Source organism: Faecalitalea cylindroides ATCC 27803, assembly GCF_000469305.1.
GTDB lineage: Bacteria > Bacillota_I > Bacilli_A > Erysipelotrichales > Erysipelotrichaceae > Faecalitalea > Faecalitalea cylindroides.
In genome coordinates, this window is sequence record NZ_KI270948.1 from 1 (window position 1) to 52,531 (window position 52,531).

A 52,531-nucleotide genomic window follows, 5' to 3' on the forward strand; every position below is an offset into this window, starting at 1 on the left:
AGGACATTAGTCCTTTTTTTCTATGGCATCAATGGCTGATATTACACTGCCGCGAAAGCCTGTTTTTTCTAATTCGCTAACACCTTTGATCGTTGTACCTCCAGGTGAACAAACCGCATCTTTCATGATTCCTGGATGTTCTTTATTTTCTAAGTATAAAGCACCAACACCTTCGATCATCTTAGCGGCTAGACGATAGCTGGATTCACGGGTAAGTCCATATTTTACCCCAGCATCGGAAAGAGCTTCTAAATACATAGCTGTAAAAGCTGGTGTACATCCAGATAATGTTCCCGCAATTGAAAAATGGTCTGTATCCACAAATTCCAACAGAGCTATTTTTCCAAAGATTTCTTTGAACAAATTCAATTGTTCTTCATTGAGGGAGTGTTTTTCTTCACAGATCATAATTCCCTTTCCCGTAGAAATCGGTGTATTTGGTACCGTAGATAAATGAGGTGTATTTTCATTTAATAGTTTTTCGTAGTCTTCGAAATATACACCGGCCGCAATAGAAATTACGATTTTTTTTGAAAGTAAGTCTTTTACTGGTTCAACAACAGAAGCGATTTGATATGGCTTAACAGCTATAACAACAATATCACTTTGGGTAATCAAGTTTGTGGAATCTTGACAGGCGTTGATTTTTAATTTAGCACAATTGGTTTTAAGTTTTTCATAATTGCGAGCACAGGCATAGATGTCTGTGTTTTTGATTACATTAAAAGATACCAGTCCTTTCGCAATGGCACTTGCCATATTTCCATAACCTATAAATCCTAATTTCATTTTGATTCCCCCAGTTTACAAGGTTTGATATATTTGAGTTGTTTAACGATTTCCTTATAGTTTGGACACCATTTCAAGAGAACATCGTAAAAAGCTTGTGAATGGTTTAATACATACAAATGAGCCAGCTCATGATAAATGATCGCATCTATACATTCTAAAGGTGCATAAGCTAAATTTAGATTTAAACAGATTTGTTTTTTAGATGGAGTGCAGGATCCCCACTTGGACTTATAAAAGGCCAGCTTAAGATTCAAATCATAAATCTGCAGTGCTTCACTGATTTCATAGAAACGATCCTGAAAATAAGGACTGACAAATGTTTTTAAGAAGTGATCAAAAGATTTTTGATCATTTGGTGTATAGATCTTATTTCCAACAAGCATCACTTTAGAATCTTGTATAAAATTGATGATGTAAGGTTCATTTAGAATCTGGATAACAGAATGATCGACAGTAAATGGTTTCTCGTTCATTCTTTTTTGTATCCAATCTTGATTTGAACGAATAAAGTTTTCAATTGTTCTTTTAGATGTATGTTTAGGACAAGTGATCACGATCTTGTTATCTTTGATCCTAAGATACATTTTCTTAATGTCTTTGTATATGATCTGACAATTATTCATTTACATCCTGCCATACTTCATCGGCAATATCGCTCATATATGAATCAGCAACTTCTTTTTGTTTGCCTGTATAGGATCCATATTTGTTGATATCGCGAATCAGATCCAACATTGGCAATGTACCATATAGTTTTAAGCCAGTTTCATCAAAAAACTGATGAAGCTCTCCGGTTTCATAGAATTCGATGCGTTCATTACAGTTTGGACAATCCAGATAAGCCATATTTTCAATAACGCCTAATACAGGTACCTGTAATTGTTGACACATATGTACGGCTTTGCTGACGATCATAGAAACCATTGGCTGTGGTGTAGAAACCATCACGATTCCCTGTACTGGCAATGACTGCATGATCGTTAAGGCAACATCTCCCGTTCCAGGAGGCATATCGATTAATAACACATCTAATTCTTCCCATAATACATCTGTGTAAAATTGTTTTACAACACCTGCAATGACTGGTCCACGCCAGATAACAGGATCACTTTCATTTTTCATCAAATAGTTCAAAGACATGATCTTAATTCCTTCCTCAGTAACAATAGGAATAATTTCATTGTCTTTTGTTGCATACGCTTGTTCATCGGCTGCATCCAGTAGACGAGGAATACTAGGACCTGTGATATCGGCATCCATGATACCAACTTTTAATCCTTTTTTAGCCATAGCCTTTGCCAACATGACTGTAATGGTTGATTTTCCAACTCCACCTTTACCAGACATGACGGCTATGATCTTTTTGATGTTGTTTTTAGGGTTTGTTTCTACTGAACAAGTAGAAGCATCTTTATTACAATTTCCATGATTTGGGCATCCTTCACATGACATATTAATCGTCCTCCTTCTTCTTAAAACTTTGAAATGCATTATCATATGCATTTACTAAACGCTTATTTTGTATGTGAGTGTAAATTTGTGTTGTTTGAATATCACTGTGTCCTAATAGTTCCTGTACGATCCTTAAATCGGCATTGCCATCCAAAAGGTGGCTTGCAAAACTGTGGCGAAAACTATGTGCAGAAAGATTGGGGTTCAAGTTGCATTCTTCACATTTCTTTTTGATCAGATTGTGGACATATTGTCTTGTTAGTACACGTCCATACTGATTGATAAAAAAATTAGGAAGAGTTTTCTTTTGCCAATTTTTTCGAACAAGGTTTAGATAGAGCTCCATTTGTTGAACACAGGCATCCACGATAGGAATGATCCTTTCTTTATCCCCTTTTCCAGTAACTTTTAAGATTTTTTCACTTAAATGGACATCATTACGTTTCAAGGAACAAAGTTCACTGACACGTAGACCACAGCTGTATAAAGTGAGTAAGATGGTCTTATGATAGATGTCTATATCGCTGTTGGAAAAGGAGTCAAATAATACTTTTAAATCTTGTACAGAAGCATAGATCGGTAAATGTTCATTATGCTTATGAGTATGGATATAAAGTGTTGGATCTTTGATTGATTCATGGTTCAAACTGATAAATTTATGAAATGAACGAACACTTGCTAGAACACGATTGATCGAATTGGATGAATACTCTTTAGTCAAAGAATTTAGATAATTATCTACGGTTAAGATCGTTATCTCTTCCACATTATTGATATTCTTCTGATTCAAATAAGCGATATAATGTGTAAGATCTGACATATAAGCTTCAATCGTTTTCTTGGATTTGTTTTCTACAAGAGATAAATTAAGCTTGTAATCAGAAAGTGCTTCGTGTAAGTCCATGTGTATATTTTATCACTAAATCTCGATTGGAGGTAGTATTTGGCAATTACATCGTCTTTCTTTTATCGCTTCTATGAGGATGGATTTGCATTCATGATCTTTATCATAGGCAAATGCGATTCGTTTAGCACCAAAAGAATATTGGTTAAGTGTTGTAAGTATCTCCTGCATTCGAGTTGGACGATGGACAAAATAAAATCGTCCATTACTTTTTAACAAACGATTGGCATGTTTGATCAATTCATCCAATGTTAGATTGATTTCAATGCGTCCTAGTTGCCGCATATCCATTTTTACATTTGGATGAGTTTCTTTTTGGGTAAAGAAAGGTGGATTGCTGATGATAACATCCACACTTTCTACATTGACTTCTTGTATAGGGGCATGAATGATCTCATGCTCATGTTGAAAGAAAGTATCTGCATTTAATCTGGCAATATCATAAGCTTCTTTTAACACTTCGACTCCATAGAGTTTTTTTACCTCAAACTGGTCAACCCATAATAATAAAGCACCATTGTTTGTACCAATATCCAATACGGTTTCCTGATCATTCACTTTTAAAAAGTTGGCAAGCAATCTTGTATCTGTGTTGAAATGGAAATGTTCTTTGTGCTGATATAGTTTAAGATCCTGCCGTATAAAATAATCAAGTCTTAGATCATTCATGTTCATTTCCTTTCTTTAATAGATCACTGGCTTTAAATAAATCTTTGTGATCAAGCTTTTTATTAAGCTGTGCCAGTATACTATCTGTATCTTGGATCGGTGTTTCAAAAATAGACGGTTGTTCCAGGATCCGATTGGCATCTTTTAAAGAGCCCATTGATACGCCAATATGTCGATAACCAACTTCTTCAAAGTTTTCTTCCAATAAGCCGCTGGCTGCTTCAAAGACGATTACATAGGCATTCGTATATGTCTGCAAAGGAACAGAACGAACGATATTGTGAAAATTAGTATCTCGCAATGAGATAGATACAAGTTTACCTTTTTGATTTTCCTGGATCATTTTACGGCATAGATCATTGGTCAATGTCTTTAATCGTTCCATGGCATCATTTAATGTGTATATATCGCTTGGATAAGTCCTGGAAATAGAGATGCTTTTATGCGTCGTGGAAAAATTTAACTGTGCACTTGAATTTCCACGGGCTTTTTGAATCAAAGAATACCCACTCTTTGATAAAAGACGCAAGATCAAGTTTTCGTTATCTGGACTGGCAAAATCACCAATCGTTTGAATTCCATATCTTTTTAGGACAGGAATCGTTTTCTTGCCGATTCCTACCATTTCTTCAATTGGTAATGGCCATAACTTTCGTTCTATCTCGGCTTTTCGTAAAACCGTAATTCCCTTTGGCTTTTTCATGTCACTTGCCATTTTCGCAAGAAAACGGTTTGGTGCAACTCCAATAGAAACATTTAAGCCAAGTGTTTCATAAACACCATTTTGGATTTGGACCGCAAGATCCAATGGTCTTTTATATCGTTTGATGGTATCTGTTACATCCATAAAACATTCATCAATGCTGGCTGGTTCGATCATGTTGGAATAACGATGTAAATATTGAAAAAACTGAGCGCTCAATGAACGATAATAATTATAGTCTCCTTGAACGATATTTAATTCAGGACAGATCTTTAAAGCTTCAAAAACAGGCATGGCACTATGAATACCAAGTTCTCTAGCTGCATAGTTTGCCGTTGATAAAACCCCTCTAGATGACAAAGAGCCTACAGCTAATGGTAAGCCCTTGTATTCTGGATGCTTGATTTCTTCGGCTGAAGCAAAGAAAGCATTGATGTCGATATGAAATAATACTCTAGCCATCCTGGTTTGTCCTTTCTTTTAATTCCTTGGCAGCCATAAGACTTGCTTTAGATACGGAACCAGAAGACATCAAGGCAAGTTCTTCAAGTACTTGTTGATCCGATAATTCTTCGACATGAGCTAAAGTTGAATCGCTTTGGCTATTCTTTGCCACACGATAATGATGATCGGCCCAGGCAGCGACACTGGCAAGATGCGTAATACATAGAACTTGATAATCTTTTGATAATGTTTTCATCTTATTTCCCATGGCATAGGCAACTTTGCCGGATACACCTGTATCAATCTCATCAAAGATGATCGTATCGATCCCCTGTTGAGATTGGAAAACAACTTTTAATGCCAGCATCAAACGGGAAAGTTCACCACCTGATGCAGAATCTTTTAAAAGTGAGAATGACTGTCCCGGGTTCATGGAAACAACGAAATTGATATCATCGATTCCATTTGCGGATGGCTCTTTTCTTTGTACATCAACTTTAAAACGAGCGTTTTTTAACATAAGATCTTTAAAGTGTGTTTCAATTTGACTAGATAAGTCATTAAAGACGCTTTTGCGTTGTTTTGAGAGTGATTCTGCCTTTGTTTGATAAAGAGTTAACGCTTCTTCTTTTTCTTTGCTCAAACGTTCTAAAACCGCTTGACGATGAATGATCTTGTCAATTGTTTCCATGTACTGTTCTTTGGCTTTCATCAAACCTTCATAACTTTGTCCATGTTTACGATACAATCGCTTGATCAGATATTCTCTTTCCTGTAGTTTATCCAGCTCATGAGTATCTCGTTGAAGATCTTCTCTGCGATTCTTAAGTTCTTCACTTAGATCCACAAATTCATAATAAATATCATCTAAGTTTTCAATAGAAGTATCCCAGTAGTTGCGTTGTAAAGATTTTTTTAAATTGTAAAGTGAATCGATCAAGCCTCCATCTTTATCCAGAGTATAGATGGATTCATTTAAGTCTTCTAATGTTTTCTGTGCATTGGCAACTTCTTTAATGCGATTTGAAAGTTCTTCAAGTTCCCCTTCTTTGATATCGGCATCATTAATTTCATTGTATTGTGCAGTGGCATATTCTAAAGCATCATCGGAAAATGTTTCTTCTTGAGCTTTTTTTAATTCATTTGAAGCACGGGCATAGATTTGATAAAGGTTTTTTACTTCATTTTTTAGCGTTTCACAATTCGCAAAGCGATCAAGTAAATCAAGTTGCACGTTTGGATCCATGAGTTGATATGTATCCATTTGTGAATGAACATCAACCATCTTAGAAACAATTTGACGAACAAAGGATAAGGTCGCCGGTTGATTGTTGATCTTCATGGAACTTTTGCCTTGTTCTGTAATTGTTCGCTGAATCAAGATATCATCTTCTATATCATAATCATTTTCTTCAAGCAGATTGAGCACTTCCTGGCTAGGTTTGGAAAGCCGCATCTGAAGTATGGTTTTATTGGCATCTTTTCTGACTACGTTAGAGGTTGATCTTTGTCCGCTTAATAATGAAATCGCATCGATCAACAAACTCTTTCCGGCTCCAGTTTCACCTGTAATTACACTCATATGATTAGAAAAATCGATATTTGCTTTTTCAAACAAAACATAATCTTTGACATACAGTTCTTCAATCACAAATTTCACCTCACTTCTTTTGCGTATAGTACATATTCTTGATTTCCCTGACGTCCTTTGATAGGACTCTTGATAGTCTGTACTTGACGGAAATAACGCATCATATATCGTTTTAAATCAATGACGATCTGTTCTTCTATTTTTTTATTTTTTAATACCCCATGTTTATCCAAAGCCTGTGGACCACATTCAAACTGTGGCTTGATCAAAAAGGCAATATGTTTGAAGGAAAGTTTTTCAAACAGTGCTTCTAAGATGGTCTTTGAAGATATAAAGCTTACATCCATGCAGATAAAATCAATATTTTCTTTAAAGTCTTCTGAATCGATATGCCGAGCATTATACCCTTCCATCTTTACTATTCTTTCATCTTTTTCTAGATCTGCATCCAGCTGTAGATGACCAACATCCAGGGCATACACTTTTTTTGCCCCATGATCAAGACAGACTTGCGTAAAACCACCTGTGCTTGCTCCAATATCCAAAACTACCTGATCTTTAATATCAATCTGGAATGCATCAAAGGCAGCTAATAATTTATAAGCAGCTCTTGATACATATTCTTGTGATATTGGCTCGATATAAACGGTATCGTTTTCAGAAACATCAAAGCCAGGTTTTCGAATCACGATATCATTGACTTTGATTCTTCCCTCTTTGATGGCATCCTGGGCTTTGGTTCGTGTTTTAAAATGATCTTTTAAATAAACATCTAATCTAGTCATTTTCAATGATTTCCTTAAATAAACTTTGTGTATCTATATGTTCCTGGATCCTTAATGTTCGAATAGATCCATGATTGACAAAATGATCCTCAATACCAATGGTGTTCAGAATGTGTTTTTGAGTATTGATATATTCTAGGATCGCACTGGATAGTGATCCAATTTTACAATCAGTTTCATACACATAGATAGGAAGATCATAAGAACATAATTCATTGATCATTATTGTATCAATTGGTTTAAAGAATCGAGCATTGATCACGATCATTGAAATACTATTTTCTTTGGCTTTGTGTATGACATTGTCTACATCATACCCATATGAGATCACGATACAAATTGGCTTATCACCTACATCATAACGTGTCCATGAACCAATCGGAATCAATTCATATTGGTCTACTTTATCATAGTGAACATTTCCACGTGGATATCGTATACAGAATGGTTTCTGGCTGACAAAAGCGGTATATAAAAGATTTTGAGCTTCTTTGGCATCATGTGGTTGAGATAAGATTAAATTTGGAATACTTCGTAACATAGAAATATCAAATACACCTTGATGCGTATCACCATCATCGCCAACCAATCCAGCGCGATCAATACCTACAACAACAGGAAGATCCATTCTAGCCATATCATGGTTGATTTGATCATAAGCTCTTTGAAGAAAACTTGAATATACGCTTACAAATGGTTTTAATCCTCCTGCAGCCATTCCGCAAGCCATGGTGATTGCGTGCTGTTCGGCAATTCCACAGTCAAAGAAACGATTGGGATATGTTTTTTCAAAATCTAATAGTTTACTGCCTTGTGCCATGGCTGGCGTGATCGCAACAATATTTTTATCTTTACGGGCAAGATCCATCAAAGTTCTTGAAATGATTTCTGACCATGTAAGTTCATCATTTGGCAGTTTCATCAAAGAACGCCCTGTTTCAATATCAAATGGAGAAACTCCGTGCCATTTACCTACTTTATCTTTTTCAGCATAAGGATAGCCTTTTCCTTTTTTTGTCAAAACATGGACAACGATTGGACCATCATGTTCTTTTGCGGTATTTAATACTTTAATGAGATCAGAAATATTATGGCCATCGACAGGACCGATATAATCCAGATTAAAATCCTGGAAAAGACCAGCATTGATAATATCGTGCTTTACGATATCACGAACAGATGTCATGGCATTCAAGATCGAAGTTCCAACCTTATTTGTTTGAAGATTGGATTTAATATCATGCTTGATTCCACGATAAATCTGACTGGAACGAACAGACGTGATTCTTTGTTCAATACCTCCATGATTTCGAGATATTGACATATTGTTGTCATTAAAGATGATGATCATCTTTTTTTGTTTAGATCCAATATCATTTAAAGCTTCCATGGCCATACCACCACTTAAAGCTCCATCTCCAATCAACGCAACGACTTCATAGTTTTCTTTTTTGATATCTCTTGCGATCGCATAGCCTAGAGCAGCGGATAAAGAAGTGGATGAGTGCCCGGCTTCCCAACAATCATATATGCTCTCACTGCGTTTTTGATAGCCGCTTAAACCGTCTTTTTTTCTTAAAGTAGTAAATTGGCGTGATCTTCCGGTCAAAATCTTATGTGTGTAACATTGATGCCCAACATCAAAGATCAATTTGTCATTAGGTGCATCAAAAACATAGTGCATGGCTATACTTAATTCCACGACACCAAGATTGCTGGATAAATGTCCTCCTGTTTTAGAAATTGAACTGATCAAAAAGGATCGAATATCGTTGGATAATTCGACTAATTGAGGTATGGACATGTTCTTGATTTGTTTTGGCGACTCAATATCATAGATTCGCATACTATCCCTCGTTTCAATATCAATATGTTCGTTTTACTAGATAATCAAAAATCTCTTCTAATTTCTCTGTATTGCCATTTAAAGACATAAGGCATTTCTTTAGATCTTCCTGTAATTCTTTTACCATTTCTACTGCCTTGTTTAAACCAAGGATCGTTACGGCTGTTGTCTTATTATTTTCTTGATCACTGGCTGATTTACCAAGTTCTTCGCTTGTCTTTGTTACATCTAGTATATCATCTTGGATCTGGAATTGTACGCCTAGATCGTAACCGATTTTTTTCATGATTTCGATATCTTCATGTTTATTGGCAATGATAGCTGCACAAACTAATGGTAGTGTCAATAATTTTGCGGTCTTATACTCATCTATCTTTAAAAGTGTATCCAATGTGGCATGAGGATCATTTTCCGATTGAATATCTAACTCCTGGCCATAAATCATGCCATCAATTCCACTGTAACTAGATAAAGCTTCAACAAGCTTAACTTTATTGGTATCTGAACAAGGTGTTCTTAAGACAACCTCAAATGCTTTTGTCAATAAGCCATCCCCTGCCAATATAGCGCAGGCTTCATCATAGGCTTTATGACAACTTGGTTTGCCTCTACGAAAATCATCATTATCCATTGCCGGTAAATCATCATGAATCAAAGAATACGTATGAATCATTTCAATGGCACAAGCGCAGGCAAAACCATCTTTTGGATCCATACCATAATGTTGTAAAGCCGCAAATAAAAGCTGAGGACGAACGCGCTTTCCACCATTCATCAAAGAATAACACATAGCTTCTTTGGTTCTGGATGGAAGTTTTTCTAAAACCGTTTCTTTTAAATAGGTTTCAAATTCATTGCTCTGATTCATCGTCATTCTCCTTGGCAACCATTAACTGATCCATTTTATTTTCAAATTCTTTTAACTGTTTCTCACATTGTTTGCTTAAGGCAAGACCTTCTTCAAAATATTTCATAGCTTCTTCAAGTTCTAAGGAAGAATTATTTAACAAGGCAACGATCTCATCTAAGCGATTCATCGCATCTTGAAACTTCATCTTTTTTTCAGCCATTTTGTTTCTCCTTTTTTATTATTTTTGATGTGATGGTTCCATCGGATAGTCTTGTAAAGATCATATCACCTTCATTGACTTCGTTAACAGAACGAATCACATGTTCATTGTTATTTGTAATGGAATATCCACGAGTTAAAACTTTTAGTGGTGAATACGCATCTAAAAGACCTTCATTTTCTTTTAGATGTTTTTTGACGACCATGTGATATAGTTCAATCGCATAGATCATTTCTTTATGTTTATCTTCACGATAATGGAATGCATTGATCAATTTTTGATTGAATGCGTGATACATAGATTTTTTTAACTCTTCAATTTTATTTTGCTGATTAGAAAACATTTCTTTGTGTTTATCTAAACGACTTTCTAAGTTTTCCAAGGCAAGTTGTTTCTGTTTTATCCACAGCTTAGGATCCTGCATATATGGATTGGCACTAATATTTAAATATCGAGTTTGATTGACATCTAAGATATGCCGCATCTGATTGATCAAAAGATCTTGTTTATTTTGAATCTCATTTAGAACATCATATTGATCATTTGTCACCCATTGAGCAGCGGCTGTTGGGGTTACACTTCTATGATCACTGACTAGATCACATAGCGTTGTATCTACTTCATGCCCTACCCCACTGACTATATACGTTTTTGCGTTATAGATTGTTTTAACCAATTCTACATCGTTGAAACAAAAGAGATCTTCAAAGCTTCCCCCACCTCGTACGATCAGTATCGCATCGTGATCATTTTGATCGGCTTTCTTTAACTGTTTGATCAATGATGCAGGTGCAAAGCTTCCTTGTACATATGCTGGATATAAGGTTACTTTCAACATTGGCCAACGTCTTTGTATCGTTGACATGACATCATGAAGAGCAGCTCCTTCTTTAGCTGTGATCAATCCAATATTTTCGATAAAATCCGGTTTGATGGTTTTGTGAGAATCTTCAAAATATCCTTGTTTAAAAAGCATTTCTTTACGCTTTTCAAATTCAAGGAAGAGTTCTCCCATGCCATCCTGTTTGATCGTTCTTACATATAATTGAAGATTTCCTCTTTGTTCATAAACATTTAAAGATCCTTTGACCAAGACTTTCATTCCTTCTTCCAAAGAAAAAGTAAGTTTATTTACATAGCTGGAAAACATGACACAGCTTAATTCAGCATAATTGTCTTTGATGGAAAAGTAGTAATGTCCTGAACGATGTTTGGTCAAGTTACTGACTTCACCCTGGATCCAAACTTTATGTACTTCAATATTGGATACGATCGTCTTGATTCTGGAAACGACCGCACTGATAGGTACGATCATATCCTGGCTCATAGTTGATCGATTACTCCATTTAATAATTTATACGCATCTTCATCACAGTATTTTTTGGCTAAAGTAACGGCTTCATTGATTACGATAGCTTTTGGAGTTTCATTTACCAAAATCTCTTGAAAGGCAATCAAAAGGATCGTTTGTTCCAAGATGCTTAAACGATCAAACGACCAGTCTTTACGTAATAATGGATTGATCATATCAATATATTTCTCTTTATTTTCTGCAGTTCCAATTGTTAAGCTATATAGATACCCATCAATTTCATTACAGCCATCCATACATTCATAAACGCATTTGCGAATGTCTTTATCCAACAATAAATGTTGATAAATTGATTTCATTGCGATAATTCGTTGTTCGTGTCTATTCATGTGGTTTCTCTCCTTTTTTATATGGTACTCTTGCGCTCGGCACGACTTGACTGGCCGGTAGTGCATGAACATCTTGATCATCAAAGAATATATTAGCTCCAAAGCATTCTAAAACATCTGCTTTGTTTGCGCCTTGAAGGAAGAATACTTCATCAACGACGATATTCCATTTTCGCAGTGTTTTGATCACGCGAATACCGGCATCTTTATCTCTAGCGGTTACAATGGCTGTTCTTAATAGATTTTGATCTTTACAATTTTTTTGTAAGGATGCCAGGCTGAACAAAAATTTAGCCATTGGTCCTTTGTGTAATGCTTCATCTTGTTTTTTTTCTTCGTTTTTCACAAAGGCCTCTAACCCTTTTTTTTGATATATTTTTTCGCTCTCGGAACTGAATAGTACCGCATCAGCATCAAAGGCAATACGAATTTGATCATTTGGGAATTTGTACATCGTATTTGTATTGTAGATCAAACCAGCAGGAAAACCGGCATTGATCGCATTGGATACATCATTTTCATTACAGGATAAAAATAAATCAACACCAAAAGCTTTTAGATATCTTGATATGTCTTCTCCACCACTCATGACCATTCGTCCGATATCAAAACCATAATGTTTTAAAGAATTGATGATACGCAATGAGGTTTCGGCTGAATTACGAGACATCACGATCACTTCAACGAGCTTTTTTGAAGTTTTCTCATTGATGTTTAATAAATTTTTAACCAATCCAAAGCCGGCACCAGGCTTTAAAATATCGTCTTCATGTTGAATTTGATATTCCCGATATGCATCTAAACCTTGTGTTTCAAAGATTTTATTAGCTTCTTCAAGATCAAACAAGGCTCTACTTGAAATGCCAACAACTAAATAGTTATCAAAAGATACGGCCATACTCTCCTCCTTTCAAGCTTTAAAAAAAGGAAATCCGAAAGATTTCCTAAAAAATAAATCCTACAACCTCGATTTCAATTGAATCTGGTGTATGTTCAGTCATATAAGAAATGCTTTCAAAGATCTTGTTTTGAAGGTTTGCACAAACATCAGATACGTTTGCCTTATAACTAACTTTAACTGGAACAGTCAAGGTTAACTGGTTATCATCGATTTTGGTCACGATACCACCTTTGAAAGGTTTATTTCCTTCTACCAGTTTCACGTTTTCATCTTCTTCGATCACATTTAATGCGATTGAAGAAAATACGCTTTTATTTAAATTGATATTTCCATATTTGTTTTTGGGTTCTAGTACGATATATTCTTTTGCCATAACTTCACCTTCATTTCTAATATCTATTATAACAAACTTAATGCGTTACATAAAGAGCTTTTTATCCCATGTTTTAGCGGTATTCTTAACTACTTCATTCGATGATGTCATTATGTTTTGCGTTGTTTTGATATCAGACACCAGCTGATCTTTTAACTCGTCTATATTTTTAAATTTCTTTTCATCACGAATCTTTTTATAGAAATAAAAACGTACTTCTTTTTCGTATAAATCTTGATCAAAATTTAGAATATGCGCTTCAATGGTTTGTATTTCATTTTCAAAAGTTGGATTCTTTCCAATATTGATCATAGCATAGTACAAAGTATCATCTACACTTACACAACCGGCATAGACACCTGTATTCGGTATTACATATTCTTCATCCACAAGCAGGTTTGCGGTTGGAATATTCAATAATGTCGATCCCCTTTTGAATCCATGAACGATCTTACCATGAATGGAGTATATATAACCAGTCATATGATTGGCGTCGTATACATTTCCTTCAAGGATCATAGGTTCTATTCTTGACGAAGAAATCTTTTTATTATCCTCGTTTATGCTATCAACAACTACAACATCAAATAAGTTTTGTTTCTTCAATGTTTCTACATTTCCTGCATTTTTACAGCCATATTGAAAATCAAAACCGCAGACAAGTGTATCGATGTTCATCTGATGCAGTACATCATGAAATTGGTCGGCACTTAAAGATGCAAAATCCTTTGTGAATGTCAGTATATAAAAGTTCTGAGCGCCCAATGATTTGGATACCTGGATCTTATCAGATAAAGACATTAGATGGTACAACTTCATTTCCGGCTTAAAAATATGCCATGGATCTGGATCAAATGTAATAATAGAAACATCAATATTCTTCTTTTGGGCAATCTCTATAGCTTGTTTTACAAGCTGTTGATGACCTTTATGAAATCCATCAAAATAGCCGATACAGGCCACTGTTTTATTAAATACAGGCGGTATATGTTTATGATTGATACGAATGATGTTCATTACCATAACCCCCTTTTGCTTTTGTAAATCCCGTTTCCTATATTTTCATAAATAGCCACAGGTTCGTTATTTTCTGTGATGCAGACAAGTGGTTCATCTTGATTTAAATGAATCTGCTTGCCTTGATATATCTCAAGAATAGATTCATATTCAACAAAAGGTAAATGATCTAAAACCATAGAAACAGGATACAAAACAGGCTCATCTTCAATGTCTTGGGCCATATCGATAGTAAATCGTCCAACAGCTGTTCGTTGTAATGATTTCATACAGCCAGCATTGTTTGTTTTTAGAGCTAGATCACGACAAATGGAACGAACATAGGTACCACTTGAACAATGAACCTCAAAGGATAGATCGTCCTTGTTGATCGAATGAATCGAATAAATCTCTATATCTTGATAGACAGGTTCAATATCAATATTTTCTCTTTGATAATCCATCAATTTTTTTCCTTTGATTTTTTTTGCTGAAGTCATCGGAACCTGCTGAGACTGTTTTCCTAAAAAAGATCGTAATACTTCATCAAAATTAAAATCTAAGTTTATATTTTTTTGTTGGGTTATTTCTCCATGGATATCATCGGTCGTAGTAAAATATCCTAACTGAATGGAAGATACATATTTTTTATCTGTATCATTTAAAAATTGTAAAGCTTTGCATGCTTTACCGCAAAGTACGACAAGAACTCCAGTTGCATCTGGATCTAAAGTTCCTGTATGTCCAAATTTTTTCTGGTTATATTTTCTTCTAAGCTTATTGATAACATCATGACTGGTCATGCCAGCCGGCTTGTTGATCACTAGAATTCCATCCATTTAAATCACCTTACTTATTTTACTGACTTTTATTTTTCTTCGCAACACTTTATAATAGTCAAATGAAAGTAGGGATAAAATGAAACTTCAGCCAATTTTAAGAGGTATACGTAATGCTGATAGAGATTATAAATTGATCGAACCAGGTGATTCGATTGCCGTAGCTTTAAGCGGTGGTAAAGATAGTATGGTGCTTTTTTTAGCTTTAAGCATGTATCAAAAATTTCAAGGACAAGATTTCAAATTATATGGAATCCATGTAGATGTAGGATTCGAAGAATTCGAACATGAAACTATGAAGAATTTTGCCAAAGAACATAATCTAGAATTGTATATCCAAAAAACTCAAATCTATGACATCTTAAAAAAGAAAACAAATAACTCGGGTAAAATACAGTGTTCTTTATGTTCTCAGTTTAAAAAAGGAGTTATCTTTGATAAAGCAAGAGAATTAGGATGTAATAAAATTGCTTTAGGACATCATGGGGATGATGCTATTGAAACACTATTTTTAAATATGATCCATGGTTCAAAGATAGCCACATTCTTGCCAAAACAATATATGTCAAGAATGGATATGACCATGATTCGACCATTGGTGTATTTACGCGAAAAAGATATTATTCGAGCTTGCGAACGTAATAACATTCCTGCGGTAAAACGTGTTTGTCCTAATGATGGATTTACCCAAAGAGAAGACATTAAACAAAAACTTTACAAATTTTACGAAGAATATCCAGAAGCAGAAGACAATTTCTTAAGAGCTCTTTATAACGAAAAACAAGTGAGTTTATGGCAAAAAGAAGACACGATCTAGAAATTGTGTCTTCTTTTTTTAAGCTTATTTGATAATAGCGGCTTCCAATCAAGAATCCTAGACTATAAATAATATTCCATATAGGACTTACGAGCGCAAGAGCTGCTGTTACATCAGGTCTTTGATATTGTCCAACCATAGCCATATCCACTACACTTTCAATCAATGAAAAAAATGCACTGCCAAATATTTTAAATACATCAATTTGATCTTATCATTTAAAAAATCAACATTCTCTTTTCTAAATAACATGGCTTTACTTAAAGGTAAAAAGAAAAAAACTGGATAAGTAAACAGGTATCTCAACCTGTAGCCTTATCCAGTCAATCATTTCTTCTAAATGATTTGCCCTCCAAGCAAGCAAAACGATTGTAAAAAACATTAATGTGAATGCCCATATTCACTTGATAGAATCCTTTATTCTTTTCCATCCACAAAATACGTAGCTTCCATATCCGCTGTGCTTAGCGCAAACGCTAAAGGAAAATGTTCAAATGTATATCCAACATTACGAGCGGGATCCTCATTGGAAAATCCCATGTGATAACGAATGGCAAATGCCTCTTCCCGAGTGAGTTTCATAAAAGGTGAAATCATATAAACGCTTTTTTCTCCATGTCCATATGGCATTTCATCTTCAAACTCATAATATGGAACCTGCTGCCATTCCCCATTTACTTTTTTGTTGCGATAACTTGTTTTATAAACATTGATCTTACATACATCATGCAACAAAGCAACCAAGGCAATTGTTTCATCATCGTAATCCATGCCATACATATCTTTTACGCGATTTCTTGATAGATAATCCTTTAGACAATGATATACATTGATACTATGTTCAACCAAGCCTTCCGGATATGATCCATGAAAACGTGTGCTTGCAGGAGCTGTAAAGAAATCAGATTTATTCGAACATAAATAATCTAAAAAATCCTTTGCCCCATCGCGTTTAATATACGTTTGATAAATTTCAATAAATTCTGTTTTTTTGCTCATAATTGTATCTCCACTTACCAGTATTATAACCGAAAATGAACATAATAAAAACCCAGGAACAGGCGATCTTCCCCTGTATGTACAGGTGGGTGACCTGTTCTATGCATTAGGATCCCCACTCGTAGCGGGTCTTCAACACAACAGAGAAACGTCCGGTCTCCCTTATCTCGCGTGTAGGAAAATGTATAAGCTCCTGGGCAATTTCATAATACCTGACTATAAATAATATTACAAGTCTTGACATTTTATAAGTTTTTGAAACACCGTATTTATAATGAAAAAGCATGCCGTTTGGCATGCTAAAACGTTATTTTTTGATTTCAATATGTAATTCTTCCAACTGAGCTGGATCTACAGGTGTAGGTGCTTTTGACATTGGACATTTCGCATTGGCATTTTTAGGGAATGCAATAACATCACGAATGGAATCGGATTCGCTTAAGATCATCGCAATACGATCTAGTCCGAATGCCAATCCACCATGAGGCGGAGTTCCATATTGGAAGGCATCAATAAAGAATCCAAACTTATTACGGATTTCTTCTTCGCTCATACCTAAAATTTCAAAGATTTTTTCCTGTAAATCATTATCATAGATACGAAGACTTCCGCCACCAAGTTCATAACCATTTAAAATAATGTCATATGCATTGGCTTTTACTTTGGCAATGTCTGTATCTAGTAATGGGATATCTTCTTCTTTTGGTTGTGTAAATGGATGGTGGCAGGCAACATAACGCTGTTGTTCTTCGCTCCATTCAAACATTGGGAAATCTGTTACCCATAAGAATGAGAATTCATCTTTTTTCTTTAAACCAAGTTTATAACCAATCTCATTACGTAAAGCCCCTAATACATTACATGTCTTGGTCCATTGATCACTTACGATAAATAAAACATCCTTATCTTTTAAAGATAAAGTATCGTAAAGAGCTTTTACTTCATCTTCGCTTAAGAACTTACGAGCTGAACCGGTTAACTCATTGTCCTGAGCCTTTAAGACAACCAATCCCTTTGCCCCGTTTTTCTTTGCCAATTCAGTATATTTATCAATTTCTTTTCGTGTTATTGAAGAGAAGTTATCAATCACGATCGTTTTGATTACGCCGCCATTGTCGATGCAGTCTTTAAACACTTTGAATTCGCTGTTTTTAAAGATTTCTGTAATGTCTTGAAGTTCATAGCCAAAACGATTGTCTGGTTTATCCGAACCGTAACGATTCATAGCTTCTTCATAGCTTAGACGAAGGAAAGGTGCTTGAATATCAATTCCTTTAACTTCTTTCATTAATTTGACCATCATTTCTTCCATCATGGTTTGGATTTCTACTTCACTTAAGAAGCTTGTTTCAATATCAACCTGAGTAAAATCAGTTTGACGATCCGCTCTTAGATCTTCATCTCTAAAACAACGAGCAAATTGATAATATCTTTCAAAACCGGCAATCATTAATAACTGTTTATAAAGCTGAGGTGATTGAGGAAGTGCATAAAAAGATCCTGGATGAACACGACTTGGCACTAGATAGTCTCTAGCTCCTTCTGGTGTGCTTTTACCTAACATAGGTGTTTCAATTTCAATAAAATCATTATTATCTAAATACTCACGCATGCTGCGAGTGATCTTATGACGCATGATTAATTTGTTTTGCATCACTGGACGACGAAGATCCAAGTAGCGATACTGAAGACGAGTGTCTTCTAAAGCATCTGTTTCATCCGCAATGATCAATGGTGTTGTTTTAGCTTTATTGATGATCTCAAACTTTTCAACTTTAACTTCAATTTCACCTGTTTTTAGATCTGGATTGGCATCTTTTCTTTGAAGTACGGTTCCAGATACAGATAATACATATTCATTGCGGACATCTTTTAATGCCTCGCTCATACTTTCATCAAATACAAGCTGGCAGATTCCAGAGCGATCTCTAAGATCGATAAACACAAGTTGTCCAAAGTTTCTTTTTTTGGCAACCCATCCTACTAGCTCTACATGTTCATTTACGTTTTCTAAACGTAAATCTCCATTATGATGTGTTCTATTCATAAATCGTTTCTCCTTTTAATGATCATGTTCTTCTATTAAGATATGATCCAATGTTTCTATCATATCTTCCATATCAACCGTTGTCTGTTCTTTTTTCTTTAGATCTTTGATCGTTACCTGGTTGTTTTCAACTTCTGTATTTCCAATCAAGATTGCAACTTTTGCCTTTGCTCGATCGACAGCTTTAAATTGGGCTTTAAAACTTCTTTGTAACATATCCATATCGCTTCGATACCCATACGCTCTTAATTCGGTCACGATTTGTAACGCTTTGCTTCTAGCTTCCGAATCTAAACACATAACATAGGCATCTAAAGCCGGTTTGGTTTCTAAAGCTACGCCTTCTGCTTCTAAAGCCAGTAAAATACGTTCAATTCCTAGAGCCCAGCCGATACCACTCATACCATCTGGTCCGCCAAAGTAAGAAATCAATCCATCATAGCGTCCACCAGCTAATACTGTTGACTGCGCTCCCATTTCTTTATTGATGGAAACAATCTCAAATACAGTGTGTGTGTAATAATCTAAACCACGAACCAAATTGTCATCAATTTCATATGGAATATTTAATTCATCTAAAAGAGATAATACAGTTTCAAAATATTCCTTAGATCCTTCATTTAAATAATCTTTCATGCTCGGTGCATTTTTCATGAATTCTTTATCATGATCGATCTTGCAGTCAAGAATACGTAAAGGATTTTGTTCATAACGACGCTTACAGTCTGAACAAAGATCATCTAAATGTGGTTTAAAATATTCTTTCAATGCAGCTCTATAGCTTGCTCTACTTTCATCATCACCTAAGGTGTTGATCGTTACTTTGATATCGTTTAAACCTAAAGCTTTCAAAATAGAAAAAGCTAATGTAATACATTCAACATCTGTATAAGGGGATTTATTTCCTAGACATTCGACACCAAACTGATTAAAGATACGAAGTCTTCCCTTTTGTGGTCTTTCGTGACGATGCATCGGTCCCATATAATACAATTTGACAGGTAAATCCGGATTTGCATACATCTTATTTTCTACAAAGCTACGAATAACACCAGCTGTACCTTCTGGTCTAAGGGTCAGTGAAGTTGAACTGTTTTCAAGTTGGAATGTGTACATCTCTTTATTGACCATATCACTGGAGTCATTCTCTCTTTTGAATACATTTGTGTGTTCAAAAATTGGTGTTCGAATCTCATCATAGTTGTATAAGTAACAGAATTCACGAAAAATACGTTCTAGTTGCTGCCACTTATACGATTGATCACCATAAACATCTTGTGTTCCTCTTGGAATCTGATACGCCATACTTTGCCTCCTTTTTTAATAAATAAAAAAACGCCCTATATAAGGACGTTTTGAACGCGGTACCACCTTATTTTATGCTTGTTAGCATACTCTCTAGTCTTAACGCGACGTACGATCGAATTTTTTGTTCGATTCCTCCAAAGTGTCCAGAAATAAATTTATATAGTACTTTCACCAGCCGTACATTCTCTACGATATGCGTTTATTTCAATTCTTCTTCAATGGATTTATGCATTTTCGACGTTGTGATATACGTTTTGAACATCGTCAACATCATCTAATAATGTTAATAAACGTTTGAATAATTCCAAATCTTCTCCTTCAAGAGTCACTGTTTCATTTGGAACCATCTTATCTTCTAATACTTCAAATTTCACATCTGGGATCAAGTTTTCAACCACTGTTTTCGCATCATCTAATTGTGTTGGTTCAACAGTAATTGTCATATATCCTTCTTCGATCTCAATATCATGTAAATCGATATCTGCTTCGATCATGGCATCCATCATCGCTTCTTCATCTTCATACTGAATAACGATAACGCCTAAGTGTTCATATCCAAAAGATACAGAACCTCCAACACCAAGTTTAGAATGCGATTTGTTAAAGCAGGCACGAAGGTTTGCAATTGTACGATTTGCATTGTCAGTTAAACAGTCAATGATGATCGTTGAACCTGCGCCTTGTCCGAACCCTTCATAACGAGCACTTGAATAGCTTTCATCAGCTGAACTTTTTGCTTTTTCAATAGCACGTTTAATAACGTCAGCCGGAACGTTATTTGCTTTTGCTCGTTCAATTGCTTTTTTTAATGTCTGGTTCATATCTGGATCTGGATCACCATTCTTTGCGGCAACCAAGATCTCTTTAGAATATCTTGAATAAACTTTTGCTTTTGCATTAGCAGTCTTAGCCATTGCAGCGGCACGCACTTCAAAGTGTCTTCCCATATAATTTCACCTTCCAAATTCCTACCTAGTATACATTAAGATTCACGAATTTTCAATCTCTGAATAACGTTCTATGATTTTTTGTACCAAAGGATGGCGAATAACATCGTTGGCATGTAAATTCGTGATGGCAATTCCATGAATTCCTTTTAGTATTCTTGTAGCCTGCATCAAACCACTGTCTTCTTTTCGAATCAAGTCAATCTGTGTCACGTCTCCATTGACCACAAGCTGTGTGTTTTTACCCATACGAGTTAAAAACATTTTCATTTGCGCTTTTGTCGTATTTTGTGCTTCATCTAAGATGACGATCGCATCATTTAATGTTCGTCCTCGCATAAAAGCTAAAGGAGCAATTTCAATTACCTGCTTCTCTAAATATTTCTCTACTGTTTCTTGTCCTAACATATCATACAAGGCATCATATAAAGGTCTTAAATATGGATCTACTTTCTCTTTCATATCACCTGGTAAAAAACCTAAAGATTCTCCAGCTTCTACGGCCGGACGAGTCAAAATGATCCTTTGTTTCTTTTCCTGACGCAAGCAATGAACGGCATATGCTACCGCAAGATATGTTTTACCTGTCCCGGCAACGCCTGTTGAAAAAACAATGTCGTTTTTACGCAGAGCATCGCAAAGAATAGCCTGCCCCAGTGTTTTAGGATAAATCAATTTTCCTGATCGGGTCTTTCCTATTGGTCGTAATTGATCCACATGAAAATCCTTTAATTTGTTCTCTTTTGCCAAAGTACAAAGATAACTTACATCCTGTGAATGAAGCTTTCGTTGCGTATCAATCAACTCAAAGCATTTTTGTATAACGAGAACAATAGATTCAGTGTTTTCATTTTCTTCTATCTTGATTTCATGAGAACGAATTAAAAGCTTTGTTTTAAAATGTTTCTCTATGATTTCTAAATTAGAATCTTCAAAACCTGTAAAGATCTGCACTTCATCCAAAGTGCGATCCAAGAGATCAAAAGAATAGTAATTCAAATAAGTTCCTCCTTATAAGAAAAAAATCTGCATAAAATGCAGATTCATTATTTTCCTCTACGAGCTTTACGTGCTGCTTCAGATTTCAATTTTCTACGTACACCTGGTTTAACGTAAAATTCTCTTTTGCGCGCCTCAGCAAGGGTGCCATTACGAGATACCTGACGTTTGAATCTTCTTAAAGCGTCATCCAATTGTTCGTTTTCTTTAACAACTACTTTTGGCATAAACAAACCTCCCTTCCCGAGTTAAGCAAGATGATTATATATCAAAATACTAAAAAATTCAAGACTTTTATGCTGCTTGATTCGTGTATTTTTCAATACATTCCTTAACCGCAACATTATCACCGATCCAAGGAGCCCTTCCATTCTCTCGATAGATAAAAGATTCGTCTCCTTTTCCTAATAGAAGGATCGCATCGCCTTCATTGGCATTTTCTACAGCTTGACGTATGGCTTCATAACGATCCTCAATAAAGATGTTTTGTGTGGATTTAATTCCCTCTTTGATTTGATCGGCAATTTCTTTTGGATCTTCATCACGAGGATCGTCTTCAGTTAAGATGATCAAATCGCAATATTGATCTGCAATTTCACCAAATACTTTACGTTTGGCAATATCTCGTTTACCGGCCGAACCAAAGACCGCAATCAATTTTTTATCTTTACAGATTTGGCGTCCAAACTGCATGATCTTTTCCATACCATCAGGCGTATGTGCAAAATCAACGACAACATGATAAGGTTGTCCTAGATCTATTTGTTCTAGACGTCCATCAATTTGAGGAAGATGTTCGCACTGATCAATGATTTCCTGTAAATCCATTCCCGTTTCATGTAAAGCGGCAATGCTGGCAAGAAGATTATAAATATTATATGTCGCAACCAGATTGGTTTTAACTTTATAAGTCTTTCCTCCATAAACAAGATCAAAGCGAGAATAGTGTGAATCAATCACAACATTGATAGCACGATAATCACATTCACGATCAATTCCATAAGAAATAACTTTAGCTCTTGAAATACTTCTTAGATCTTCATATTTTTCATCATCAACATTTAAAATCGATACTCCATCTTGTTTTACAAGATTTTTAAACAAAAGACTTTTTGCCTCAAAATAGTTATCCAATGTTCCATGAAAATCTAGATGATCATAAGTAAAATTGGTAAAGATGGCGACATCAAATTTGATTGCATCAACACGATGCTGCGCAAGGCCATGAGAACTTACTTCCAAAGCACAGGCTTTCATCCCTTTTTGGACCATATCAGACATCGTTTTGTGCAATACTAATGGATCTGGTGTTGTCAAATCAGGAGCTAATTTGACATTTCCATATTCGATGGAAATTGTTCCGATATATCCGCAAGGTTCAATCGTATTACGAATATTTCGGATGATGTTCGATATAGTACTTTTTCCATTTGTACCTGTTACACCATACATTAGCATTTTATCAGCCGGTTTTGAATAAAACAGGCGTGCACATTGGTTCATCGCGTCTATAACATCATCAACACGAATATAAACAGCACCACTTTTCATTTCTTCAAGTTTTTTGGAATGGACTATACATTTAGCTCCATTTTCTAAAGCCTGATTGATAAAATCATGTCCATCGTGTGTTATGCCTGGTAAACAAAAGTAGATATTTCCTGGTTTTACTTTTCTTGAATCCGAACATAAGCCGGTAATATTAACAGTTGGAGCATTTTTAAATAACTTGCTTAAGCGCATAATTAAGCCTTCTTTCTAACAATATATGTTCCATTCTCTATTGTATCCCATGAAGTCAAGATACGTCCAGATAGTATTGTATCACTTTCTATGCGAGCAGGGTGATATTGATTTGTATAGCCAAAATATGTATTCCCTTCATTGCGTTCGATCAATACCGTAATATTTGGATAACGCTCCATGTCTTTTTGGCGCAATTCTTTAGAAAGTTCTAATAATTTGGATGTTCTTTCCTTTTGAATCGTACCATGTACTTCCCCTTTCATACTGGCCGCTTTGGTTCCATCTCTTTTAGAGTATGGGAAAACATGCAGGAATGAAAACTCAATTTCTTTGAGATTTTGATAGGTTGTTTCAAATTCTTCATCACTTTCCATGACAAAGCCTGTAATAACATCGGTTGAAATTGAAATATCAGGAATTTGGCTTCGAATTTTAGAGATTCGATTTTTAAACTCTTCAATCGTATATGGTCGATTCATTCTTTGTAGTGTTTCGTTACATGCAGATTGAACCGGAATATGCAGATGATGACAAATTCTTGGTTCTTTTAAGATCAATTCAATTAGTTCATCACTGACTTCAGTGATTTCGATGCTAGAAATTCGAAAGTAAACATTTTGTGTATTTTCTAGTAACAACTTCAACAAGCAGGCAAGATCAATATCGTTATCTTTATAACGTCCAGTATGAATTCCTGTAAGCACGATTTCCTGATGACCTTTTTCTTCCAGTTCTTTTGCGATCTTAATCACTTCATCGCTTGAAAGAGAGCGTTCTCTTCCTCGTGCAAAAGGAATTGCACAATAGCTGCAGAATTGATTACAGCCATCCTGAACCTTTAAAAAGGCTCTTTCCATATTCTCAAAACAATGAATTGGCATGGCTTCAAAGTCAAAATATTGATCAATTGGTTTTACTTGATCCATCTTATGTTTTTCATGAATCAATTCATCAATCAAAGGTACAATCTTATTTTTATCTTTTGCACCGATTATTAAATCGGCTTCTAAAGCCTCTCTTTGTTTTTCATCAATAAATTGTACATAACAACCAACTAGTACGATCAATGCATTTGAATTGTTTTTCTTCGCATGATGTATTTTCTGTCTAGATTTAGAAGCTGCTGTATTGGTGACCGTACAAGTATTTATGATACAGATATCACAAGGGTCATCTTTTCCAACTTCTATGTATCCAGCTTTTTTTAAACTTTCTGCATAGTATTGAGATTCATATGTATTTACTTTACAGCCAAGAGTTTCTATGTGAAATCGCATTAGTTCTCCTTTCCACAATGAGTTTGATATTCGATGCAGGATAAGATATAGCAGGCAGCTGTTTCGGCTCTTAAGATATTTTTTCCTAATGAACAAGATGAAAAATGATCATTTTTTAATTTTTCTATCTCTTTTTCATCGAATCCGCCTTCAGGGCCAATGCATATTGTAATCGATTCAGGATCTTTTTCTAAATAAGCTGCCAGATGCTTTGAAGGATCATCTTCTTTCTCATAGGCAACTAGATTGCATTCGCTTTGAAAGTCTTTAAGTGTTTCTATTTTTTGAATTGGTGTTAGTTCAACAAGATCATTTCGATTGCATTGTTTACAGCTGGCAAGAATGATGGAAGACCAACGTTCCAACTTCTTTTGTTGCTTCTTTTCATCCAGCTGAACAACTGAATATCTCGATTCAAAAGGGACGATCCTTGTAACTCCTAATTCACAGGCTTTTTGTAACATCCATTCGAATTTATCTTGTTTGATCAATGAACAACAAAGTGTGATATGCTGCGCTTTTTGTTCAACCGTCATTTTATCAAAGAGATAAATATAAGGCTTTTGTTGCACACGTGCTAAAAACACCTGCGATGTATTTGTTACAACACGAATCGTTTCTTTATCAGATGTTCGAAGAACATCAAAAAGATGATGAGCTTCCTTTTCATTCAACATGATTTTTTGATTTACATTTGCATCGGTTTCTATAAAGACTTGTTTCATTGTTTTCCTTCCTGAGCTGCAAGCTTTAACTGTTTAACTTCATATGGTTTCAAACGACGATATTCACCTGGCTTCAAATCATTTACTTCAATGGATCCAAAGCGTACACGATGCAGTTTTCGAACTTGATGACCAAGGGCTTCCATCATATTTTTCACCTGGTGATTCTTCCCTTCCATGATCGTCAATTCAAAGATCGTACGATCGCGGGTAACATCATTGGATATAACTTTAACTTTAGCTGGTTGAAAATCTCCAATATTGGTTTTTAGACCTTTTCTTAAAAGACGAATATCATCCTGAGTCAAGGTTCCTTGAAGATTTACCACATATGTTTTTGGTAAGTGATATCGAGGATGGATCATCTGGTTACAGAAATCTCCATCATTGGTCAATAATAAGACGCCACTTGTATCATAGTCTAAACGCCCAACAGTATACACTCTTTGTGGAATATCTAAATAATCAAGAACGGTTCTGCGATCTCGATCATCGTTGCTGGAACAAATGCATCCCTTTGGTTTATTGATAACATAATATACTTTATCTTCAAACTCTAAGAGTTTGCCATCTACTTCGATTTCATCGTTTCCTGAGACTTTCGTACCTAAGGTCGTGCATAGTTCTCCATTTACATATACTTTTCCTTCCTGTATCAACTCTTCAGCTTTTCTTCTTGAACAAATACCGGAACGTGCTATAACTTTTTGTAATCTTTCCATATTCTACTCCTCGAATAATTCTTCATCATCACTTCGCTGTTTAGGAAGCTGTGGTAATTCTTTTAGTGTTTCTAATTGAAAGGCATCTAAAAATTCATCTGTAACAGTATACAACAATGGCTTTCCTACCACATCCAGGCGATCTTTGGCCTCGATTAAATTATGGGCTTGCAGTTTTTTTAACATCATTTCGCAATTAACACCGCGTATTTCTTCAATTTCTACACGTGTAATAGGTTGTTTGTAGGCAATAATGGCCAAAGTTTCAAGAGCAGCCTGTGATAAAGATACCTGCTTGAATTGTTCAAATAGTCTTTGGGCATAAGGATAAATGCATTCTTTTGACACAAATTTAAATCTAGAAGCATATTCAACAAGCTCAAAACCATGATGTATATCAGAATATTCTTCTTTCAACTTCTGTATATTTGATAGGATTGCTTCTTTATCATCGACTTGGAGGCTTTCCATGATTTGTTCAATGCTTAAACCTTCATCACCGCTTAAGAATATCAATCCTTCAATGATTGCCTTTTGATTATCCATTATTCAATCCCTCTTTTCACATAGATATGATCTTCTGAGTCAATCGTAAAATCTAACCATTTTTGATGAATCAAATCAAGAATGGATAAAAAAGTCACGATAACCATATGCAGTGAAGAACAATCATCACATAATGTTTCAAATAATATCGTATCATTTGAATCTTTTAATCTTTCTTTGATCTGTTCAAGTCTTTCTTCTACGGAAAGTTCTTTGATCGTTACCTTGGTCTCATATGGTTTCAATAAGATCATGCGTTGCAAAACACGATTCATCGCTTTTAATAATTCATATGGACTTTGGTTTTCCAGTGTATCACTTTCAATAGGAATTGACCATTGTTCGACTAGAGGTGATACAGGTCTTGTAAAATGTTTTTGACGATTTTCGTAATCGATCCTTAACTTTTCACTGATTTCTTTATACTTCTGATATTCGACCAATCGAGCTACCAGTTTTGTTCTTTGATCTTCTTCATATTCTTCTTCGACCTGAACTTCTTCTCTTGGTAAAAGTTTCTTTGATTTATATTCAATCAAACTTGCTAATTCACTCAAATACTCACTGGCAATTTCTAGATGAAGATCTTTCATTTGATGAATGAACTCAATATATTGCGTTGTCAATACATTCATATCCAAATCAAAAAGATCCAGTTTATTTTCTTTGATTAAGTGCAGCATCAGATCCAATGGACCTTCAAACTGATCGATCGTAACTGTAAACTTCATAAAAATCACCTATAATAGTATATCAGATATAATCTAGCCGTTAAAGCGAAAATGATTGAATGTCGAGAATGGATTTTCACGTTTTTTACTACTGTTTTAAACCTTTCTATGTTACTATATATCCACATAAGGGGGTAAATATGAAAAGAGCTTTTGTCTATTTTCTTATCGCAATATTCTTATTATTGGTTGTACAGCCTAATATCCAAACAAGTGATGTAGACAAAAATAATCGTGTGCCTACCAATACAACCAATTCAATCACTACAAATGAAAATGCCGATATTCCTCAATCCGAATCAAAAGCTACGATTTGTATTGACCCTGCAAATGGAGGAACGGACACAGGTTATGTTGTTGATGAAAATACTAGTGAAAAAGATATCAACCTTACCATAAGTTTAAAGATTGGCGAAGCACTTCAACAGGCCGGTTACAATGTTGTCTATACTCGAACCGATGACAACTTTGAAACTTATTCCAGTGAAGATGACTCCGCAAAAGCAAGAATCAATCTGGCAATCGATCAAAACGCAGATTATTTTATCAGTGTTCAAATGAACAATGATGAAGACCGATTGACAAAGGGATATTCCCTATTTACACAATCAAATGAAGATATGATCAACCTTGCACAAGCAATATCTGAGAAATTGAATAATTTAAGTTATTCAACATTTGGTGGATTGGATAGTGATCATTATGCCAACTTTCCTATCCTGCAAGATCGAGATCTTCCTTCAGTTTTATTAGAACTTGGTTATTTAACGAATGCAGATGATCTAACAAATCTTACAGATGAAAGTTTTCAAAATAAAATAGCCTATGCAATTGCCGAAGCTTTTGTTGAAACAATCAACTAAAGCTTCTTTTTTTATAAAAACCTTTCCTAATGAAGTGGAAATTGATATAATCATGAAAAGGAATGAAAAGAAATGAAAGAGAAAGAAAATATTGTTTATAAAGGAAAAATATTTGATTTAATTCAAAAAGATGTCGTAATCAACGATAAGATCTATCAACGTGATATCATTCGCCATCCAGGTGGTGTTGGTGTTCTGGTTACAAAAGAAGGTAAGATATTGTTTGTTAAACAATTTCGTCATGCGATCAATAAGGAAACTTTAGAAATTCCTGCCGGAAAACTTGAATACGGTGAAGATCCTAAAACTTGTGGAATGCGTGAGTTAAATGAAGAGGCATATCTAGAATGTGAAGAATTACAATTAATTACTTCCATTGTCAGCACGCCTGGTTTCTGTGATGAGCGTATATGGATCTATGAAGCTATTCATCCAAAGCTCACAACTCATCATTTAACACAAGATGAAGATGAAAACATTGATTTAGTTTGGCTGAATATCAATGAAGCATATCAAATGATCTTGGATCAAAAAATTGATGATGCTAAAACAATCATAGCTATACAGTATGCGTTTATAAATAGAAAGTAGAGGATAAAAAGATTATGAATTTTGTTTTTATTTCACCCAATTATCCAGAAAATTACTGGTTATTTTGTAGAGGATTAAAAAAATACGGAGCCACAGTACTTGCTATTGTTGATACTCCATACGATTCATTAAAAGATGAGCTTAAAGCTAATATTGATGAATGTTATGTCGTATCAAGTTTCAATGACTACGATCAAATGGTAAAAGCTGTTGGATATTTTACCTTTAAATATGGAAAGATTGACTGGATTGAATCCAATAATGAAGCTTGGCTTACTTTGGATGCGAAATTACGTGATGATTTTAACGTCAAGACTGGCTTTGATTTTAAAACGATCAATGAATATCAATCAAAATCAGCCATGAAAAAATACTATGCTAAAGCGAATATTCCTACAGCTCGATATACACTTGTTGATTCATTGGAAAATGCATTAAATTTTGCACATGAAGTTGGATATCCTCTTGTATTAAAACCAGACCATGGTGTTGGCGCCAGCTTTACATATACGATTAATTGCGATGAAGACCTTAATACATATTATAAACAGACTTTGAATCAACAAATGATCTTAGAAGAATATGTAGATGGTGAAGTATTCACATTAGATGGCGTTTGTGATCAAAACGGTGATATTCGATATATAAACTCTCTAGAATATGTTGGCAATTGCATGGATAGCGTTCTTTACCAACAAAGCATTGGTGCCTATACTGCTTTTTCAATCAAGGATGAATATAAAAATGTTGTACAGGAAACCATTCATGCTTTTCAATTGAAAAACCGATTCTTTCATTGTGAATTTTTTAGATTAAATAAAGCTAAAAAAGGATTAGGGAAAAAAGGAGCCATCATTGGCTTAGAAGTCAATTTTAGACCACCTGGAGGATTTGCCCCAGATTTAATGAATTATGCCGGAAGCATTGACGTATATGAGATCTGGGCAAAAGTTTTACTAACTCAGGACGGATATTTTGATTTAAAAGAGCGAAAATCGTCTGGTTTTGCAGGCCGAAGAGATTCTATTAATTATAAATATACGGTTGAAGAGATTGAAACAATGTACAAGAAAAATCTAATTGAGACAAAATATCTTCCACCAGCTTATGCCGCAACAATGGGAAACTGTACAATTATAGCTAGATTTGATACTCTTAAAGAGCGAGAAGACTTCTATAGAGATGCGCTTGCCATAGCTGAATAGAAAGGATCTTTAAATTGATATTAAAATTTGATTTATATATGTCTAGATTGCATCAGGAACGTACAATTCATATGTATCTTCCAGATGATTATTTAGTTACAAAAAAAAGATATCCTGTTCTTTATATGTTCGATGGTCACAATCTATTTAATGATGAAGATGCAACATATGGAAAGTCCTGGAATCTAGAACAACAGATTCGCTGGAATCATAAAGAACTTATTGTTGTTGGACAAGAATGTTCACATGATGGTAATGCCCGTCTAGATGAATATGGTCCCTGGCCCTTTGCAGACGAAAACTTTGGAATTTTTGAAGGTAAAGGAGAAGCGACTATGCACTTCTTTGTCGAAGAGTTAAAGCCTTACATTGACCATCATTTCCCTACTTTGCCAGATCGAGATCATACGTGGATCGGAGGCAGCAGTTGTGGTGGACTCATGGCTTATTTTGCAGGTGTATTCTATAGCCATATTTATTCTAAATCACTTGTTATTTCTCCATATTTTCAACCAGTAGAAGAATATTTATATTGGGATACAGAAAGTGCTTATGTTCATGATGGCAGTTGCATGTATATGTCATGGGGAGCTTTAGAAGGTGGGAAACATTCGTTTATTCGCGAAACAAAGATTTGCACAGAACTAGCTAATAAATTGATCAATAAAGGTGTTTATATTCAATTTAATGTAAAGCCAGAAGGCAGACACAGAGAAAGTGACTGGGAAAAGGAAGCATCTACCTTCCTAAATTTCCTGCTTTGATAAAAATGGATCGCAGTGTTAAAGTAAAACGACTTCAATCCCCCTCTAAAGGAAGAACAATTTGTATCAGCGATATACACGGCAATTTGAATATTTATAAAAAATTGTTGAATAAAGTAAAATATCAACCGGGCATAGACCGGTTGATGCTTTTGGGAGATCTTGTTGAAAAGGGAGAAAAAAACCTGGAAACACTTCACTTTGTGATGAATCAAGCCAAACATGAAGATGTACATGTTATTATGGGAAACTGTGATTTTATCTGTAAGAATGTGCTTTTCGCCTATCGACTGGATTTTTTAAAAGATGTTCTCTTACAAAGAAAACAATCTTTAATCCATGAAATGGCAAATCAAATTGGTATTTCTTTAGATATAAATACTGATATGAGCTGGTATACACATGAAATTCGCAAACACTTTTTAGATGAACTATGTTTTTGTAATGATCTACCTCATGTCATTGACACGGATTCGCATATCTATGCACATGCAGCTATCATGAATGAAACTACATTTGGCGATGATTTTAGAGAAGTTATGACAACACATTTCTTTTTAAATAAAAACATGCATTTTCATAAAAAAGTCATTGTTGGTCATCTTCCAGTTACTGAATATTGTCATTCCATTGCCTCATTCGATCCAATCTATGATGGAAGTACAAATGTATATTCCATTGATGGTGGTAATGTCGTAAAAAAAGCAGGACAGTTAAATGCTCTGATTTTTGATAAAAATATCGTTAATGTTGAAAGCGTGGATGAATTACCAGAAGTTGAAGTTATTGAAACGGTCTTGGAAAATAATCAAATTCCTCTGTTTGTCACATGGAATACATCACAAATTAAAGTTTTGAAGACAACTTCGAAACAATCGTTAGTTTATAATTCATTTTTAAATCGAACTTTCTGGGTTGAGAATGAATTCATTCAAGATTTTAAGGCAACAGATTATACAAATTATCAGATACCATTAACCAAAGGAGAAACAGTAAAACTTGTTTGTCTCTATCAAGATAAAGCTCAAGTTAAAAAAAATGGCGTTCTTGGCTGGACATATCAAAAAAATTTAAAGATATAAGATCATCTAGATAGTTTGACAGATTTAAATTTATATGTTTATATTTCATTGTACGTACTTAGACATGGTTTTCTGGCCGCTCGAGGCTGGATGTGCAGATTGATGCAGAGCCATGTCTTTTTATATGAAAAAATCTCACCATTATAGACTAAGAATTTAATCTATGTTGGCGAGATTTCTATTATTTATCTAATTCTTTTGCGATATATAAGCATTTACAAAGTTCTTTTACATCTTCTTCACTTGTATTCCAGCTTGTAACTAAACGCACAGATAAAAAATCATCCTGTTTATTCCAAATTTCAAAATCAACCATCTTTGATAAGTAATCATACTGTTCTAATGTTAAATTTAAGAAAATTTGGTTTGTTGAGCTTTTCATTAGAAATGGATACCCAAGATTATGCGCATACGCCTGGATTCTTTGAGCCATTTCATTTTCGTGTTTAGCAACTCTAAAGAAAGCTCCATCATAAAATAAACCAACAAACTGTAAACCTAGAAGCCATCCTTTTGCCATCATGGCTCCATCTTGCTTCATGACAAAACGGAAATTTTGCGCTAAATCCTTGTTTGAAAATACGACAGCTTCTCCCATTAAGGCGCCATTTTTAGTTCCTCCAATATAGAAGACATCACACCATTTAGCTATATCATTCAGTGTGTAGTCAACTCCGGATTCTAAAGCTGCTCCTAAACGTGCTCCATCCATCATCAAATAAAGTCCTAATTTATCACAGGCTGCCCTTAATGATTCTAATTCTTCTCTAGTATAAACAGTACCAAATTCTGTAGAGTTTGAAATATATACTAATTTCGGATAAACCATATGCTCATATGTCATCATATGATCGTTAAAGCATTTTTCAATCTGTGAAGCATGTAATTTACCATCTGAATTGGGTAATTCAATTACTTTATGACCAGTAGCTTCAACAGATCCGGTTTCATGTGTTGAAATATGTCCGGAATCACAAGCTATAACAGCTTCATACGGACGTAAAATTGATTTAATGATCGTTAAATTTGTTAATGTACCACCTGAAATAAATTGAATATCAACTTCTGTATCAGGCATATTTGCCTGAATCAAAGTTCTAGCCTGTTCACAATATTTGTCTAATCCATATCCAGGATGGCTATCATAATTTGTCTTGCTTAATAAATCTAAAATTTCAGGAATACATCCCTGTCCATAATCGTTACGGAAAAATAACATTGTATATTCCTCCTTTCAGTAACGGTTTTATTATATCACAGATAAAATAATGCGAAAAGAACACATCAGGTATGTCCTATATTGAAAAAAGTCATAACTTTTTGAAATTATTTCTGACTAGAAATATTTTAATTCTATTTGTTAGATATCGTACTTAAACACCTTTTTCTAAATTAGGATTTTTCTATCCTATAAAAACATTGTAAATCACTACAACATAGACAAATACTGCGGTTAAGCAGGTTATAATAAAACCGCCTTTGTCTCTATTATTTTTATATTCTACACTTCTTAATAGTAATAGAGTGGCAAGTGATACAAGCATAATTGTATTTGCAATGTCAAAGGGAAGAATTTTCACTAATCCTAATGTAGCAAAAAGCATTGTTATTATAGATAAAATGATTTTTGCGATTTTCATACAATCACACCCCTTTGTAAAAATTTTAAGATTCCCTTTTGTGTATTTAAGTTTTTCGTTATTTTCTATTTTATTGTTTATTGCGCCTAATTGTGATAACTTCCCCATCTATTTTCTCCTTTGTAACACAATGATTTTCTAAATATACTTACTAGCCTCTTTAATGCTAAGCTTTGCCATATTCTCTTTATGTGATTGAATGAATTTTCTGACCCATTCCGGATTCGTTTTAGAATAATCTCTTAAAGCCCATCCTATAGCTTTATTGATGAAAAATTCATCGCTATTAAGGTTGTTTACAAGGATCTGTTCCAATAGTTTCGTATTGGTTTTCTCTTTTCTTCCAAGCTGGTGATCTATCGCTAATCTTCTTACCCAAAAATTTGGATCTTTTGACCATGCTAACATTAAACTATCTACTCGTGGATCATTCAACCCAATGGTTCCAATTACTTGATCAAAGAAATCAATTGTATCCCACCATTGTTTATTCCTAATATAATTTTCAATTTTAGAAATGTCTTCATAACTTAAAAATTTATTGAGCTTGATCAAGTAATCATATACAAGATATTGAAATTCTCGATGTTCATCTTGAAAACATTGATTCAGAAAATTCCAATCCACTTGTTTTGATTGCTTCTCTTCTTTTAGAAAGTCCTTGTATAAAGATTTTCGTATAGGTGTTGGAATTCCGTAAAATTTAAACATATTTCGCATATATTTAGACATTTCTATTGCCTTTTCAGAATTGGAATATTGTTCAAAAAGAATTCTCATTTTATTGTATTTATCCATAAACATCCTCTATTGATTAAATCTTGACTTCATATTTAGCGACAAGATCATCTATTTGCGTTTTATTTAATGTGATGATAACATGATTTGCATCATAATAGTTAGCATTAGATACATTGTTTATAAAATCATTGTAAGGGATCGTCTTTCCTTCTTGCACCATGACATACCATTCATGAATACCCTGAATTTGATTTAGAATGATATAAGGTTCTTTAGGAATTACACTTGGAATATTAGCTCCAATAGCGTAGATTCCTACTAATCTATCATGAACTTTATAAACTTTTGGTACTGCATAATATACATCAAGTGTTTGGATCAAATGCAAGTATTCTTCAAATTGATTTAAATCATGATGAAATTTATTGATTTCATTTATACCAATCGAGATAGGATTATAAATACCAAAAATTTCAAAACGCTGATATGTATTCTTTTGGATTTTAGATTCAATATCTTTAAGTCCTTCAATGCTTCCTTCTATATCATATCTAATGAATTTTTCATTCTCTTTTATATGTACCTTTTCTTCTTCTCGTATATATGTAGTAACTTTATACAGATTACATAATGATTGAATTGTATTATAGAACAGATGTATTTCTGAAGGTGTTGTTGGTAAACTTAACTGCAAAACTACATCAAATTCATCCATTGAAATGTCTATTCCACGAGCAGGTTTGGCATTATCATATAACAGTGTATGTTTGGCGATTTCATTTTCAATCAATCGATAATTTTCATCACAAACTCCATAAGATAAATTCGTATATCCGATGATTTCTTGAATATTCATCTTTTTCTTAAATAAACCTTTTGGCTTGATTCTTGCGATAACGGACATTCTTCTTCTCCCTGTTTAAATTGATTTTAGGTATGTTTTATGTACTAATTTTAGTATATCATTGTCTTAAAAAAATACCTATTCATTTTATACGAATTGGTATTTTTTCATAAAATATAAAAAAGCTATGAAATTCAATAGAGATTGATATTTCATAGCTATATGTAAAATTAAGCTTTTAGACCCATGATTTCGTCTGTGAATAGACGAGCATCCATAAGTTTTAGATCTTCTGCGATAGCAGGTCTGAATTCCATTTGTCCAAGAACATCTTTTTCTAAATCAACACCTGGAGCAATTTCGGTTAAAGTAAATACCCCGTTTCGTAATTCAAAGACAGCACGTTCTGTTACATAAAGAACTTTCTGACCGATTTCTGCAGCGTATTCAGCAGCAAATGTGATCTGTTCAACTTCTTGTTTGAACTTTTTGATCTTACCTTCTTCTACGATTTCTAATCTACCGTTTCCGATGTTTTCCTTTAGGCCTTTTGCGGTAAATGTTCCACAATATACTACAACAGGAGCTGTTTGAGTAATGTTGATGAAACCTCCACATCCGGCAATTTTTGGTCCAAAACGAGACACGTTGATATTACCAAATTTATCACATTCAGCCAATCCTAAGAAGGCTTGATCCAATCCACCACCATCATAGAAGTCAAACTGATATGGCTGGTCAATGATAGCTTCAGGATTTGTACAAGAACCAAATGCTGTACCGCTCATTGGTACACCACCAATACCTCCGGCTTCAACTGTCATCTTTAAACCAGGAAGACCTTCTTCATTGGCAACATTGGCAATACCTTCAGGCATACCAATACCTAAGTTGATTACTGCGCTAGGATCTAATTCCATAGCTGCACGACGACATACGACTTTACGTGCATTTAGTGGCATTGGATCAATTGAATCAGCAGGGACACGTACTTCTCCAGATAGTGCTGGATTGTATTCACCTGCATATGTCTGCCAGTGGTTTTCTGGTTTTCCGATAATGATGGCATCTACATAGATACCAGGAATCTTAACATCTTTGGCTTTTAGTGTTCCATTTTCAACAACGTTTTTGACCTGAACGATAACTTTACCACCAGAGTTTTTAACAGCTTGTGCAATCGATAATGAATCCAAAGTTGCAGCTTCTTGATCCATTACTACATTTCCGCTTTCGTCTGCATAAGTACCACGCAATAAAGCAACGTTTAATGGGAATGATTTATAACGTAACCATTCTTCTCCATCCATTTCGATCAATTCAACTAAGTCTTCTGCCTGACGTGTTCTTTCATTCATCTTAGCCCCTTCTAAACGAGGATCGACGAATGTTTTTAAACCAATTTTTGTGATAACACCAGGACGATGCCCGGCAATTTCTCTAAACATCAAAGAAATAGTACCCAATGGTAAGTTATAACCTTCTACTTTATTTTCGAATACTAATCTTTGAAAAGTCGGGATCAATCCCCAGTGACCTGCAATAATTCGTTTTAACAAACCTTCATGACCTAAGTGGTTAACACCTAACTTATCTGTTCCATCACCTACACCAGCGGAGAACATAACTGTTAAATCTCTTGGGTGTCCAGTTTCTTTAAAACTATTCTCAATTGCGATTGATAGCTCCTGAGGGTGCCCCATTCCTATAAAGCCACCAATACCGATTGCATCGCCATCTTTGATCAGTTTAACGGCTTCTTCGGCTGTCATTAATTTTGACATATAATTCCCTCCAAGCTTTTATTTGTTTTTAAATTCTTTTTCTTTTACTTTATTTACGAAGCATTCCATTCCATAAGTCTGATCTTCTGTAGCGAAGCAATCAGAGAAATCTTTTACTTCAACTGCGATTGCAGCGTCAATGTCTAATTGAAGTCCTTCATTAATAGCTTTCTTAGCCTGTGCAACAGCAATAGGTGCATTCTTGCAGATTCCATTTGCCATTTTCATAACTGTTGTCATTAATTCTTCAGCTGGTACAACAGCGTTTACCAACCCAATTGATAATGCTTTGTCAGCTTTGATGTTTCTAGCACCGAAGATCATTTCTTTAGCGATTCCAACAGGTACTAAACGAGCTAGACGCTGTGTTCCACCAAATCCTGGAGTAATTCCTAATCCAACTTCTGGCTGTCCAAATACAGCGTTTTCGCTTGCAACACGGATATCACATGCCATAGCAAGTTCGCATCCTCCACCTAATGCAAAACCATTAACAGCTGCGATAACTGGGCAATGCATTGTTTCAATAGCACGGAAAATTTTGTTTCCATAAGCACCATATTCAGCTGCTTCTTCAACAGTCTTGTCTTTCATTTCAGCAATATCAGCACCAGCTACGAAACTTTTTGCACCAGCACCAGTAATGACTGCACAATATGTATCTTTATCAGCTTCTACAGTATTTACAGCTTCTTCTAAATCTTTTAAAACAGCTGTACTTAAAGCATTTAATGCTTTTTCACGATTGATCGTAATGATTGAAACGTGACCTTGTTTTTCTAATAATACGTTTTCCATCTTGTGTTTTTCCTTTCCTTTTTAAAAAAGGCGAAACGAATGTTCGCCTTCAATTTTTAAAATCCTAGTATTTGAAGAAACCTTCACCAGTCTTGCGACCTAATTTACCAGCACGAACCATTTTTCTTAATAATGTGCTTGCACGGTATTTAGAATCACCAGTTTCATTGTATAGAACGTCCATGATAGCAAGAACGATATCCAAACCAATTAAATCACCTAAAGCCAAAGGTCCCATAGGATGGTTTGCACCTAACTGCATAGCTGTATCGATATCAGATGCAGATGCGATACCTTCCTGAAGGATGAAAGTAGCTTCATTGATCATTGGAACTAAGATACGGTTAACAACGAATCCAGGTCCTTCGTTAACTTCAACTGGAGTTTTTCCAATTTCTTTAGAAATAGCAATGATTTCATCTTTAACTTCAGCTGGAGTGTTTGCTCCGGAAATAACTTCAACTAATTTCATACGATCAGCTGGGTTGAAGAAATGCATACCGATAACTGGATGTTTGATTCCGTTAGCAATTTCAGTTACAGACAATGAAGAAGTGTTTGTTCCAAAAATTGCGCCTTCTTTAACGATTTCATCCAATTTAGCGAACAATTCTTTTTTAACTGGCATCTGTTCAAGAACAGCTTCAACGATTAGATCGCAGTCAGCTAGATCTTCATAAACACCAGCTTTTAAATTAGCTTTTGCAGCTTCAGCAGCTTCAGCGTCGATTTTTCCACGAGCAACTAATTTATCTTTGCTGGCGCAGATTTTAGCAACACCGTTTTCTGCCCATTCTTTTTTAACGTCAACTACTGTTACTTCATTTCCAGCACTGGCAAATGCATTAGCAATGCCCTGTCCCATTGTACCAGCACCAACAACACCAATTTTTCTAGTCATTTTTTATTATCTCCTTAAGCAGCTTTTGCTTTTTTAATTTCTTCTACAAGTAAAGGTAATACTTCGTTTACATCACCAACGAATCCCATGTTAGAAATCTTGAAGATTTCTGCTTCTGGGTCACGGTTGATAGCGATGATCATATCTGATTTTTCCATACCAGCAACATGCTGAACGGCACCAGAAATACCACAAGCGATATACAATGCAGGACGAACTGTCTTACCAGTCTGACCAACCTGGATATTCTTGTCTGCATAACCATCTTCTACAACAGCACGAGTAGCACACATTACACCGTCAAGTTCTTCAGCACATGCTTTTACTACATCTAGGCATCCTTCAGCACCACGACCAGCACCTACAAGGATGTTTGCTTTTGTGATATCCACACCTTCAACGATTTTTTCAACAACTTTGTCGATTGTTACTTCTGGTTCAGTTGTTTTCCAATTTGGAGAGAAAGTTTCTACTTCACCAGTACGAGTTTCATCAACTGGAGCCATATCGAATACTTTTGGACGAATTGTAGCCATCTGTGGACGAGTGTCTGGGCATACGATCGTACCGAATAAGTTACCACCGAAAGTAGGACGAGTTACAAGCAATAATGCTTCTCCCTCTTTAGCTTTATCAAGATCGATAGCAATCTTAGTAGCATCGGCAGTTAGTCCGGCATTAATACGAGCAGCAACACGTGGAGCTAAGTCACGTCCAAGTACAGTTGCACCAGTTAAGAATGAATCTGGTTTATAGTTTTCGATTACCTGAGTCAATGCATCTGCATAAAACTGAGTTGAGTAATCTTTTAATAATACGTCATCAACAACGATAACTTTATCAGCACCGTGTGCAATAACTTCATTAGCTTTGTCAGCAATCTGATGTCCAAGCAATACACCAACTACTTTGAATCCCATTTCAGGAATAGAAGCAACTAGTTTTCTTGCTTCAGAAATCAATTCGTAACCAACTTCAGCGATTACACCGTTTTTCTGTTCAACAAAAACATAGATATCTTTATATCCTTCAAATTTTGCCATGTAAATTCTCCTTCCTACTTAGTAATCAATTGCTTTTCTTTCAAAGTTTTCGCAATTAATTCAGCTGTTTCTTTAGCTGGCATGTTATAAGTCTGTGTTTCAGCACTAACATCTTTTGTGAATGTAGCGTGAACTTTTGTAGGAGAACCTGCTAAACCAACAACAGACTGGTCTAAATCAAGATCATCAAATGTCATGATCTTAACTGGGTTGTTGAAAGAATCAACGATATCATTACAGTTCATGTAACGAGGTTTGTTCATTCCAGATAAAGTAGTTAATACACAAGGCATTTTAGCAGTTAAGATTTGTTCTTCGTCTTCTAAAGCTTTCTTAACTGTTACTTTTTCAGGAGTTAATTCAATGATTTCATCAACGTAAGTTACCTGAGGTAAATCAAGACGTTCAGCTGTCTGAGGACCTACCTGTGCAGTATCACCATCGATAGCCTGACGTCCAGCGATGATCAAATCATAACCAATCTTCTTAAGTGCTGCTGCCAAAGTACGGCTTGTTGCACAAGTATCAGCACCACCTAAACGACGGTCTGTTAACAAGTATGCTTCATCTGCACCACGTGCAATTGTTTCCTGAAGCATTCCTTTTGCCTGAGGTGGACCCATAGATACAACAGTAACGTTGATTGATGGATCTTTATCTTTTAATTCTAAAGCAGCTTCAAGACCTGCAAGGTCATCTGGGTTGATGATGCTAGGAACACCATCACGTACTAATGTACCAGTTACTTTATCAACTGTAATTTCAGTTGAATCTGGTACTTGTTTTACAAGAACGACAATTTTCATAATTATTCAGATTCCTTTCTTTAGCGTAACATTGCACCAGAAATTACCATACGTTGAACTTCTGAAGTACCTTCATAGATTTCAGTGATCTTAGCATCACGGAACATTCTTTCAACTGGTAAATCACGAGTATAACCATATCCACCCATTAACTGGATAGCTTTTGTAGTTACTTCCATTGCAACTTCAGCAGCAAACAATTTAGCTTCAGCAGCAAGTGTTGTATAAGGACGACCTTCTTCTTTTGCCATAGCAGCAGAATATACAAGCCATCTTGCAGCATCTACTTTAGTCTGCATATCAGCTAATTGGAACTGAGTGTTCTGGAATTTAGCGATTGGACGACCAAACTGTTTACGAGCTTTTACATAAGGGATAACTTCATCGATAGCACCCTGAGCAATACCTAATGCCTGAGCAGCGATACCGATACGTCCACCATCAAGAGTCTGCATTGCGATCTTGAATCCCTGTCCTTCTTTACCTAATAGGTTTTCTTTTGGAATACGAACGTTATTGAAGATAAGTTCACTTGTAGCAGAACCACGGATACCTAATTTCTTTTCATGAAGACCGAAAGTGAATCCTGGAGTTCCTTTTTCTACGATAAACGCAGAAATACCACGAGTTCCTTTTGATTTATCTGTCATTGCGAAGATGATATAAACTTCAGCTTCACCTGCGTTTGTGATGAAGATCTTAGTACCGTTCAATACATAATGATCACCATCTAAAACAGCTGTTGTCTGCTGTCCAGCAGCATCTGTACCGGCATTTGGTTCAGTCAAACCAAATGCAGCAAGTCTTTTACCTGTGCATAGGTCTGGTAAGAAACGTTTTTTCTGTTCTTCTGTACCAAACTGAGCGATTGGCCAAGTACCCAAAGATGTATGAGCACTTAATACAACACCTGTTGTCGCACAAGTTTTTGATAATTCTTCTACAGCCATGATGTAGCAAAGATAGTCAGCTCCAGCTCCTCCGTATTCACGAGAATAAGGAATACCTAACATTTTTGCCTGACGCATAACTTCAACGTTTTCTTTTGGGAAACGTTCGTTTTCGTCTACATCAGCTGCGTTTTCTTTTACTTCGTTTTGCGCAACTTCTCTGAACAACTTCTGCATAAGTTTTTGTTGTTCTGTTAAATTGAAATCCATAAATGAAGTTCTCCTTTCCTTTTCTGAACCATTCGATTTTTTGGATATCGAAAAGCATGATAAAGATAAACTTTTCACACAGACTCATTTTACAAGGTATTTTTCATGTAGTCAATGAATTTGTGAATTTTTTAATTAGTTATTTTTTGACTTTTTTTAACAAGTATTCTACACAAATTATTTTTTTCACAAAGTGTTGACAAACCCTTTCCTTTTGTCTAGTATGTGACTGTAAAAACCTATTATATAAAGGTAGAAAGTGAGTGTAAAAAATGAGAAAAGCTTATATCGTCGCTGCAAAACGTAGCGCAATTGGTACTTTTATGGGCAGCTTGACAGACGTTGATGTTGCCGATATGGGAGCAACCGTATTAAAAGAAACAATCAAACAGGCCAACATTGATCCTGCAAACCTTGATGAAGTTATCATCGGTAATGTAATTGCTGCAGGACTTGGACAAAACATCGCCCGTAACGTTGCTTTTAAAGCAGGTATTCCTGTAGAAGTATGTGCTCAATCCATTAACATGCTTTGTGGTTCTGGTTTAAAAGCTGTAATGGAAGCAACTTTAAGAATTCAGGCAAACTTTGGTGATCTTTATGTAGCTGGTGGTGTTGAATCAATGACACGCGCTCCATTCTTATTGAGCTATAAGAATCGTAAAGGTGTTAAATCTGGTGATATGACGGTCGTAGACTCTATGTTGCATGATGGTTTAACAGATGCTATGTATGGAATTCACATGGGTGTAACAGCCGATAATATTGCCAAAAAGTATAACATCTCTCGTGAAGCACAGGATGAATTTGCTTTAGCAAGTCAGCAAAAAGCTTTGGCAGCTATTGAATCTGGTCGCTTCAAAGATGAAATCGTTCCTATCACTTATTCCACAAGAAAAGGTGAAGTAGTTTTTGATACAGATGAGCATCCTCGTCAAACAAGCATGGAAAAACTAGCTAAACTTCGTCCAGCTTTCACAAAAGACGGAACCGTTACAGCAGGTAATGCTTCAGGTATCAATGATGGTGCTTCTTTCACGATCATCGCAAGTGAAGACGCCGTTAAGAAATATAACTTAAAACCGATCTGTGAAGTTGTGGGATTTGGTCAAGGTGGTGTTGATCCACGTGTCATGGGACTTGGCCCTACTCCTGCTATCTTGAACGCATTGAAATATGCAGATCTTAAGATTGAAGATATGGAATTGGTTGAATTAAATGAAGCGTTTGCTGCACAATCTCTTGGTGTTATTCATGAACTTGAAGAAGCTACAGGTATGGATCGTGAAGAATTCTTGAAAAAGACAAACGTAAATGGTGGTGCAATTGCATTAGGACACCCAGTTGGTGCTTCTGGTAACCGTATCCTTGTTACTTTGATCCACGAAATGCAAAAACGTAATTTAACTACAGGTCTTGCATCTCTATGTATCGGTGGAGGTCAAGGAGCAGCTGTTATTATCAAAATGTGCAAATAAACTTATATCAAAAGAAAGCACAGAGAAAAATTTCTCTGTGCTTTTTTCTATGCCAGATCTTTTCGAATAAAACGAACTAGCCCTATAATCCGAACGGGTGTTTCCTCTACCTCTTTCATTGTAAAGAACTTTGATTCATACTTTGAGTTAGCCGGTTCTAAAATCATAAGATTATCTTTGAAATATACTTTTTTGATCGTTGCCTCTTCCTCGATCATTACGATAGCAATTTGTCCAGATTGAACAGTGTCACACTTCTTAACATATACAAGATCACCATCATAGATATGTGCTCCTTCCATAGAATCTCCGACAACTCTTAAAAAGTAATCACCTTTCTGAGCATCTGATTGCCCAAGTTCCAAATATCCTTCGATATCTTGATCTGCCCAAAGATCATACCCTGCTTTTACATTCCCTAAGATTGGTTTGATACGATCTGTTTCTTCAATTACTTTTTCAACATCGCAATCTAAGACAGTTGAAAGTTTTTGAATGGTCGTTTTTTTTAACTTTGTGCTTTCACCATTGATCCATCGATAATAAGTTGATACAGATACACCAACTTCTTTAGCTACATCCGCATGACTTAAATTATTTTGAATTTCAAATTGCACTAGCAGTTCTCTTAAGGTCATATGCATCACTCCATATTACATATGATAACAAATATAATTTTATTTGCAAAATTAAAACATTAAATAATTCACAAATTCCCAAATCTATCTTGTTTTAAGAATTGGATAGTTATAATATGAATTCACAGAGGAGTGATATAGATGGACAAATATTATTTATGTATCGATCTTAAATCCTTTTATGCTTCAGTAGAGTGTGTAGAAAGAGGACTAGATCCATTTAAAGTAAACTTAGTCGTTGCCGACCCTACAAGAGGGCCTGGTGCTATTACTTTAGCGGCCACACCTGCAATCAAAAAACTTGGCATAAAAAGTCGAGGAAGGATCTTTGAGATTCCCAAGCACATCAAATATGAAATTGCCATGCCAAGAATGAAATTATACATGGAATATGCGGCCAGGATCCATGAAATATTCTTAAAATATATATCCAGCGAAGATATCCATGTTTATTCGATCGATGAATCTTTCTTAGATATCTCTTCATATCTAAATCTATATAAAATGAACCCAAAACAAATTGCTTTGATGATCATTCAAGATATTTTTAAAGAAACCGGCATAACTGCAACTGCTGGAATTGGAACCAATTTGTTCTTAAGCAAGATTGCCTTGGACATCATGGCGAAACACGCTCCAGATTATATAGCTTATCTTGATGAGGATATCTTTAAACAAACATTATGGTATCATACACCTTTAACGGATTTTTGGATGATTGGACCAGGAACCGTAAAACGATTGAACGCTTTAGGAATACAAGATCTATATGGTGTAGCTCATTATCCTGAAAAAGATTTATATAAAACTTTTGGTGTCAATGCAGAATACTTGATCGATCATTCCTGGGGCAAGGAACCAACAACTATTGCAGATATCAAAAATTATGTTCCACAAGCCAATTCAATTTCCAATTCTCAAATCCTTTTTGAAGACTATTCCTATGATGATGCTTATTTAGTCATGAAAGAAATGGTTGATATCAATGTTTTAACTTTAATAGAACGACATCTAGTTACAAATCACATTTCCCTTTTCATCGGATATTCCAAAGATATCATTCCCCCTTCTCGAGTGAGTCGACAAATAACTAACACAACAAATTCGTGCCGTGTTTTATTAGACGAATTTAAGCGATTATATAAAATAGGTGTGAATCCTAACTACCCCATCCGCCATATTGCCATCAGTTTTGGCAACGTAAAAAGTGAATTATATGAGCAATTTGACTTATTTACCGATCCTGAAGATATTGAAAAAGAAAAAAGAATCCAGCAAACAATCCTGTCAATTCATCATAAATATGGCAAGAATTCTGTCTTAAAAGGAATGAATTACTTAAAAAGAGCTACAGCCAAAAAAAGAAATACATTAGTAGGTGGTCACAATGCCGATTAGAGTTCGGGCTCAACGAGCACAGATGTTTCAATCGTTTGATTCTTTAAGAGGATTTCGAGAAATCATCAAACAAACAGAAAGGATCATTGTACCAAAAAGAGAGCTTTCCAACGATGATCTTGAACTTTTAGACAGAACCGTTCATCAAGTACAACCTGGTATGGTGATTAAAGTCATTTATTATGATAAAGGTCAATATGTACAATTTAAAGGAAAAGTAGCAAAACTTGATTTTGAAAACAAAAAGATCCAAATTGTCAAAAAGACTTTGGATCTTAATGATATTGTAGAAATGGATATAGAATGATCTCTTTTCAAAAATCTCACTACTAAATTTTATTCATCTCCTGTTTTTAAGATGGATAGAACATATAATGTAAGAAATGCAAGAGTAACCAGGAAATATAAAGGCCAGGACCAATATTCCTGTGAAAATCGATTTGAAAAAGGATACATCAAACTTGGCGCCTGTAAATAGTCAAAATATTGAATAAAAACAAACAACCCAAAAGAAATAGAAATTATGATCAGGATTCTATTAGTATTTCATACAATTTTATTTTATGAAGGATTGATTTATCAATTCCTAATTGATGATAAATCTTTATCTTGTCTTTAACATCAGCATTTTTTTGTCTAAACAAGATATACTGCGTAAATAAAACAATAGCTATAACAATTGTAAGAATCACAGAATTTAAGACCATGTTATTTTGAATCGTTTCCTGCTGAATTCTTTTATTCTGTGCATTGTTAAAAAAACTGAGATCATTTTTTGCGCAAATACTAGCATAGAAAGCTTCCGTTGGTTCCTGCTGTATGTTTTTATCTAAATATAGGTAAAGTTGATTTACCTGTCCTTTTGAGTCAAAGAAAGTTGGAGAAACGAACACAGTATAAGGCGTCTCGTTATTTAATGATGGATCGTATTCTTCAAAAACATGACGAATGATTCCTCCAACTTTGGCTTCTTTTTGAAAGCCATCCGCTGTTCGTAAAGTTAATTTTGTTCCGATCTTAATTGTGTCTTCTTGAACAACCTTATTTAAATCATAAAATGTATTTGGATCAGTACTGACGTATGCCGTATTCTGTGTATCGAATAAATTTTCTGTTGTATATTCAGGAAGATAAATATAAATTTCTTTTCCCTTTAAGAAAGCTTCTTCATTAAACTCTCCATCATCTATGTTGTCTTTTAAAAATTTTAGATACTCGGTTTGTTTTGCACTGTATACATTTGGAAATAAACACTTTTGATTCTGCCAATCATAATCCATAAAGTGCGTTAAATGGTTTTCCATACCTTTCTTGTCCCATAAAAAAGATTGTTCTATTTCAGGCCATGTAACAGCAACATCGTAATTCAAATTTGAACTATAGTAGTTTTCAATGGATTGATTTGAAAGCAAGACATCCAGCTGGTCACTAATATCTTGCTGCTTCGTTCTATAACCGATTACTCGATCGCCATTATCATCAACAACTTCATATTTAAAAGAAGTTACATTTTTACCAGCTATCTGAATATCCGGTTGTGTATAAATTTCATTTAATTGATATTGTTCATGAATTTGTAAGGTCAATGAGTGATACAACAAAGTTAATAAAACTACAGATATGGAAATACGTAATAGTTCTCTTTTGTGATGAAAACGAAACGAACGAACAAACAATGAAAAAGGTGTTTGTTTCTTGTATCGGACTTTAATTGTTTTCTTTATGATTGTTTTTTGACTTGAAAAGGAATTTACATTGATTGACACAGAAGAAATATAAATATAACAAATCAAAACGATCATACTTAAGCTAAACAAATAAACCATCAAACTGATTAAAGATACCCATATATTTATTGATAAAACGATACAAATGATCAAATAAACACATAAAGGAAGACAAATCGACTTAAATAATAAAGAGGTAAAATCTTTAACCAGCATCTTATTATCCGTTCCTAATGATTTTAAGATTTGGATTTCTTTTGTATGCTGATTTGCCCAATGAATAAAGACATAAGCGATTAATAAAATAGAATAACAAACCGTGAATATGCCTAATAGAGTAAATGGTATATTTTGATCAGAAAAAGGATCATAAGTAAATTCAACATATGCATTCATGACAATATCATCATCAATTTGAATTTCATTAATCGAATCAATATATCCTTCTTTGGCAATTAAAAACAAATTTTTAGATATAATTGTATCTTCACTAGGAAATATAAAGAATGATGCAAGCGTTCCAACAGTTGTCCAACTTGACGAATAGTTATTAATGACACCCGAAAGTACATACTCTCTATGAATAACAGAGTCATCCATGTGTATGTCTAAATTTACTTTTTGATCTAATTCATAATCAATGCCCAGCAAATCCAAAACATATGCTTCAATCGCAATTTCGTTTTTATTTTCAGGCATATGTCCTGCTTTCATAGAAATATTAGACATTTCAAGAAAATCTTTATCTACATACCCGATTGAACCTTTATATTCTGTATCTTCTATAACCTCTCCGACAATGTTCATGTTTCCAATAGAGCGGATCATTTGATTGGACACAATCTTTGATTCAGAAGTTTCAGAAATATCGTAAACTGCTGCATTCCATGCACCATAAACAGCCTGGTTTTGCTCTCTTTTTATTTCAAAAATTCTTATCTGCATGAATATAGAAAAAAGTATGATCATTAAAGATACAAACAGGATCAAAGAAAGTGAGAAAGATAATTTCTTATTTTTTGAATAGTATTTGAATTTTCTTTTCATACTGTCTCCTTACGATCCCATTTTAATAAACGCAAGATTACAAATGCATCACAATTTAAATATTAATTCTTTCTAATTTGTTGACAGGTAAAAGAATCCTAAAAGTAGTCTTATTTTCTTGGGATGAGACATCGATGCTTCCAAAATGATGTTCAATAATTTCCTTTGTCATATTTAAACCAATACCATAATGGTTATCATTATGATTTGATGTTTCATACCGCTTAAATAAATCTATTTGCTTATCAACTGAATATCCGTGATCCTGAATTTGGATGATAGCTTGATTCTTTTCTTCTTTTAAATCAACGTAAATTTTAGTATTTTCAAAGGCGTATTCTAAACAATTGATCAGAATACTTTCAAGAGCTTCTTGTATCCAAAATGGATCCATAAATAAATAAAACTCTTTTGTATTTAATTCAAATTGAATGTTCTTCTGATAAGCCTGTTCTTGTACATCCAAAACAACTTGTTTAATACACGATTCTAAATTATAAAATTTAAATTGATAATGAAGATTGTTTTGTCGAATTGAATATCCTTTTAAAAAGTCATTTGTCAGTTTATTTATTTTTTCTAATTGGTGATCGATCCTTTCTATATATCCCTTATTTCCCTCATCATCATTTAATAAGTCTACATTCAAAAAACATGTAGATAAAGAAGATTTGATTTGATGTGCCATATTTTCATATTCTTGATTTTGTTTTTGTTGATCCAACGACATCGATACAATCCTAGCCTCATATTCCTTTTTAATTTTATTCACCTCATATACAATGTCATTTTCAAGATCTTCCTGACCCTGAATGGCCAGGATCGTTTTTTCTTTATCTTCATTCATTAACTTTTGCCGGCGAATCAAATAGAATAAAAAGCCAAAAAAGATTAAACAAATCAAGATCATAATGCAACAAAAATATGTATTTTTGAATAAGCATATAAAAAGATATGTCACTCCACTTTGCCCATATCCAAGATTATCTAATTCATCATATGCATGAATAATTGTTGTTTGATCAGGCTTATTAAAAAGAGAATATAAAGGGTCTTTGGCAGTCGCAATCGTTATCATCTGATTTAAATAATCATGCGCCAAAAGAAATAGAAAGAATAAGATCAAAAATAGTATGATAGCTAGAGGAATGAGTAATTTATAGCTTTTTTTCATAAGATCCACCTATATCCTTTATTTCTAGAACTTTCAATATATTTACCATTTAATTTGCTATTTAATTCAGAAACTCGTGTACTTACAGTAGCTAAAGATGTTTCATGATTGGTCTTTGAATAAATAGCTTTTGCTAAATCTTGTCGACTTACATAATTAGGATATTTTGAAAATAAACTTTCCACGATAGCAACTTCGCTAATAGATAACGAAAAAGTTGTTTCCTCAATTGTAAGTGTTTGCTGATTTAAGTTTAATATTGAATCGTTAAGTGAGATTGTTTGATTCCATTTCCCTGCTCTTTTTAAAACAGATTGAATTTTTGCTAGAAGAACCTTTATACGAAATGGTTTTTCAATATAATCATCTGCATCAAATTCATAACTTTTTAAAATACTTGATTCATTTGTATCTGAAGAAATAAAGGCAATTGGAGCATCGGTAATTTCTCGAATTAATTTACATAAATCTAATCCACATCCATCCGGCAATCGATTATCTATTAGATAACAGTCATATGCTCTATTTAATTCTTGATAAGCTTGTTCAAATGTATAACATATCATGACATCAAAAGCATTATGTTCCAGGATATCTTTTAATGTATAAGCCAATTCTTTATCATCTTCAATAATTAATATTTTCATAATAAATTCCTTCTATAAACATTTTATTATTAAGAAACATATTATGTAAAATGAAATTATTAAGTTGTTAAAAAAAAGATGATTTTAACTTGTGAAAAAAATAATTTGTTCATTGATTTTAAGAGTTACCTGTGATAAAGTCATGTGTGTAAGATAATTTACTTATCTCAATAATGGAGGAAATGAAAAATGAGTAAAAAAATTGTTTTAGCTGGTGCTTGTCGTACTGCTATTGGTAAAATGGGCGGTGCTCTAAGCAATACACCTGCAGCTGATCTTGGTGCTATCGTCATCAAAGAAGCTTTAAATCGTGCTGGTGTTAAACCAGAACAAGTTGATGAAGTTTTGATGGGATGCGTTATTCAGGCTGCACAGGGACAGAACGTTGCTCGTCAGGCATCTATCAAAGCTGGTTTACCTATTGAAGTACCTGCTGTTACATTAAACGTTGTTTGTGGTTCAGGTCTTAACTGTGTTAACCAGGCTGCAGCTATGATCAAAGCTGGTATGGCTGATATCGTTGTAGCTGGTGGTATGGAAAACATGTCAATGGCTCCATATGCACTTACAAAAGCACGTTTCGGTTACCGTATGAATGATGCTAAGATCATTGATACAATGACTAATGATGCATTAACTGATGCATTCAATCATTACCATATGATGATCACGGCAGAAAACATCTGTGATAAATATGGTTTAACTCGTGAAGAATTAGACGAATTTGCTGCTAATTCTCAGCAGAAAACTGAAAAAGCTCAGAATGAAGGAAAATTCGATGATGAAATCGTTCCAGTTCCAGTAAAAGTTAAAAAAGAAATCGTTGAATTTAAGAAAGACGAAGGCCCTCGTGCTGGATCAACTGTTGAAACATTATCAAAACTTCGTTGCTGCTCTGGTAAAGAAGGCGGATTGGTTACAGCTGGTAATGCTTCAGGTATTAACGATGGAGCTGCTGCAATCGTAGTAATGAGCGAAGAAAAAGCTAAAGAATTAGGCGTTACACCTATGGCTACTTGGGTAGATGGTGCTCTTGCTGGTGTTGAACCAGAAATTATGGGTATCGGACCAGTTGCTGCTACAAGAAAAGTTATGGAACGTACAGGTTTAACTGTAGATGATATGGATCTAATTGAAGCAAACGAAGCTTTCGCTGCTCAGAGCGTTGCTGTTGCTAAAGACCTTAACTTTGATATGAGCAAAGTTAACGTAAACGGTGGAGCTATCGCATTAGGACACCCTGTCGGTGCTTCTGGATGCCGTATCCTAGTTACCCTACTACATGAAATGCAGAAACGCGATGCTAAGAAAGGTTTAGCTACTCTTTGCATCGGTGGAGGAATGGGTTGCGCTACAATCGTTGAACGCGACTAATTAAATCTCCCAATAAAAGTAAAGAAGAAACTCTAAATTGAGTTTCTTCTTTTTTAATAATTATATTTTTAAAAATATTAATAATCAATTTTTCAATAAAGTGATAAAATCAAATTAGATTTTAAGGACGATATTATGATAAAGAAGAATAAAGAAAAATTTATTTTTACATGTTTCTTGTTATCTTCAATATGTATTTTGTTTGTAGCTCTTATGAACTTTTTAGATGGGAATACAACAATTGGTATAACATTTTTACTTTTAGGGCTATCTTTTTTTCTATTATCAACAACTCATTTAAAGAGTCATTCGTGAAGTAGTTTTTTATAAGCTATTTTATATAAGTATGGAGGAAAGATATCTTGTATAAACAAGTTTTTAAAAAATTAAAAGAAATTGGTCAGCACACATCTGATATAGATTGTATTCTTGTCGTAGGTTCAGTCGCAAGAGGAACAAATATTATGGGCTCAGATTTGGATATTATGATTATTTCAAGTAATAAATCATTTTTGGTACATGATAAAAGTTTTATAGAATACTTTGGGATAGTCTGTAATTCCAAAATAGAATGTTATGGTACTTGTACATCCATTCGAGTTTGGTATCAAGATGAAAATGAGATTGAATTTTGAATCGTGGATCCTTCATGGATTTCTTTACCTTTAGATTCTGGTACAAGAAAAGTATTAACTGGAGGGTATAAGATCATCATTGATAAGAAACATTATTGTCAAAATTTACCACTTTAAAAAATATATCTTTTTTTGTAAAAAATACTTGCGAAAATTGTGTATATATTATATTATATTAAGGCAGTTGGTTCCGTAGCCAAGCGGTAAGGCAATAGACTGCAACTCTGTGATCACCGGTTCAAATCCGGTCGGAACCTCCAA

At 34.6% G+C, this 52,531-nt stretch carries 54 protein-coding genes, 1 tRNA gene and 1 other annotated feature; of the genes, 12 read left to right on the forward strand and 43 right to left on the reverse strand.

Features of this window, described 5'->3' with window-relative positions; genetic code table 11:
• Positions 1-6 precede the first annotated feature (6 nt).
• Genes proC through truB form a run of 17 tightly spaced genes read right to left on the reverse strand, consistent with a single transcriptional unit; the run spans position 7 to position 15,066 of the window.
• Positions 7-789, reverse strand: coding sequence for a pyrroline-5-carboxylate reductase (gene proC, locus HMPREF0367_RS00070; protein ID WP_035399931.1), 783 nt, complete (start codon positions 787-789; stop codon positions 7-9).
• The gene (locus HMPREF0367_RS00075; protein ID WP_035399934.1) at positions 786-1,415 is read right to left on the reverse strand and encodes a M48 family metallopeptidase; all 630 of its coding nucleotides are present in this window, start codon (positions 1,413-1,415) and stop codon (positions 786-788) included. Before HMPREF0367_RS00075 ends, proC begins: the two co-directional genes overlap by 4 nt.
• Positions 1,408-2,244: an Mrp/NBP35 family ATP-binding protein gene (locus tag HMPREF0367_RS00080; RefSeq protein ID WP_035399936.1), complete on the reverse strand. Its 837-nt coding sequence runs from the start codon at positions 2,242-2,244 to the stop codon at positions 1,408-1,410. The genes HMPREF0367_RS00075 and HMPREF0367_RS00080 overlap by 8 nt, the downstream gene beginning before the upstream one ends.
• Before the next feature lies 1 nt (position 2,245).
• Positions 2,246-3,148 carry a tyrosine-type recombinase/integrase gene (locus tag HMPREF0367_RS00085; RefSeq protein WP_035399939.1) on the reverse strand — a complete coding sequence of 301 codons (903 nt, stop codon included), beginning with the start codon at positions 3,146-3,148 and terminating at the stop codon, positions 2,246-2,248.
• A 15-nt stretch (positions 3,149-3,163) separates the two neighbouring features.
• On the reverse strand, positions 3,164-3,817 hold the full coding sequence (locus HMPREF0367_RS00090) for a tRNA1(Val) (adenine(37)-N6)-methyltransferase (RefSeq protein ID WP_022355858.1): 654 nt from the start codon (positions 3,815-3,817) through the stop codon (positions 3,164-3,166).
• Positions 3,810-4,982, reverse strand: a complete 1,173-nt coding sequence (dinB, locus tag HMPREF0367_RS00095) for a DNA polymerase IV (protein WP_035399945.1) — start codon at positions 4,980-4,982, stop codon at positions 3,810-3,812. Before dinB ends, HMPREF0367_RS00090 begins: the two co-directional genes overlap by 8 nt.
• Positions 4,975-6,615 (reverse strand): DNA repair protein RecN, encoded by a 1,641-nt coding sequence (gene recN, locus HMPREF0367_RS00100; RefSeq protein ID WP_035399948.1) that lies wholly within the window; start codon positions 6,613-6,615, stop codon positions 4,975-4,977. Before recN ends, dinB begins: the two co-directional genes overlap by 8 nt.
• A 5-nt stretch (positions 6,616-6,620) precedes the next feature.
• The gene (locus HMPREF0367_RS00105) at positions 6,621-7,340 is read right to left on the reverse strand and encodes a TlyA family RNA methyltransferase (RefSeq protein WP_051335097.1); all 720 of its coding nucleotides are present in this window, start codon (positions 7,338-7,340) and stop codon (positions 6,621-6,623) included.
• Entirely contained in the window at positions 7,333-9,186 is a 1,854-nt protein-coding gene (gene dxs, locus HMPREF0367_RS00110) for a 1-deoxy-D-xylulose-5-phosphate synthase (protein WP_035399954.1), read from the reverse strand. Before dxs ends, HMPREF0367_RS00105 begins: the two co-directional genes overlap by 8 nt.
• 19 nt (positions 9,187-9,205) lie before the next feature.
• The gene (locus tag HMPREF0367_RS00115; protein WP_035399957.1) at positions 9,206-10,054 is read right to left on the reverse strand and encodes a polyprenyl synthetase family protein; all 849 of its coding nucleotides are present in this window, start codon (positions 10,052-10,054) and stop codon (positions 9,206-9,208) included.
• On the reverse strand, positions 10,038-10,256 hold the full coding sequence (xseB, locus tag HMPREF0367_RS00120; protein WP_035399960.1) for an exodeoxyribonuclease VII small subunit: 219 nt from the start codon (positions 10,254-10,256) through the stop codon (positions 10,038-10,040). Before xseB ends, HMPREF0367_RS00115 begins: the two co-directional genes overlap by 17 nt.
• Positions 10,249-11,583: an exodeoxyribonuclease VII large subunit gene (xseA, locus tag HMPREF0367_RS00125; protein ID WP_035399961.1), complete on the reverse strand. Its 1,335-nt coding sequence runs from the start codon at positions 11,581-11,583 to the stop codon at positions 10,249-10,251. The genes xseB and xseA overlap by 8 nt, the downstream gene beginning before the upstream one ends.
• Complete coding sequence (nusB, locus tag HMPREF0367_RS00130; protein ID WP_022355866.1) at positions 11,580-11,957, reverse strand: transcription antitermination factor NusB; 378 nt, start codon at positions 11,955-11,957, stop codon at positions 11,580-11,582. Before nusB ends, xseA begins: the two co-directional genes overlap by 4 nt.
• A complete protein-coding gene (locus HMPREF0367_RS00135; RefSeq protein WP_035399964.1) occupies positions 11,950-12,855 on the reverse strand; it encodes a 5'-nucleotidase in 906 nt (301 codons plus the stop codon). Before HMPREF0367_RS00135 ends, nusB begins: the two co-directional genes overlap by 8 nt.
• Positions 12,856-12,901: 46 nt before the next feature.
• Positions 12,902-13,231: an Asp23/Gls24 family envelope stress response protein gene (locus tag HMPREF0367_RS00140; RefSeq protein WP_022355868.1), complete on the reverse strand. Its 330-nt coding sequence runs from the start codon at positions 13,229-13,231 to the stop codon at positions 12,902-12,904.
• A gap of 45 nt (positions 13,232-13,276) precedes the next feature.
• The gene (locus HMPREF0367_RS00145; RefSeq protein ID WP_015535949.1) at positions 13,277-14,248 is read right to left on the reverse strand and encodes a bifunctional riboflavin kinase/FAD synthetase; all 972 of its coding nucleotides are present in this window, start codon (positions 14,246-14,248) and stop codon (positions 13,277-13,279) included.
• Positions 14,248-15,066, reverse strand: coding sequence for a tRNA pseudouridine(55) synthase TruB (gene truB / locus HMPREF0367_RS00150; protein WP_035399968.1), 819 nt, complete (start codon positions 15,064-15,066; stop codon positions 14,248-14,250). Before truB ends, HMPREF0367_RS00145 begins: the two co-directional genes overlap by 1 nt.
• A gap of 79 nt (positions 15,067-15,145) precedes the next feature.
• Here truB and HMPREF0367_RS00155 point away from each other — a divergent pair, with 79 nt between their 5' ends.
• Positions 15,146-15,883: a tRNA lysidine(34) synthetase gene (locus HMPREF0367_RS00155; RefSeq protein WP_035399969.1), complete on the forward strand. Its 738-nt coding sequence runs from the start codon at positions 15,146-15,148 to the stop codon at positions 15,881-15,883.
• Between the two features lie 417 nt (positions 15,884-16,300).
• Here HMPREF0367_RS00155 and HMPREF0367_RS00160 read toward each other — a convergent pair whose 3' ends face one another.
• From HMPREF0367_RS00160 to HMPREF0367_RS00215, 12 genes are all read right to left on the reverse strand, one after another.
• Positions 16,301-16,882, reverse strand: a complete 582-nt coding sequence (locus HMPREF0367_RS00160) for an HD domain-containing protein (RefSeq protein WP_035399971.1) — start codon at positions 16,880-16,882, stop codon at positions 16,301-16,303.
• Between the two features lie 307 nt (positions 16,883-17,189).
• A complete protein-coding gene (gene aspS, locus HMPREF0367_RS00165) occupies positions 17,190-18,929 on the reverse strand; it encodes an aspartate--tRNA ligase (RefSeq protein WP_035399973.1) in 1,740 nt (579 codons plus the stop codon).
• 15 nt (positions 18,930-18,944) lie between these two features.
• On the reverse strand, positions 18,945-20,234 hold the full coding sequence (hisS, locus tag HMPREF0367_RS00170; RefSeq protein ID WP_035399975.1) for a histidine--tRNA ligase: 1,290 nt from the start codon (positions 20,232-20,234) through the stop codon (positions 18,945-18,947).
• A 38-nt stretch (positions 20,235-20,272) separates the two neighbouring features.
• Positions 20,273-20,465, reverse strand: a binding site (T-box leader).
• Positions 20,462-21,184 (reverse strand): YebC/PmpR family DNA-binding transcriptional regulator, encoded by a 723-nt coding sequence (locus tag HMPREF0367_RS00175; RefSeq protein WP_022355882.1) that lies wholly within the window; start codon positions 21,182-21,184, stop codon positions 20,462-20,464. It overlaps the preceding feature by 4 nt.
• A 42-nt stretch (positions 21,185-21,226) precedes the next feature.
• A complete protein-coding gene (locus tag HMPREF0367_RS00180; RefSeq protein WP_035399976.1) occupies positions 21,227-22,183 on the reverse strand; it encodes a PhoH family protein in 957 nt (318 codons plus the stop codon).
• A gap of 47 nt (positions 22,184-22,230) precedes the next feature.
• On the reverse strand, positions 22,231-22,410 hold the full coding sequence (gene rpsU / locus HMPREF0367_RS00185; protein ID WP_022355884.1) for a 30S ribosomal protein S21: 180 nt from the start codon (positions 22,408-22,410) through the stop codon (positions 22,231-22,233).
• Positions 22,411-22,477: 67 nt separating this feature from the next.
• Positions 22,478-23,926: a UDP-N-acetylmuramoyl-L-alanyl-D-glutamate--2,6-diaminopimelate ligase gene (locus HMPREF0367_RS00190; protein WP_035399978.1), complete on the reverse strand. Its 1,449-nt coding sequence runs from the start codon at positions 23,924-23,926 to the stop codon at positions 22,478-22,480.
• 2 nt (positions 23,927-23,928) lie between these two features.
• Complete coding sequence (mtaB, locus tag HMPREF0367_RS00195) at positions 23,929-25,206, reverse strand: tRNA (N(6)-L-threonylcarbamoyladenosine(37)-C(2))-methylthiotransferase MtaB (protein ID WP_035399980.1); 1,278 nt, start codon at positions 25,204-25,206, stop codon at positions 23,929-23,931.
• Positions 25,206-25,931 carry an RsmE family RNA methyltransferase gene (locus tag HMPREF0367_RS00200; protein ID WP_022355887.1) on the reverse strand — a complete coding sequence of 242 codons (726 nt, stop codon included), beginning with the start codon at positions 25,929-25,931 and terminating at the stop codon, positions 25,206-25,208. Before HMPREF0367_RS00200 ends, mtaB begins: the two co-directional genes overlap by 1 nt.
• Positions 25,928-26,653, reverse strand: a complete 726-nt coding sequence (locus tag HMPREF0367_RS00205; protein WP_035399982.1) for a pseudouridine synthase — start codon at positions 26,651-26,653, stop codon at positions 25,928-25,930. The genes HMPREF0367_RS00200 and HMPREF0367_RS00205 overlap by 4 nt, the downstream gene beginning before the upstream one ends.
• A gap of 3 nt (positions 26,654-26,656) precedes the next feature.
• Positions 26,657-27,199, reverse strand: a complete 543-nt coding sequence (scpB, locus tag HMPREF0367_RS00210) for an SMC-Scp complex subunit ScpB (protein ID WP_248660650.1) — start codon at positions 27,197-27,199, stop codon at positions 26,657-26,659.
• The gene (locus HMPREF0367_RS00215; RefSeq protein WP_035399987.1) at positions 27,199-27,930 is read right to left on the reverse strand and encodes a segregation and condensation protein A; all 732 of its coding nucleotides are present in this window, start codon (positions 27,928-27,930) and stop codon (positions 27,199-27,201) included. The genes scpB and HMPREF0367_RS00215 overlap by 1 nt, the downstream gene beginning before the upstream one ends.
• A gap of 140 nt (positions 27,931-28,070) precedes the next feature.
• Here HMPREF0367_RS00215 and HMPREF0367_RS00220 point away from each other — a divergent pair, with 140 nt between their 5' ends.
• The 5 genes from HMPREF0367_RS00220 (at position 28,071) to HMPREF0367_RS00240 (ending at position 32,435) form a co-directional block, all read left to right on the forward strand.
• Positions 28,071-28,793 carry an N-acetylmuramoyl-L-alanine amidase family protein gene (locus HMPREF0367_RS00220; RefSeq protein WP_035399989.1) on the forward strand — a complete coding sequence of 241 codons (723 nt, stop codon included), beginning with the start codon at positions 28,071-28,073 and terminating at the stop codon, positions 28,791-28,793.
• Between the two features lie 72 nt (positions 28,794-28,865).
• Complete coding sequence (locus HMPREF0367_RS00225) at positions 28,866-29,384, forward strand: NUDIX hydrolase (protein WP_035399991.1); 519 nt, start codon at positions 28,866-28,868, stop codon at positions 29,382-29,384.
• Between the two features lie 14 nt (positions 29,385-29,398).
• Complete coding sequence (locus tag HMPREF0367_RS00230) at positions 29,399-30,589, forward strand: ATP-grasp domain-containing protein (protein ID WP_035399993.1); 1,191 nt, start codon at positions 29,399-29,401, stop codon at positions 30,587-30,589.
• Between the two features lie 38 nt (positions 30,590-30,627).
• Entirely contained in the window at positions 30,628-31,353 is a 726-nt protein-coding gene (locus HMPREF0367_RS00235) for an alpha/beta hydrolase (protein WP_248660651.1), read from the forward strand.
• Positions 31,354-31,358: 5 nt separating this feature from the next.
• Entirely contained in the window at positions 31,359-32,435 is a 1,077-nt protein-coding gene (locus HMPREF0367_RS00240; protein WP_035399998.1) for a metallophosphoesterase, read from the forward strand.
• Between the two features lie 181 nt (positions 32,436-32,616).
• Here the strand turns inward: HMPREF0367_RS00240 and HMPREF0367_RS00245 are convergent, their stop codons facing one another.
• From HMPREF0367_RS00245 to HMPREF0367_RS00290, 10 genes are all read right to left on the reverse strand, one after another.
• The gene (locus HMPREF0367_RS00245) at positions 32,617-33,654 is read right to left on the reverse strand and encodes a threonine aldolase family protein (RefSeq protein ID WP_035400000.1); all 1,038 of its coding nucleotides are present in this window, start codon (positions 33,652-33,654) and stop codon (positions 32,617-32,619) included.
• 184 nt (positions 33,655-33,838) lie between these two features.
• Positions 33,839-34,183 (reverse strand): hypothetical protein, encoded by a 345-nt coding sequence (locus HMPREF0367_RS00250; protein ID WP_051335099.1) that lies wholly within the window; start codon positions 34,181-34,183, stop codon positions 33,839-33,841.
• Positions 34,184-34,213: 30 nt separating this feature from the next.
• Positions 34,214-34,873, reverse strand: coding sequence for a DNA alkylation repair protein (locus HMPREF0367_RS00255; RefSeq protein ID WP_035400003.1), 660 nt, complete (start codon positions 34,871-34,873; stop codon positions 34,214-34,216).
• Between the two features lie 16 nt (positions 34,874-34,889).
• Positions 34,890-35,720, reverse strand: coding sequence for a DUF4299 family protein (locus HMPREF0367_RS00260; protein WP_035400005.1), 831 nt, complete (start codon positions 35,718-35,720; stop codon positions 34,890-34,892).
• Positions 35,721-35,890: 170 nt separating this feature from the next.
• The gene (locus tag HMPREF0367_RS00265; protein WP_035400007.1) at positions 35,891-37,444 is read right to left on the reverse strand and encodes an acyl CoA:acetate/3-ketoacid CoA transferase; all 1,554 of its coding nucleotides are present in this window, start codon (positions 37,442-37,444) and stop codon (positions 35,891-35,893) included.
• A gap of 18 nt (positions 37,445-37,462) precedes the next feature.
• On the reverse strand, positions 37,463-38,242 hold the full coding sequence (locus HMPREF0367_RS00270; protein WP_035400009.1) for an enoyl-CoA hydratase-related protein: 780 nt from the start codon (positions 38,240-38,242) through the stop codon (positions 37,463-37,465).
• Positions 38,243-38,306: 64 nt separating this feature from the next.
• Positions 38,307-39,143 (reverse strand): 3-hydroxyacyl-CoA dehydrogenase family protein, encoded by an 837-nt coding sequence (locus HMPREF0367_RS00275; protein ID WP_035400012.1) that lies wholly within the window; start codon positions 39,141-39,143, stop codon positions 38,307-38,309.
• A 14-nt stretch (positions 39,144-39,157) separates the two neighbouring features.
• Positions 39,158-40,186: an electron transfer flavoprotein subunit alpha/FixB family protein gene (locus HMPREF0367_RS00280; protein WP_015535886.1), complete on the reverse strand. Its 1,029-nt coding sequence runs from the start codon at positions 40,184-40,186 to the stop codon at positions 39,158-39,160.
• 14 nt (positions 40,187-40,200) lie between these two features.
• On the reverse strand, positions 40,201-40,992 hold the full coding sequence (locus tag HMPREF0367_RS00285) for an electron transfer flavoprotein subunit beta/FixA family protein (RefSeq protein WP_015535885.1): 792 nt from the start codon (positions 40,990-40,992) through the stop codon (positions 40,201-40,203).
• 20 nt (positions 40,993-41,012) lie between these two features.
• Complete coding sequence (locus HMPREF0367_RS00290; RefSeq protein WP_015535884.1) at positions 41,013-42,152, reverse strand: acyl-CoA dehydrogenase; 1,140 nt, start codon at positions 42,150-42,152, stop codon at positions 41,013-41,015.
• A gap of 272 nt (positions 42,153-42,424) precedes the next feature.
• Here HMPREF0367_RS00290 and HMPREF0367_RS00295 point away from each other — a divergent pair, with 272 nt between their 5' ends.
• Entirely contained in the window at positions 42,425-43,630 is a 1,206-nt protein-coding gene (locus HMPREF0367_RS00295) for an acetyl-CoA C-acetyltransferase (protein WP_015535883.1), read from the forward strand.
• 47 nt (positions 43,631-43,677) lie between these two features.
• On the opposite strand, the gene HMPREF0367_RS00300 is transcribed toward HMPREF0367_RS00295, so the two are convergent.
• Positions 43,678-44,268 (reverse strand): LexA family protein, encoded by a 591-nt coding sequence (locus tag HMPREF0367_RS00300; protein WP_022355903.1) that lies wholly within the window; start codon positions 44,266-44,268, stop codon positions 43,678-43,680.
• 141 nt (positions 44,269-44,409) lie between these two features.
• Between HMPREF0367_RS00300 and HMPREF0367_RS00305 the strand changes: the two genes are divergently transcribed.
• Both HMPREF0367_RS00305 and HMPREF0367_RS00310 read left to right on the forward strand, forming a co-directional pair.
• Positions 44,410-45,666 carry a Y-family DNA polymerase gene (locus tag HMPREF0367_RS00305; RefSeq protein WP_035400016.1) on the forward strand — a complete coding sequence of 419 codons (1,257 nt, stop codon included), beginning with the start codon at positions 44,410-44,412 and terminating at the stop codon, positions 45,664-45,666.
• Entirely contained in the window at positions 45,656-45,973 is a 318-nt protein-coding gene (locus HMPREF0367_RS00310) for a YolD-like family protein (RefSeq protein ID WP_035400019.1), read from the forward strand. Before HMPREF0367_RS00305 ends, HMPREF0367_RS00310 begins: the two co-directional genes overlap by 11 nt.
• A 220-nt stretch (positions 45,974-46,193) precedes the next feature.
• On the opposite strand, the gene HMPREF0367_RS00315 is transcribed toward HMPREF0367_RS00310, so the two are convergent.
• From HMPREF0367_RS00315 to HMPREF0367_RS09920, 3 genes are read right to left on the reverse strand one after another with little or no spacing between them, the layout of a single operon-like run.
• The gene (locus HMPREF0367_RS00315; RefSeq protein WP_035400021.1) at positions 46,194-48,440 is read right to left on the reverse strand and encodes an ABC transporter permease; all 2,247 of its coding nucleotides are present in this window, start codon (positions 48,438-48,440) and stop codon (positions 46,194-46,196) included.
• Positions 48,441-48,495: 55 nt separating this feature from the next.
• On the reverse strand, positions 48,496-49,614 hold the full coding sequence (locus HMPREF0367_RS00320) for a sensor histidine kinase (RefSeq protein WP_035400024.1): 1,119 nt from the start codon (positions 49,612-49,614) through the stop codon (positions 48,496-48,498).
• Positions 49,611-50,261 (reverse strand): response regulator transcription factor, encoded by a 651-nt coding sequence (locus tag HMPREF0367_RS09920; protein ID WP_051335100.1) that lies wholly within the window; start codon positions 50,259-50,261, stop codon positions 49,611-49,613. The genes HMPREF0367_RS00320 and HMPREF0367_RS09920 overlap by 4 nt, the downstream gene beginning before the upstream one ends.
• Before the next feature lie 189 nt (positions 50,262-50,450).
• Here HMPREF0367_RS09920 and HMPREF0367_RS00330 point away from each other — a divergent pair, with 189 nt between their 5' ends.
• From HMPREF0367_RS00330 to HMPREF0367_RS00340, 3 genes are all read left to right on the forward strand, one after another.
• Positions 50,451-51,635: an acetyl-CoA C-acetyltransferase gene (locus HMPREF0367_RS00330; RefSeq protein ID WP_015535880.1), complete on the forward strand. Its 1,185-nt coding sequence runs from the start codon at positions 50,451-50,453 to the stop codon at positions 51,633-51,635.
• Between the two features lie 362 nt (positions 51,636-51,997).
• On the forward strand, positions 51,998-52,270 hold the full coding sequence (locus tag HMPREF0367_RS00335; protein ID WP_211237370.1) for a nucleotidyltransferase domain-containing protein: 273 nt from the start codon (positions 51,998-52,000) through the stop codon (positions 52,268-52,270).
• Between the two features lie 186 nt (positions 52,271-52,456).
• Positions 52,457-52,530: transfer RNA gene (locus HMPREF0367_RS00340), tRNA-Cys, on the forward strand.
• The last annotated feature ends 1 nt before the right edge of the window (position 52,531 follow it).

Bases quoted from the DNA above. Each gene is read 5' to 3' on its own strand.
- proC (WP_035399931.1), bottom strand. From the start codon at position 789: ATGAAATTAGGATTTATAGGTTATGGAAATATGGCAAGTGCCATTGCG.
- HMPREF0367_RS00075 (WP_035399934.1), bottom strand. From the start codon at position 1,415: ATGAATAATTGTCAGATCATATACAAAGACATTAAGAAAATGTATCTT.
- HMPREF0367_RS00080 (WP_035399936.1), bottom strand. From the start codon at position 2,244: ATGTCATGTGAAGGATGCCCAAATCATGGAAATTGTAATAAAGATGCT.
- HMPREF0367_RS00085 (WP_035399939.1), bottom strand. From the start codon at position 3,148: ATGGACTTACACGAAGCACTTTCTGATTACAAGCTTAATTTATCTCTT.
- HMPREF0367_RS00090 (WP_022355858.1), bottom strand. From the start codon at position 3,817: ATGAATGATCTAAGACTTGATTATTTTATACGGCAGGATCTTAAACTA.
- dinB (WP_035399945.1), bottom strand. From the start codon at position 4,982: ATGGCTAGAGTATTATTTCATATCGACATCAATGCTTTCTTTGCTTCA.
- HMPREF0367_RS00105 (WP_051335097.1), bottom strand. From the start codon at position 7,340: ATGACTAGATTAGATGTTTATTTAAAAGATCATTTTAAAACACGAACC.
- dxs (WP_035399954.1), bottom strand. From the start codon at position 9,186: ATGCGAATCTATGATATTGAGTCGCCAAAACAAATCAAGAACATGTCC.
- HMPREF0367_RS00115 (WP_035399957.1), bottom strand. From the start codon at position 10,054: ATGAATCAGAGCAATGAATTTGAAACCTATTTAAAAGAAACGGTTTTA.
- xseB (WP_035399960.1), bottom strand. From the start codon at position 10,256: ATGGCTGAAAAAAAGATGAAGTTTCAAGATGCGATGAATCGCTTAGAT.
- xseA (WP_035399961.1), bottom strand. From the start codon at position 11,583: ATGAGCCAGGATATGATCGTACCTATCAGTGCGGTCGTTTCCAGAATC.
- nusB (WP_022355866.1), bottom strand. From the start codon at position 11,957: ATGAATAGACACGAACAACGAATTATCGCAATGAAATCAATTTATCAA.
- HMPREF0367_RS00135 (WP_035399964.1), bottom strand. From the start codon at position 12,855: ATGGCCGTATCTTTTGATAACTATTTAGTTGTTGGCATTTCAAGTAGA.
- HMPREF0367_RS00140 (WP_022355868.1), bottom strand. From the start codon at position 13,231: ATGGCAAAAGAATATATCGTACTAGAACCCAAAAACAAATATGGAAAT.
- HMPREF0367_RS00145 (WP_015535949.1), bottom strand. From the start codon at position 14,248: ATGAACATCATTCGTATCAATCATAAACATATACCGCCTGTATTTAAT.
- truB (WP_035399968.1), bottom strand. From the start codon at position 15,066: ATGGATGGAATTCTAGTGATCAACAAGCCGGCTGGCATGACCAGTCAT.
- HMPREF0367_RS00155 (WP_035399969.1), top strand. From the start codon at position 15,146: ATGAAACTTCAGCCAATTTTAAGAGGTATACGTAATGCTGATAGAGAT.
- HMPREF0367_RS00160 (WP_035399971.1), bottom strand. From the start codon at position 16,882: ATGAGCAAAAAAACAGAATTTATTGAAATTTATCAAACGTATATTAAA.
- aspS (WP_035399973.1), bottom strand. From the start codon at position 18,929: ATGAATAGAACACATCATAATGGAGATTTACGTTTAGAAAACGTAAAT.
- hisS (WP_035399975.1), bottom strand. From the start codon at position 20,234: ATGGCGTATCAGATTCCAAGAGGAACACAAGATGTTTATGGTGATCAA.
- HMPREF0367_RS00175 (WP_022355882.1), bottom strand. From the start codon at position 21,184: ATGGGAAGACACTTTGAAGTGCGTGCCGCTGCAATGGCTAAGACTGCT.
- rpsU (WP_022355884.1), bottom strand. From the start codon at position 22,410: ATGCCAAAAGTAGTTGTTAAAGAAAACGAACAATTGGATGACGCTTTA.
- HMPREF0367_RS00190 (WP_035399978.1), bottom strand. From the start codon at position 23,926: ATGCGCTTAAGCAAGTTATTTAAAAATGCTCCAACTGTTAATATTACC.
- mtaB (WP_035399980.1), bottom strand. From the start codon at position 25,206: ATGCGATTTCACATAGAAACTCTTGGCTGTAAAGTAAATACATATGAA.
- HMPREF0367_RS00200 (WP_022355887.1), bottom strand. From the start codon at position 25,931: ATGAAACAAGTCTTTATAGAAACCGATGCAAATGTAAATCAAAAAATC.
- HMPREF0367_RS00205 (WP_035399982.1), bottom strand. From the start codon at position 26,653: ATGGAAAGATTACAAAAAGTTATAGCACGTTCCGGTATTTGTTCAAGA.
- scpB (WP_248660650.1), bottom strand. From the start codon at position 27,199: ATGGATAATCAAAAGGCAATCATTGAAGGATTGATATTCTTAAGCGGT.
- HMPREF0367_RS00215 (WP_035399987.1), bottom strand. From the start codon at position 27,930: ATGAAGTTTACAGTTACGATCGATCAGTTTGAAGGTCCATTGGATCTG.
- HMPREF0367_RS00220 (WP_035399989.1), top strand. From the start codon at position 28,071: ATGAAAAGAGCTTTTGTCTATTTTCTTATCGCAATATTCTTATTATTG.
- HMPREF0367_RS00225 (WP_035399991.1), top strand. From the start codon at position 28,866: ATGAAAGAGAAAGAAAATATTGTTTATAAAGGAAAAATATTTGATTTA.
- HMPREF0367_RS00230 (WP_035399993.1), top strand. From the start codon at position 29,399: ATGAATTTTGTTTTTATTTCACCCAATTATCCAGAAAATTACTGGTTA.
- HMPREF0367_RS00235 (WP_248660651.1), top strand. From the start codon at position 30,628: ATGTCTAGATTGCATCAGGAACGTACAATTCATATGTATCTTCCAGAT.
- HMPREF0367_RS00240 (WP_035399998.1), top strand. From the start codon at position 31,359: ATGGATCGCAGTGTTAAAGTAAAACGACTTCAATCCCCCTCTAAAGGA.
- HMPREF0367_RS00245 (WP_035400000.1), bottom strand. From the start codon at position 33,654: ATGTTATTTTTCCGTAACGATTATGGACAGGGATGTATTCCTGAAATT.
- HMPREF0367_RS00250 (WP_051335099.1), bottom strand. From the start codon at position 34,183: ATGGGGAAGTTATCACAATTAGGCGCAATAAACAATAAAATAGAAAAT.
- HMPREF0367_RS00255 (WP_035400003.1), bottom strand. From the start codon at position 34,873: ATGGATAAATACAATAAAATGAGAATTCTTTTTGAACAATATTCCAAT.
- HMPREF0367_RS00260 (WP_035400005.1), bottom strand. From the start codon at position 35,720: ATGTCCGTTATCGCAAGAATCAAGCCAAAAGGTTTATTTAAGAAAAAG.
- HMPREF0367_RS00265 (WP_035400007.1), bottom strand. From the start codon at position 37,444: ATGTCAAAATTAATGACAGCCGAAGAAGCCGTTAAACTGATCAAAGAT.
- HMPREF0367_RS00270 (WP_035400009.1), bottom strand. From the start codon at position 38,242: ATGGAAAACGTATTATTAGAAAAACAAGGTCACGTTTCAATCATTACG.
- HMPREF0367_RS00275 (WP_035400012.1), bottom strand. From the start codon at position 39,143: ATGACTAGAAAAATTGGTGTTGTTGGTGCTGGTACAATGGGACAGGGC.
- HMPREF0367_RS00280 (WP_015535886.1), bottom strand. From the start codon at position 40,186: ATGGCAAAATTTGAAGGATATAAAGATATCTATGTTTTTGTTGAACAG.
- HMPREF0367_RS00285 (WP_015535885.1), bottom strand. From the start codon at position 40,992: ATGAAAATTGTCGTTCTTGTAAAACAAGTACCAGATTCAACTGAAATT.
- HMPREF0367_RS00290 (WP_015535884.1), bottom strand. From the start codon at position 42,152: ATGGATTTCAATTTAACAGAACAACAAAAACTTATGCAGAAGTTGTTC.
- HMPREF0367_RS00295 (WP_015535883.1), top strand. From the start codon at position 42,425: ATGAGAAAAGCTTATATCGTCGCTGCAAAACGTAGCGCAATTGGTACT.
- HMPREF0367_RS00300 (WP_022355903.1), bottom strand. From the start codon at position 44,268: ATGACCTTAAGAGAACTGCTAGTGCAATTTGAAATTCAAAATAATTTA.
- HMPREF0367_RS00305 (WP_035400016.1), top strand. From the start codon at position 44,410: ATGGACAAATATTATTTATGTATCGATCTTAAATCCTTTTATGCTTCA.
- HMPREF0367_RS00310 (WP_035400019.1), top strand. From the start codon at position 45,656: ATGCCGATTAGAGTTCGGGCTCAACGAGCACAGATGTTTCAATCGTTT.
- HMPREF0367_RS00315 (WP_035400021.1), bottom strand. From the start codon at position 48,440: ATGAAAAGAAAATTCAAATACTATTCAAAAAATAAGAAATTATCTTTC.
- HMPREF0367_RS00320 (WP_035400024.1), bottom strand. From the start codon at position 49,614: ATGAAAAAAAGCTATAAATTACTCATTCCTCTAGCTATCATACTATTT.
- HMPREF0367_RS09920 (WP_051335100.1), bottom strand. From the start codon at position 50,261: ATGAAAATATTAATTATTGAAGATGATAAAGAATTGGCTTATACATTA.
- HMPREF0367_RS00330 (WP_015535880.1), top strand. From the start codon at position 50,451: ATGAGTAAAAAAATTGTTTTAGCTGGTGCTTGTCGTACTGCTATTGGT.